Genomic DNA, 48,720 nt, shown 5'->3' with positions numbered 1-48,720 from the left:
TGCTGGAGCCGCAGGGCGATGTCATCAGCGCGCTGAAAGAGGGCGTGCTCCTTACGCTTGTGACCTTCCGGGGCGCCCGGGATTCCCGCCTGCATGTGTCGGTATGGGGCATGCCTTACACCGAGCGGTACTGTTTCCGCCCGGCGGACATCCCGCGTCCTGAAATCCACGGCACCCTGCCTGCCCGGGTCGAGAGCCGGGAGAAGAATGACATTTATGCGCACCTGGACGGGCAGGGGCGTTACCGGGTCAGGCTGGACTTTGACCGGGAGGCGACAGAGCCCGGTTACGGCTACCTGTGGCTGCGGATGGCGAAGCCGTATGCGGGAGAAACGTACGGCTGGCACACGCCGCTGACTGACGGGACAGAGGTGGCGGTTGCCTACAGTAACGGTGATATTGACCTGCCGTACATCGCCCATGCGTTGCACGACTCTGAACATCCGGACCCGGTCACCCGCGACAACCACACCCGCAACGTACTGCGCACCCCGGCGAATAACAAGCTGCGGATGGAAGACAAACGTGGTGAGGAGCATATCAAGCTCGCCACGGAGTACGGCAAAACCCAGTTGAATACAGGTCACCTGGTGGACAGCCAGGGACAACGTCGCGGCCAGGGCACTGAGCTGCGCACCGATGAGTGGGGCGCAATCCGTGCCGGGAAGGGACTGTTTGTCAGCGCGGATGCGCAGCCGAAAGCGCAGGGTGACGCACTGGACATGGATGCGGCGCTTAAGGAAATCGACCGGCTTAACCAGCAACTGCAGCAGCTGGAAATGGCCGCAGAACAGGCGCAGGCGCTGAAGGCGGACGTGGACAGTCAGATACGGATGTTCGAACAGCGGCTGAAACCGCTTAACGAAGCTGTACTTTTCTCGGCCCCGGAAGGGATGGCGCTGACCAGCGGTGAACATCTGCAACTGGCCGCCAGCAAAAACGTCGCCATCAGTGCGGGCGGGGACATCAGCACTGGCGTCATGGGTAACATGACCGCGCTGGCCGGAGAAAAGCTCGGCCTGTTCGCCCGCACCGGGCAACTGAGCCTGAAATCCGGGGAAGGCCCCGTGGAGGTGCAGGCGCAAAACGACAGCATGAGGCTGTTTGCGGAGAAGAAGCTGACGATGAGCTCGGCGAGTGACATCTCGTTAACGGGCAAAAAACGCATCACGCTGATAGGTGGCGGGAGTTACCTGCGGCTGGAGGCAGGGAAGGTCGAGTATGGTACGACGGCGACGTATATACGGAAGGTGAAAAGGACGATGGCGGCGGGGGCGGTGAGTATGCCGGTTAAAGCTGTGACGGGCGGAGGTATCTGCCTGAGCTGCCTGATGAAGGCGGCAATGAATGGCGACACCTTTGTTGTAAGGGGCGAGTCATGAACAGCGTCAGCTTTAGTCTTGCGGCACAACACCTGATTTACTCAACAGAAGTGACATTATTTGCTCTGGTGGATGGTCTGCAATATGAGCGGTATTTCAGTGAGAGCCTGTCCGTTCAACACCCTGCCTCCATCCCCCTGTTCGATACCTGGCCGGATTCGCGTATTGCATTTGCGGGGCCGTGGGTAATGGAGATGAACAGCATAATGGATTTCAGAGAAAAGCTGTGCGAACTCGAAGCTGCGCTTCCGTCAGTTTCCTGGATGATATCTTCCTCCTCGCTTACTGAACTTGCTGCTCATTTCAGAAAAAAAAATGAATATCGGACTACCGGATGGACGGATTGCGTTGCTGCGTTTCCATGACCCGCGCGTTCAGAAGCGCCTGGGAGAAATGCTGGACAACGAGCAACACCGGGAGCTGACAGGTTTAATGCGGGAATGGCTGACAATAGTGGACGGAGAAGTCTGGTCATTTAAGCAAAGGGAGTTCATATGCTGAAGCTGTCTGAAGAGCAGTGTGTTGGTATGGACAAAATGGAAGATGATGATTTTGTTCGCGATACCGCGCTAAGACTGAAGAAGAAATTTCCGGGAATTACTGAACCGGATGACACGTTCCATGTGCGCCTGAGAAAAGCCCTGGATTATGCCAACACTCTTCCCTTTAAAGAAAAAAATGTGAAGCGAGATTTTTTGTTCCTGGAGGCCTTCTGGCCCGGTTTTTATCTGAAACCCGAAGTGGATAAATGGCTGAGAACGCCAAATGGATATTCAGCTGACCAGCGGGTTGAAGATTATAAGCATGTGATGATAAACAGGGAAAGGAGGGGACTCTGATGGGTATGATCCTGACGGGGGGAGGCGTGGGGGGGCCGCAACCGGAAGTGTCGGTGTGGCCGGTGGTGCGACGGGCGCATCGACATTTCCCGGTGCGGGAAGCAGCAATGGAAGCTGGGAAGATGAGGATATGTTTTATCCTGACTCAGGCAGTGGGGCGCGTCAGGGTAACGGAGGGTTTGGCTATCAGGGGAAAAAGTATGATCCCACTCTGAATGACCCGATGGTTGTCAGCGCAGAGACGCACGGTGATTTCTGAGAAGACGATATGGATTACTCAGAAACGGTAAGTTATGAGGGCGTCGAGACCAGCGCAGGAGCACAGGCGAAGACGGATGAAAAGACCTGTGAAAACTGCCCACCGGAAGGTAAGGTGATGCCGATGGTAAGGCGTTGCTCGCGCTGGAGTATGGTCACAATCAGCTACCAGACAAGAATCTGCGGCACGTTTTATAATCGGGAGACGCAGCAGATACAGGAGTTTAAATATTGTGGCGTATCGTTTGATGGCTGGAAAGATAAGCTGTGTCAGTTCTGGGAGGCCAAGGCGCGATATGATCAGTTTTTGATCAGCTCTCGACAAAAAAAACATTGGTGGAAAGGTGACAGGAGTGCAGTGAATCAGGCTAGCCGACATCAGGCAGTTGCAACAATAAATAAACCATTAAAAGTGGTTTGGATTTTTATGCAGCCGATTAGCTTTGCCTATTTTCAAAGGATGTTTATTGGATTTAAAGACATAATTGTAAGGTATCAGCCATGAAGTTAGATTTCAGAATAGAACATGAGTTTGGCCGCAGTGAATCAATAAAACCAATTGAACTTGCAACTCTTTTTCAGGGAGTTACAAAACAATTGGATGAGCTTTTAGGGACTAAAAGGACATGGTATGAACAAGGATATTCAAGAAAGCAGGCCCTGCAATACAAAGTATTTACTGAGGATGGGCTATCCGAAGATGTTCTTAGCCGTTGGGAAAAGGAGTATAAAAAAGACTATCCGAATTGGACCGCTGGAATTTGGGATGGTGGGTCTGATGAAGATAGTGCAGGAGTGGATTGCTATCAGTCATATTCCAGTACTCACCGCAGAAAAAATCCTCTAAGTTTGGTTGTCAGTTTTTCTATAGAGTTGAATCAAACAAGTCTTAACACTGAAAAAATGATTGGGTTTTTAACTTTTTTGTTACATTTAACCGATGGCTGTACTTATTCCTGTGTAGAATCTGGTGGTTATGGTTTTTCCGAAATAATCCCTAAAGAAAATGGATATGACGAAGTATATAAAAAAGTATTTCCTGACAGAATATCTTGCGGATGGATGATATTCATACCTGCCATTATTTTACCTAGCCTGATTCCAGATGCTGCCAGAGTAGTTCCTGTCCAAAAAGGTGACAAACAGATTGGAACAATCGTTGTTTCAACTGAAGAAATATTTGAAGGAAATAATAAAGAACACATAGGCAAAGCTAACGACATTGAAATTAAGCTTCTGGATCTTGGCTTTTTACCACTGATGACAGAGCTTTAACTCTGAGAGTCACGAAGTAGGGATTTACTGGCGCACGGAGATGGACGACGTGCGCGGTCTGGTTACGTACATATTTGCCGACAGCCAGCTGAACTATCAGTTTGAAGTGAGCCTGCCGTACAGCGAGCCGTCGGGTCTGTTTGACGGCGCGGCGGAATCGGTATGGAACGTACGGATCTGGCACAACATGGCCACCGGGACCGTCACCACGCGGGACAACTACACCCGGAACATCCTCCGGACGCCTGCCAACTCAAAATTGCGGATGGAAGACAAGCGCGGTGAGGAGCACATCAAACTCGCCACGGAATACGGCAAAACGCAGCTCAAAACCTATGCCTTTAGATGACATAAAAAATATATATCCAGATTGAGGTGGTTTTATGCATTACAAAATTCATTCTTTACTTTACAGAAAAGATATTTTAACTGCTGTTCAGTTGATTAAAGAGCTGAGATATTTGATTGATGCTTTGCCCAGTTGGGTTGAGAAGAAAAAAATTTGGTTAATTGCACATCCTTCAAGGAAAATTATAGCCCTAAACGAACTTGGTATTTCTGAAGATGCATTGGCCTATGTCGATTATTTGATTGTAAATAAGAAGTCTATAAGCATAGTTCTGGCTGATGAAAATGAAGATGATAGTATCATAACCATTTTATATAAAAATACACCATCTATTTCAAATGAAAGATATTTACTCACAGTGACAATTAAGTCATTATCTAGTTATAATGATGTAGATAATTTTGTTTATATATTTAAGGCCATGGTTAATTATAATGGATGGTGCTTTAAATATATACTCCTTGATACAGAGCAATATAGACTCAATCAAAGGGAAGTGTTTGATGATCGATTGCCAGTTGGTTGGATGTTATATTTGCCTGAAAGGATAAAACACGAGCATGTTCCATCCGCATATAAAGTATTTGATATCGAAAACAATGCCGGAACCATAGTTGTATCTAAATCAGTGTTTAATGGTAAAGAGACATTTGATATTACATGCGCAAATAATGTGGAGATAGAACTAGCAGCGAATGGTTTATTACCTTTAATCAAAGGATTGTAACTTTGACTTCCGCCTGGAGCGCACCTACCCGGCGCGTGATCTTATCACTCAGTAGAGGGAAACGGACCTGCAGTTCATTCAGTGTATCCTGTCTGAGGTGGGGATTTACTGGCGCACGGCGATGGACGATCCCCATAAGCTGAATACCTACATTTTGCCGATAGCCAGATGAACTAGCGGTTTGCTGTGTGTCTGCCTTATTGCGAGCGCGACTTCGGTTACAGCTACCTATGGCTGCGGATTGAAGGCAGGCATAGCGAGGATTGCATCAAGCTCGCCACGGAATATGGCTCAACGCAATTTCCCTGTGTGGCGCCGGTCTATGCAAAATCCTGCCTGAAGGAGAAAGGTTTTAACGACGCAGGTTCCGCCGAAGAGCCCGTTGAAAGCAGAGGTGAACACACGACACGGCCATTTCCTGTACCGGACGAACGTGATCTTAACGATTACCATTTGATGATTTCCGTGATGCTATTTGGAATGAATTTGGAAAGCTTCCAGAGCTGACCAAACATCCAGAATATCCGGTGGAATATAAAGAAAAAGAGTTTGCGATATATTTATGGGTTAGGTAAATCTTGCGAAAGCAAGTGAATTTTAAAGGCAGCTATCCGGATGGTTATTTGAATAAGCGCATGGTTGACATTATTAAAGTTAATGTCCACCCTAGAGGTAGAGATTTAAGCGTTTGCCTCGAAATCAATGAGTGCAGTAAGCCTTTAACGATTCCAGGAATTGCTGAGGAATTAACTAATCGCATAGATATCAGGTCCGGCGAAACATCTGGCAAAGTGAATGTTTGATAGTAAAGTGAAATAGGTGTGCTTTTACGATGTTTGCCTTCTGTGACTATGACACATGGATTTTTACGGAAAAGATTGTTAAAATGGTTTTTTCTCATGCGAAATAAAGAAAAGATTTTATATGGATAGCTGAAGGGAATGAGGCTTTGCAAGGTTATGCTCTTAGATTATTAGGGTTGAATTCCTCCGAATCATATGTTTCTGACCTCATCTACTACCCTGAATGTGGGTTCGAAAATGAATCAGTGTTTGACGTCAATTTAACTTATAATGAATCTTTAGGTGTTTAATGAAAAAATCAGACCGTTGGCGACCGGTCACACCGGAAATTGTTTTGTCTTATTAATTACCAGAATAGCATGCAGGAAAGTATCAATTATGGATCGAAAATCACCTTCTTTATATGAAATTCTTACTGGCAACTTTACAGGGGATCTTTCGCTTGAAGTGATAAACGAAGAAGACCAGGTCATTTTATCAGTACTGGATAACATCCAGCGTATTTTGAATGCCCGCGCCGGTACCGTATCCCATCTACCAGATTATGGTTTGCCCGATATGACCAAAATTCTGCAAGGCATGCCTGGGACAGCCCATGAACTTATCGATACGTTGGCCGGTGTCCTGCTCAAGTATGAACCTCGTTTGCAGTCACTCAATGTCACTTTACTCGAACAGCAAGTGCCCGGTGAACTGCGCTACGCTATCGACGCGGAGCTGAAGGGGATCGGGCTGGTGCGCTACGGCACCGAATTTATGCCTGAAGGCAGAGTGCTCATCCGCCATCTGAAGCAACAGCAGTACCTGGATGCCCACGCGGCGATTTAATTCCTCTCTTTGAATGAAGCCCTGACGATGACAACCCTTTCTGAACGCCACCTTAACACCGGCGGAGACCCGCGCACGCTTGCGGATTACGCCGCACTCCGCGATGAAATGAACAAACTGACCCACCCGGCGCGCCCCGACGTCAACTGGCCACATGCAGAAACACTCTGCCTGTCGCTGTTTGAGCATAATGGCGTGGAGTTGCAGACCGCTGCCTGGTACACGCTCGCGCGCACCCATCTGGCCGGGCTGTACGGCATGAATGAGGGGCTGGCGATACTGGACGCGCTTCTCTCCCGACAGTGGGGCAATCTGTGGCCGCAACCCGTGCATGCGCGGATGGAAATTCTCAGTGCGCTCAGTAAACGGCTACAGCAGGTGATGCGTACCCTGACGCTGCGCTATGCCGATCTCAGCCAGCTGTACCAGGCGGAGGAACATCTGAACGCGCTGGGTGGCGTGTTACAGCGGCTGGAACTGAAACACGCCAGTCAGCTCGATGCCCTGCGTACTCAACTGCATAACGTCGCGGTGCGGCTGGAAAACAGCGATGGCGATACCGAAAACGCGCCGTCCGCCGGCGTGTGCGTACCGGGTGATGCCGTAAGGTCGTCCGGCCTGACGACGCCTGCTGAAGGCGTAAAATGGGTTTATGTCGCGCAGCCTGAACCGCTGCCGAATGTGCAGGTGGTGACAGACTCTCCGCTACCGGTAAAACTCTGGAAGCCATTCGCCGCCGGGATGCTGACGATGATGGCGCTGGCTGGCGCGGCGGTCTGGGGATGGCAAATGATGCATAATGCGGACCCGGCGAAGGGGCAGTTTGCGGCAACGCTTGCGCCTTTACCTGCCGCGCTTTCGGATGAACAATTACAGTCTTTCCGGCAGTCCTCTCCGTCACCGGAAACGGGTATCAAACAGACGCAGCAGCAACTTGCACGGCTTGCGCAGTTAAAACCAGACTGGGTTATCCGCTACGGCGACAGTTTGGTGCAACAGGCGCTTATCCTGTGGCCGGAACAGGCAAAGCCGCTGGCGCAGCAGTGGCAGCAGCAACTTACCGCGTCGGCGCTTCCTGGAGAAAATCTCAACGGCTGGCATCAGGGAATGACGCAGTTACAACAGTTGGCGAACCGGTTGAACGCGCTGGACGAGCAGAAAGGGAAGTACATGACGGTCAGCGAACTGAAGTCGGCTGTCTTTACCATGACGCAGTCATTTAACCGCGCTGTGCCGCTCGAGGAAAAACTGCGCCAGCTTGCACTCCTGCCGGAAGGGCAACCCTGGCCTGCGGCGCAGCAAAGCCAGGCGGAACAGCATTTACAGCAGCTTATGACTCGTTACGCGCTGCTGAAAGAACACAAACCGTAGTAACCGGATCATCATTCAGCCAAAAAAAACAGCGAGTGATTACACTCGCTGTTTTTTCGTGGGGTAATGAACACACTTACATCTGTTATGTGTTCAAAAATTTGATTGGTCGGCACGAGAGGATTTGAACCTCCGACCCCCGACACCCCATGACGGTGCGCTACCAGGCTGCGCTACGTGCCGACTCGTGGGTGCTAATACTACCGCTTTCCACACCGAATGCAAGGGGACATCCCGCTAACTGATTAATTATAAATCAGTTAGCGATAAAACGTTTCTCATCCGTGAGGACCTGTAGCAGCAGGCTTAGCTGCGGCTTCTGATCTTTGATCTTCTCGCCGCGTAAATCATACGTCTGATACTTGCCATTACTGTTCAGCACCAATGTCATGTCCGCCGTGGTGATCGCCAGCGTATTGCCATCCGCTGCGGTTACCCAGTAGTGGCGACGGTTGGCGTTAAACAGATCCTGCCCCTGGGAATATTCATTGGCAGGGGTGCTTACATGCAGCAGTCGCTGCATCAGCGTGGTCATCACATCCGTATGATCGGTCAGGCTGTTAATCCGTTGGGCGGGGGTGCCCGGCCAGTGAATGATTAACGGAACCTGCAGATGTCCACGCGACCAGTCGAAGTTGCGCTGTTCCTCGCTCAACGGAACACCCCGACCCGCAGTGATAATGACGACCGTGTTGTCCAGTTTACCGGACTCGCGCAGGGCGCCGAGTACCCGGTTTATCTGTTTATCGACATCACCAGCGGCACGGGCGTAACGGCGGACAAAATTCTTTTGATTATCTTCATCCACGTTGGTGCCGTTAAACGAAACCCACGAGAACCAGCGGTTATCTTCCTGGGCGTAACGCCCTAACCAGTTGATCCATTGGCTGGCGGTTTGCTCGTCGGACTGCGTTTGCACGCTCGGCATTGAGAAGTCTGACAGCAGCGCCTGGCGATACAGCGGACTGGTAAAACCGTCGGAGGAGAACAGTCCCAACTGGTAGCCCTGCTGATTGAGCGCCGTGATCAGCGCGGCTGGCGTGCGGGTGGATAAAATGCCGTCCATATAACTCGGCGAGACGCCGTAGAACAGGCCAAAGATACCGTTGTCAGTAGCGTTGCCGGAACTCATATGGCGCGTGAAGGCAATGTTTTGTTCGGCAAATCCGGCAAGGGCTGGCATCTGCTTTTCATAACGCGAATAGTTCAGGCCGTCGACGGTGATCAACAGCACGTTTTGTCCGGTCCCCATGTCGCGATAACGCAATTCGCTCAGCGGATACTGAACGGAAACGGCTTCCGGATTACCCTGCTCAACCAGACGGCGCTGATACTCCTGCGCGTCCAGCAGGCCGTGTTTTTCCAGAAAACGGCGCGCTGTCATCGGATAAGACAGCGGCAGGTTGGCGCGCTGCATGGTTATCGGGCGATAAAAATTCGCGTCGGCCCAGATATACACCACGTGCGAGGCAATAAACGACACGAAAAAGAAGGCGGCCAGCGGCCTGGCGAAATGTCGGCGCCGCGTCAGGCTGCGCAGCTTCTGCCAGCTCCAGGTGGCGAACAGCATTTCAATCAGCAGGATCACGGGCACGCTGATAAACATTAGCTGCCAGTCCCGCGCCATCTCATTCTGGTCAGGGTTAATCACCAATTCCCAGACGATGGGATTAAGATGCAAGTGGAAACGGGTAAAGACTTCGCTGTCGATCAACAACAGCGTCATCCCGGCGGTCGCCAGAATGGCTGACAGGAAACGCATCAGCCTCTGGGACATGACGATAAACGTCAACGGGAACAGGATCAGCAGATAGGCGGCAAACACCAGAAAGCTGAAATGCCCGACGATACTCACATACGAGTAAACGCGACCGGCCAGCGTTGTCGGCCAGTCGGCGACAAACAGGTAACGGCTGCCGAGCGCAATAGCCAGCAGAATATTGAACAGTGCAAACCAGTGTCCCCAGCTAACCATCTGGGAGACTTTTTCACGGTAGCGCTGACGATGAGTTACCATAACGTGTCGTTCGTTTCCCCGAAGTCGGCTTTAGTGCGCTTTGTCGTCGTTGATCGAAGACTGCAACGCGCGGGCAAAAGAGTTGGCTATCGCCTGGCGCTGAGCCGGGGCAATGCTGGTGTTGATAAGGTTAGTGACCATGTTTCCCAACACCATCAGGGAAAGGTCAGTCGGCGCCTTATGTTTTTCCAGTACGTTGAGCATCTCGGTGAGCATCTGTTCAACGTGTTCGTCACTGTAGCGGGAGATTTGTGGCATAAATCGAAATCAGTTTGTTCATGAAAGGGCAACATATTACCGTAGCAGCAGTTTTTTTTCCGCTTTTTTATCCGCAAATAATTCGCATTACTGTGCTAAAGGCAAAACGGCGCGGCATCTTCTGTTGCGTCGCTTCGCGGGTGGTGGTTGAATACCGCCCGGTCTTAAAGGAGAGTTTATCATGAGTCTGGATATCAACCAGATTGCCCTGCACCAGCTTATCAAACGCGATGAGCAAAACCTTGAGCTGGTCTTGCGCGATTCATTACTGGAACCGACAAACACCGTTGTTGAGATGGTGGCCGAGTTGCACCGGGTCTATAGCGCGAAAAATAAAGCGTATGGCCTGTTCAGCGAAGAAAGTGAACTGGCGCAAGCGCTGCGGTTGCAGCGTCAGGGGGAGGAGAATTTTCTCGCCTTTAGCCGTGCGGCGACCGGCCGTTTACGCGATGAGTTAGCGAAGTATCCTTTCGCGGACGGCGGTATCGTCCTGTTCTGCCACTATCGCTATCTGGCGGTAGAGTACCTGCTGGTGGCGGTGCTGAACAATTTAAGCAGCATGCGTGTAAATGAAAACCTGGATATCAACCCGACGCACTATCTGGATATTAATCATGCGGATATTGTGGCGCGTATTGATCTCACCGAATGGGAAACCAACCCGGAGTCCACCCGTTATCTGACCTTCCTGAAAGGGCGGGTAGGGCGCAAAGTCGCCGATTTCTTTATGGATTTTCTTGGCGCCAGCGAAGGGCTGAACGCCAAAGCGCAAAACCGCGGACTGCTGCAGGCCGTCGATGACTTCACCGCAGAGGCGCAGCTTGACAAAGCCGAACGCCAGAATGTGCGTCAGCAGGTTTACAGCTACTGCAGTGAACAGCTGCAGGCCGGAGAAGAGATCGAGCTGGAGTCGCTGTCAAAAGAGCTTTCCGGCGTCAGTGAAGTGAGCTTCAGCGAGTTTACCGCCGAAAAAGGTTACGCGCTGGAAGAGAGTTTCCCGGCGGATCGCAGCACCCTGCGCCAGTTGACCAAATATGCCGGCAGCGGCGGCGGGTTGACCATTAATTTTGACGCGATGTTATTAGGCGAGCGAATTTTCTGGGATCCGGCTACCGATACGCTGACCATTAAAGGTACGCCGCCGAACCTGCGCGACCAGTTGCAGCGCCGCACATCGGGTGGGAATTAACAGACATAAAAAAACCCCGCCGCGGCGGGGTTTCTCTTCGACGTGTTGGCGATTACGCGCGAACGAAGTCGATGTGAGTCAGCTTCGGCTTGAACGCGTGGCGCTGTACAGCCTGAGCTTTAACTTTTACTTCTTTACCGTCAACAACGATGGTCAGAACTTCGCTGTAGAATTCAGCTTTAGCTTGCATGTTCATAACCTGATCGTGGTCCAGTTCGATAGCGATCGGGGCTTCTTTGCCACCGTAGATGATCGCCGGGAACTTGTTAGCGGCACGCAGGCGGCGGCTCGCACCCTTACCCTGCTCTTTACGTACTTCAGCGTTGATAGTAAACATTTAAATCTCTCTTTAATAATTCCTGCTACAGGCGACCCAGCAACAGGTAAGTGATCTGCTTTGCGTATGCAAAAGCGGGCGAGATTCTATACTCAAACGCCCGACACATCAATCAAAACTACGATTAACCGCGCAATTCATGCGCCCGGCGAAAGCGTCCTTCGTAATCGAACACTTTTTCACGCACCTGCCAGTACTGGCCTTTCATCCGCGCGACCACAAAATCGGGGTGGCGCAGCAGCGGCTGCTGCGCGAGGATATCCGCGGCGGTGATCCAGCGTAGCGGAACGCCCGGCGTGCGGGTATGCGGACGGATAAACAGCTGCTCAAAGGCGGTGCGCTGGGCAGGCGTCTGTAAGCGGAAGCGCTCGCTGACGTCCGCGCCATCCTCATCGTAATAGGTAATTTTCAGCCACTCGCCTTTCTCATCCTGACCGTGCTGCAAGGCCATACCGCTACAGCGCAACACCAGCGCGTCTTTCAGTTTCAGCGCCGCCTTCAGCATATCGTCGGGATCGACCAGCACGGCGTCGCATTCGCGGCAGCGGCGGGCGGCGATATCGTTTTCGGCGTTGCAATGCGGGCAGTTTTTGAAACGAAAGCGGAAGTCACACTGTTCGCGAAGCCCTTCATCATCCTCGAACCAGCCCTGGCAACGGCGGCCAAAATGCTCGATCAGCGTACCGTCTGCGGTGGTTTTCCCCCAGAAAGTATTGGCGAATCCGCAGGCGGGGCAGAACACCTGCACCGGCACGTTGTCACTTTTGCCTTTTGGACTTCCAACCTCCGGGGAATACAGGTCGTGCGGGTTTCCGGCGTAATCCAGAATCAGGCAGTCGGTTTTTCCTGGCGAAAGGCGCAAACCGCGCCCGACGATCTGCTGATACAGGCTGACCGACTCGGTTGGGCGAAGAATGGCGATCAGATCGACATGCGGCGCATCAAAACCGGTGGTTAAGACGGAAACATTCACCAGGTAGCGAAAACGCTGCGCTTTGAAAGCATCAATGAGCGCATCGCGATCCGCGCCTGGCGTGTCGCCGGTAATCAGTGCGGCGTCCGTAGCGGGCAGCAATCCGACGATCTCTTTGGCGTGCTCTACGGTGGCGGCGAAAATCATCACGCCTTTACGGCGTTGGGCAAATTCGACGATCTGGCTGATGATATGCGGCGTAATGCGCTGCTGCTTTTTTAGCTCGCGGTTCAGGTCGGCTTCGCTAAACAGACCGTTGCTCTGCGCCTGCAGACGGCTGAAGTCATACTGTACGACAGGCATATCCAGACGCTCCGGCGGCGTCAGATAACCGTGTTTGATCATATAGCGCAGCGGTAACTCATAAATGCAGTCGCGAAACAGCGCCTTATCGTTGCCACGCACCATGCCGTGATAATGGAACTGATAAATCCAGCCTTTACCCAGGCGAAACGGGGTGGCGGTCAGCCCCAGCAGGCGCAGGTGAGGGTTCACTTCTGTCAGGTGGGCCAGAATTTGCTGATACTGGCTTTCTTCATCGTCGCCGATCCGATGGCATTCATCGACGATCAACAGCGAAAATTCGCCGTGGAAAGCGTTAAGATTGCGCGCGACGGATTGTACGCTGCCGAACACCACTTTCCCCTGACTCTCTTTGCGCTTCAGCCCGGCGGCGAAAATATCGGCCTCCAGCCCCAGCGCGCGGTATTTAGCGTGGTTCTGCGCGACCAGTTCTTTGACGTGGGCCAGCACCAGCACGCGCCCTTTGGCGACACGGGCCAGTTCGGCGATCACCAGACTTTTGCCCGCGCCGGTAGGGAGGACGATGACCGCTGGCGTACCGTGGCGGCGGAAATGGTTGAGCGTGGCGTCCACGGCTTCCTGTTGGTAGGGACGAAGTGTAAAAATCATGGTCTCACAATGCGTAACGAACTCGGGTATAGTATGCCACGAATCGTTTTCCCTTGAGGGATGTTGTTAGCCCGCTATACTGGGCAAATAACGACGCCACTTTCGGGCACATTGCCCGTTTCCCGTATTTTTACAGGCAAAATCAAACTCATGCGACTTGATAAATTTATCGCTCAGCAACTCGGCGTCAGCCGCGCTATTGCCGGGCGTGAGATCCGCGCTAACCGTATTACCGTGGATGGTGAGATTGTCCGCAACGCTGCGTTCAAACTGCTGCCGGAGCACAATGTTGAATATGACGGCAACACGCTGGTCCAGCAGCACGGACCCCGTTACTTCATGCTCAATAAACCGCAGGGCTATGTTTGCTCGACAGACGATCCGGATCATCCGACAGTGCTCTACTTCCTCGATGAGCCGGTTACGTACAAGTTACATGCCGCAGGACGGCTGGACATAGACACTACCGGTCTGGTGCTGATGACCGACGATGGTCAATGGTCGCACCGCATCACTTCTCCTCGCCATCATTGCGAAAAAACGTACCTTGTCACCCTTGATTCGCCGGTGGCCGACGACACCGCGGATCAATTCGCCAAAGGCGTGCAGTTGCATAACGAGAAAGATCTGACGAAACCGGCAACGCTTGAGATTATTACGCCGACCCAGGTACGTCTGACCATCAGCGAAGGGCGCTATCATCAGGTGAAACGCATGTTCGCCGCGGTCGGTAATCATGTGGTGGCGCTGCACCGTGAGCGGATCGGCGCTATCGCCCTTGATGCTGACCTTGCGCCAGGCGAGTATCGCCCCTTGACTGAAGAAGAAATTGCCAGCGTGGGTTAAGCCCCCGCATTGATATATTCAGGAGCTAATTTGTGACCACCCGGCAGCGTTCGTCCCTTGCCATCGTCTTTATTCTCGGCCTGCTGGCCATGCTGATGCCACTGTCGATTGACATGTATCTTCCGGCGCTTCCGGTGATCTCGGAACAGTTTGGCGTGCCTGCGGGCAGCGCGCAGATGACGCTGAGCACCTATATCCTTGGTTTTGCGCTGGGTCAGTTGCTGTATGGACCCATGGCGGACAGTCTGGGGCGCAAGCCGGTGATCCTGGGCGGGACGCTGGTGTTCGCGGCAGCGGCGGTGGCCTGTGCGCTGGCGCAAACCATCGATCAGCTCATCGTGATGCGTTTCTTTCACGGTCTGGCGGCAGCCGCGGCCAGCGTGGTGATCAACGCGCTGATGCGCGATATGTATCCAAAAGATGAATTCTCCCGCATGATGTCCTTTGTGATGCTGGTGACCACTATCGCCCCGTTAATGGCGCCGATTATCGGCGGTTGGGTGCTGGTGTGGTTGAGCTGGCATTCTATTTTCTGGATCCTCGCGGTGGCGGCGGTGCTGGCATCGGTAATGATCGCGGTGTTGATCAAAGAGACGCTACCGGTTGAAAAGCGCCAGCCGTTTCATATTCGCACCACGATTGGCAACTTTGCGTCGCTGTTTCGGCATAAGCGTGTGCTGAGCTATATGCTGGCGAGCGGCTTTAGCTTTGCCGGCATGTTCTCCTTCCTGAGCGCCGGGCCTTTCGTTTATATCGAGATTAACCACGTCTCCCCGCAGCACTTTGGCTACTACTTCGCTCTGAATATCGTCTTTTTGTTTATCATGACGATCATTAACAGCCGCTTCGTGCGACGTATCGGCGCGCTGAATATGTTCCGAACGGGATTGTGGATCCAACTGGCAATGGCGGTATGGATGGTGGTTAGCGCGCTGGCAGGGGTCGGGTTCTGGTCGCTGGTGCTGGGCGTGGCTGTCTTTGTCGGCTGCGTATCGATGATCTCTTCCAATGCTATGGCGGTTATTCTTGACGAGTTTCCTCACATGGCGGGAACCGCGTCGTCGCTGGCGGGGACCTTCCGTTTTGGCATTGGCGCGGTGGTAGGCGCATTGCTCTCTCTGGCCACGTTTAACTCGGCGTGGCCGATGATTTGGTCGATCGCGTTTTGTGCGACCTGTTCAATTTTGTTTTACCTCTATGCAAGCCGTCCGAAAAAACGGTGATCGCAGACACAACATGGAAGCCTGCTGGCTTCCTTTGTTGATGTACGTCAACGACAAATCCATCATTTCCCCGATATATGTTTATTTTATGTAAAATCAATTTATGTAAAAAGTCACATCATTGTAGTTAAAAAGGTTGAGTTAGATCGCAGAAACGGGTACATATAGCCCGCGAATGTGTCCCGACACAAAAATTTATTTCACAAAAGCCAAACAGGCCGGGCGGGACAAGGATCGCAACATTGTGCATCTGTTTAAGGACGGATTGTCAATGATGTGTTAATATGGATGTAAATAAATTGTGAAGTAATTGTACTTCCGGGGAAAGAAAGTGACATCATTACAGCTCTCAATCGTACATCGCTTGCCACAGAACTATCGTTGGTCTGCGGGTTTTGCAGGTTCGAAAGTTGAACCGATTCCGCAAAATGGCCAGGCCGTCGAGAATAGCCTGGTGGCGCTCAAACTGCTGAGCCCGGACGGCGACAGCGCATGGCCGGTCATGCATAAACTGAGTCAGGCGCTCAGCGATATCGAAGTGCCATGTTCGGTACTGGAATGTGAAGGCGAGCCGTGCCTGTTCGTGAATCGCCAGGATGAGTTTGCCGCAACCTGCCGCCTGAAAAACTTCGGCGTGGCGATTGCCGAACCGTTCTCCAACAACAATCCGTTTTGAGCGTCAGCTTAGCGCGAGAAGCTGACGCGTATACGCCTGCTGCGGCGCGCTAAAGACGTGCTCGCATTGCCCCTGCTCCACAACCTCTCCCTGTCTCAGCACAATTACCTGATGGCATAACGCGCGAACGACGTGCAGATCGTGGCTGATAAAAATATAGGCCAGGCGATGTTTTGCCTGTAGCGATTTCAGCAGCGCGAGAATTTGCGCCTGTACGGTGCGGTCAAGAGATGATGTCGGCTCATCAAGAATGATCAGCGACGGTTTCAGTATCAGCGCGCGGGCTATCGCAATACGCTGACGCTGACCGCCGGAAAATTCTGCCGGATAACGATGACGCGTCTCCGCGTCCAGCCCCACCTCGGCCATTACCGTCATCACCTGTTGCTCACGCTGGTCGGCAGACAGGGCAGGCTGGTGGACGCGCAATCCTTCTTCAATGATTTGCAGCACGTTGAGGCGGGGATTCAGCGAGGAGTTCGGATCCTGAAACACTACCTGAATGCGATGCCGCACCGGCAACAGCTCGCGACGCTTTAGAAACTGCAACTGCTGACCGTCAAACTCAATGCTGCCCTGCGAAGAAATCAGGCGCAGCAGCGCAAGGCCGGTGGTGCTTTTGCCTGAACCTGACTCGCCCACCAGTCCCAGCGTTTCGCCCGGGCGCAGGCTAAAGCTGACGCCTTTTACCACATCATTGCGGGCTACCACGCGTTTGAGGACCCCTTTGCGGATCGGAAACGAAACCCGCAGATCGTCCACTTTCAGCAACGGAGACCGTTCAGCGGGCAACGGGACGGGATCCCCCACCGGTTCACTGTTGAGCAAGGTTTGTGTGTAAGGATGCACTGGCGCGTTAAGCAGGATGTCCGCGCGGTTCTGCTCAACGCAGCGACCGTTTTGCATCACCGCCACGCTGTCGGCGAGTTTTTTCACAATGCTCAGGTTATGGGTGATAAACAACATCCCCATATTCAGTTCGTGCTGCAGTTCACGCAGCAGTTGCAGGATCTGCGCCTGGACCGAAACATCCAGCGCGGTGGTCGGCTCGTCGGCAATCAGCAGCTCCGGTCGCGTCAGCAGCGCCATCGCGATCATCACGCGCTGGCGTTCGCCGCCGGAAAGTTGATGCGGGTAATCACCCAGCCGCTTTGCCGCCTGGCGAATGCCGACGCGGTCGAGACAGCTTAAGATCTCGGCGCGGGCAGCTTCCCGGCGCATACCGCGGTGCAGTGACAGCACTTCATAAAGCTGTTTTTCCAGATTATGCAACGGGTTCAGCGAAACCATCGGCTCCTGAAAAATCATCGCGATCCGGTTGCCGCGCACGCCGCGCAGCGTCTTTTCGTTGGCGTGAAGCAGAGACTCGCCGTGAAAGTGGATGTCGCCGGAAAGATAAACCGTCGGGGGGGAGGGTAACAGGCGAAGAATGGACAGCGCCGTCACGCTCTTGCCGGACCCGGATTCGCCCACCAGCGCCAGCGTTTCACCGGCGTTCACCGTCAGCGAAACGTCGTTCACCACGGTGCGAACGTTCTCCTCGCGGCGAAAGCCAACGGTCAGATTGTCAATCGACAGTAACGGTTGCGTCATGTTATATCGCCTTATTCGGATCGAAGGCATCACGGACGGCCTCACCGATGAAGATCAGCAGCGAGAGTAAAATCGCCACCGACAGGAAGGCGGTGATCCCAAGCCAGGGCGCCTGGAGATTATTTTTGCCCTGCAAAAGCAGCTCGCCCAACGAAGGCGATCCCAGCGGTAAACCGAAGCCGAGAAAGTCCAGCGAGGTCAGGGTGGTGATGGAACTGCACAAAATGAACGGCAAAAACGTTAGCGTGGCCACCATCGCGTTGGGCAGCATGTGGCGGAAAATAATACTGCGGTCGCTGACGCCTAGCGCCTGGGCAGCGCGAATGTAGTCGAAATTACGGGTACGTAAAAACTCTGCGCGTACCACGCCCACCAGGCTCATCCAGCCAAACAGCACCGTAATCGCTAACAGCCACCAGAAGTTAGGCTGTACGACGCTTGAAAGCAGTATGATCAGAAACAGCGTCGGCATCCCCGACCAGACTTCGATAAACCGCTGTCCCCACAGGTCGACTTTTCCGCCGTAATAACCCTGTAGCGCACCGGCCAACACACCCATTACGCTTGAGCACAAGGTCAGCATCAGGCCAAACAGAATAGAGATACGGGTGCCGTAGAGGATCCGCGCCAGCACGTCGCCGCCATTAGCGTCTGTACCCAACCAGTTTTGCGCCGACGGTGGCGAAGGGAAGGGGGTGTCGGTGGCGAAGTTAATGCTGTTTGCGCCAAAGCGAACGGGCGCCCAGAGGATCCACCCGCGATGTTCCAGTTGTTGCTTCAGCCATGGGTCCTGGTAGTCCGCTTTTGTCGCCAGCGGCCCGCCGAAATCACTCTCGCTGTAGTTTTTGACCAGCGGGAAGTACCAGCTTCCGTCATAGCGCACCAATAGCGGCTTATCATTCGCCACCAGTTCAGCGCACAGGCTCAGCGCAAACAGGACAAGAAAGATCCATAACGACCAGTAGCCGCGGCGGTTGTGACGAAAACGCGCCCAGCGGGCTTGATTCACGGGGCTTAAACGCGCCATTAGCGTCCCTCAAAATCAATACGCGGATCGACCAGCGTATAGCTGATATCGCTAAGGATATTCAGCAGCAGGCCAATCAGGGTGAAGATGTACAGCGTGCCGAACATCACCGGATAGTCGCGGGACACCGTGGCCTCGTAGCCTAAGAGTCCCAGACCATTCAGTGAAAACATCACTTCAATCAGCAGCGAGCCGGTAAAAAACATGCTGATGAAGGTGGCGGGAAAGCCGGCAATCACCAGCAGCATGGCATTACGGAAAACATGCTTCCAGAGAATGTTTTTTTCGCTCACCCCTTTTGCCCTGGCGGTGACCACGTACTGTTTGCGGACTTCATCAAGAAATGAATTTTTTGTCAGCATGGTAAGCGCGGCAAAGCCGCCAATCACCGTGGCCAGTACCGGCAGGGTAATGTGCCACAGATAGTCGGTTATCTTCTGATACCAGGGCAGGGTGTCGAAATTCGCCGAGACCAGCCCACGCAGTGGAAACAGATCGTAGTAGCTGCCGCCGGCAAAGAACACGATCAGCAAAATGGCGAAAAGAAACGCCGGAATGGCGTAGCCGATGATAATGAACGCGCTACTCCAGACGTCAAAGCGGCTGCCGTTATGTACCGCTTTGCGGATCCCCAGCGGAATGGAGACCAGATATATGATCAGCGTGCTCCACAACCCAAGCGTCACCGAAACCGGCAAACTGTCTTTAATGAGCGTCAGCACGGAAGCGCTGCGAAACAGGCTGTCGCCAAAATCGAAGCGGAGATAGTTCCAGAGCATGGTGAAATAACGTTCATGCAGGGGTTTATCAAAGCCGTAGCGTTGGGTGATTTCAGCGATAACTTCCGGGTCGAGCCCGCGGCCGCCCCGGTAGTGACTGTCGCTGATATTGCCGATGCCGGTTTGCGCATGGCTGGCCCGAACGCCCTCGCTCCCCGCGCCAGGGAGCGCCCCAGCCTGGCCAAACTCAATGGCGGCAATCGCCTGGTCGACCGGACCGCCTGGGGCGATCTGCACGATAAAAAAGTTAATGGTGATAATGGCCCACAGCGTCGGGATAACCAGCAGCAGCCGGCGAATCAGATAGGCGCCCATTTACTCTCCCTGTCGTCTGGAGGCGGGTAGTTTTGCCGCGCGATTCACGTCATACCACCAGGTATCCAGGCCCAGAGTATATATGGGGCGGATGGCGGGACGGGAGAACTTATCCCACCAGGCCAGTCTGTCTTCCGCCATATACCACATTGGCAGCATGTAGTAATTCCATGTCAGCACCCGGTCCAGCGCGCGACCAAGTGGAATAAGTTTTTCTTTGTTTCCCTGCGCGGCGATGATTTGCGCGATCAGGCGATCAATTACCGGACTCTTTACGCCGGGCGCATTATAACTGGAGTCAATGTATTCAGAGGCCCATGAGATTTGCAGATCGGAACTTGGCCACGGCATCGCCCGCCACAGACGCGGCATCATATCGTAGTCGCGGCTACGCATACGGTTGGTGATTTGGGAATTATCGACCTGGCGAATATTCATCGTGATGCCCAGGCGCTGAAGATTATGCTGGAACGGTAAAACCCACTGACTGTTGCTGCCTGCGGAGATGAGCAGTTCAAAGATGAGCGGTTTCCCGGTCGCGTTGTTAACCCGCTGCTGGCCTTTCAATACCCAGCCCGCCTCTTTCAGGAGCGCGTCCGCTTTCAGCAGATTCTCTCGATCGTAGCCGTCGCCTTTGGAAACAGGGGGCTGATAGATCTGGCTAAAGATCTCCGGTGGCAGATCCTTTTTCATTGGCGCGAGCAGCACCAGTTCGTCCGCGTCGGGATACGCCCTGGCCGCATACTCGGTATTCTGGAAATAGCTGTTTGCCCGGCTCCAGGCGTTATAAAACAGCGCTTTGTTCATCCATTCAAAATCAAAGGCCAGCGTGATGGCTTCGCGGACGCGGCGGTCGCTGAACACCGGACGCTGGATATTAAACGCCAGCCAGCGCGTGTCCTGCGCTGATTCATTCTTCTGCTCGTCTTTGACGATGTACTGTTTATCAAAGTTTTTTCCCACGTAACGCGTCGCCCAGTTTTTCGCGTCGCCTTCCAGACGCAGGTCAAATGCTCCGGCTTTAAACGCTTCGAAAGCCACATTGTCGTCGAGATAATAGTCGTAGCGGATAGTGTCAAAATTCCAGCGCCCGCGATTCACCGGCAGGTTAGCCGCCCAGTACTCTTTCACCCGCGTATAAACAATGTATTGACCCATTTTCCACTGGCTGATGCGGTAAGGTCCGCTGCTTAACGGCGGCGTCGATAATGGATCGCTGAGCTTATGATCTTTCCAGTAAGACGCCGGCATCACCGGCAGCGAGAACAGGCTGAGCATATCTTCTTTACCTGGCTTCGCTAACACCATCCGCACGGTCAGCGGCGCAATGGCTTTTACGGTCGTGCCTTTGTAAACCAGGCGGAACTGAGGAACGCCTTCGGTCATAAACTTGTGGAAGGTAAAGGCGACATCTTTTGCCGTAATGGGGGTGCCGTCGTGAAAGCGGGCGCGCGGGTTAATCGTCACTTCCACCCAGGAATAGTCGTCGGCATAGCGAGCGCTCTCGGCAATTAATGGGTAGTAGCTGCCTGGCTCATCGTCCGACGTGGTGAACAGCGTGTCGTAAAGCTGCTCGGTACGCGCGCCGGGGTTGCCGCGCAGGGCATAACGATTGAAATTGTCAAAGGTGCCGATGGCGGAAAGGGTGATCTGTCCCCCTTTCGGCGCGGCCGGATTAACGTAATCAAAATGATCGAAATTAAAGGCGTATCGTGGCTCGCCCAGAACGGAAAAAGCATAGCTCTCTTTAATTGTCTGGGCCTGGATGCTAAAGGCCATTGACAGAACAATCAGCAGCAATACGCGAACAATCATTTGCAACGGGATTCCTTATCGTGACTGCCTGTCAGCGCAGGCAAGGGAATAATAGGGCAGGCTGTGCGTATTGTGAATCCGAGTTTGCGTATTACCTCTTCAGCGTAGGGGGCTCTGACACCCAGCGCACAAAATCGTCGAGCGGCAGCGGTCGGCTGATCCAGTAGCCCTGGAGGAAGCGAACGCCTCTGTCTCGCAGCCATTTCGCCTGCTCGGGCGTTTCCACGCCTTCGGCCACTGTCATCATATTAAGGCGCTTCGCAAGGGTGAGCACGGCGTCAAGCACCGGTGAAGTGACCGTTTCCATACCGATCGCGTGAATAAAGCCGCGATCGATCTTCAGATAATCCAGGGTGTAACGCTCCAGATAAATAAGCGCGCTGTGTCCGGTACCAAAGTCGTCGATTGCGATTTCAAAGCCTGCGTTGTGCAGCCATTCAAACAATTGCGCGGCTTCGTGCTGCTGGAGCATGTCGCGTTCGGTAATTTCAAGCACCAACTGAAAATGATTTGGCGGCATCGCGGCAGCCAGCTGGCGCACATCGTCTTTAAAACTGCTGCTGTGCAGATGGTCTGGCGCGATATTGATGCCAAATTTCGCCCCCACGGGCAAAACGGCTTGTAAGGCAGGCGCGTCGCGTGCGATCAGCCTGAACAGATGCTGCGTCAGCGGCACGATCATCTGCTGCGCTTCAGCGTAATTGATAAACGCATCGGGGGGGATCTCCCCGGCGGTTGGATGCTTCCAGCGGAGCAGTACTTCGAGGCCGGTCACGCGCAGGGTTTGCGTATCGACCACCGGTTGATACACCACGTAGAACTGATCGCGTTTAATGCCAATCAGGATCTCCCTGCCGGGGCGCAGGCGCAGAGACAGAATGTAATAACAGAGCAAACCGGCGATGCTGCCGCCCATGCCGCCAAGCAGCAGGGCATACCACAATTCCGGCCAGGTCCAGTTGGTTGCGTACAGACGAATCGTCATCGGCACACCGTCGATTTTGGCTTCACGTATCGGGTTATCGCCCAGCTCGTTAAGGGTCAGCAAATGGTCGGAAAAGGTGGAAAGCGCGTTGTTGCCGACGATAATCGCCACACCGTCAAATTCCTCCTGTCTTGCGGTATAGAGCAGGTAAGGGGTGAGATTGATATTCAGTGAGGTGAATACGCCGCTGTTAACCAACAAAGGATTACGATACCAGATCGCCATGGCCGGTTTATTGGGCATCATGGGCGTGCCCGGCAGAAGCGCCATATCAATGTCTTTGCTGATATCAATTGCGGGCACCAGTTCGTTCAGCAGCGTATCCATCGCGCCGGTCGCCGAGGAGCAAAAGGCTTTTTTTTCCTTCACCAGAAGAAATGCACGTACGTTCAGACTAAACGCGGCGCGGGAGGTCAGCTCTGAGCCCACCTGCTCGCAGGTGTTCAGGGTGAACGGCTGAAGGACATCAGACGTGGTTTTCAGGTCAGCAAAATAGCTGTCCAGATAATGCTGAATGTCGGAAATTAAGGTGTCGTATTTTACTTCTCGTTTATGCCACGCCATCAGAAATTGCAGGCTGCTGATAAACAGGGCAACGATGACCCCGGTAACCAGACAGGTCAAGATGATTTTTCGACCAGACGTTAAGACGCGAGTGAACATGATACCGGGTTTGACCTTACGGTTGCCGCTGATGGCGAAAATGACGTAATTACAAGACTATAGCCTGGATTGCTTCGGCGAGACATATTTTTCCCCAATACGGGCGGGGGACAGGGCAAAAAAAAGCACCGCCGAAGCGGTGCCTGCAATGTATTCCGGAGTCTCGTCAGGATAGCCAAGGGATAGCAACCTCACGATTAACTGCGGGTAAGAACCCGACGCGCTTCGTTGTAGCGCTTTTTCCAGTACGGCTCGTTCATGCTGGAGATGATGACGCCGCTGCTGGTGGATGCATGGACAAACTGGTTATTACCAATGTAGATCCCCACATGACGACCTGTTGATCCTGCGCGAAACAGAACCAGATCGCCGGTACGCAGATTGCTGCGTGACACCGATTTACCGGTTTCCTGCTGTTCGTAGGTGGAGCGTGGAAGCTCTAAACCAAACTGTTCCCGGAATGTACGCTGTACAAAACTGGAACAATCAATGCCTTTCTTGGAGGTGCCGCCGAGACGATAACGCACGCCTTTCCAGTCGGCATACTGATCCATAATCCGCGATTTTACATCGAGGTTACGCACCATACTCTCAAATTCATCCTGAGAAGCTTGCAGTGAAGAAGTCTCCTGACTCACACCAAGCGTCTCAGAATGCACATTCTTTGCGGTGTTGGATGGCGTACTACATGCCGAAAGCAGTACCGCTACTGCTACCGCGGGGATCCCGCGCAAGATATATCTCAAGAACGGTTGAGATTTGACCATTTTGTGTGTTTTCCCTTGAAGTCCTTAACGATAAATATCGTTATAAAAAATGCCAAACGTGACGAGACTAATTACCAGCGCACAATGAGACAATTCTTTAAGCACAAAAGTGTGGCAGAACGCACAAATTTATTCGCGGCAAGAATAATTCCCTGGCGAGGCAAAACGAGTCCGAGGTTACCGTAATGCAACAGGCTTTGCGAGCGATTTTATCTGAATTTTTATAAGAAATTGTGATAGGGAAAGTGAATAAACGGGATTGGTTAAATTAAGTACAAAAAGAGGGAAATATACGCAACTTACTCATTCATAACAGGAATAGTGTGACAGGAAAATGACAATAATAAAGATAAATTTACCTTGCACATCAGCAGAGGGATAAGCAAACCCCCTGATGATGTTAATCACTTTAATTTATTTGTTTAAAACTTGTTTGTTTTGACCGGGAAGATAATGGTCGAAAAGTCCAATCAGCCGATCGCTTAATGGTGTCATCAGGCACCAGGGCAGCCCAATCAACACCACGGTCAATGATCCAACGACGATATCAGTCAGCCAGTGGGCGCCAATCATCACGCGCGGAAAAGCAAAAACCAGCGCAATAACCAGGCCGATCGCGCCAGCGGTTTTGCCGAAATAGCGCAGCATAAAGGCGGCGAAAATAAGCAGCATCATGCCGTGATCGCCAGGAAAACTGTCGCGCGATGCATCTTTCGTCGGAATATGCAGCAGCTCGCTGACGCGATAAATGTGTTCAAAGCTGAGCGTTGGGCTGGCGCGTTTGACGGGCAGCAGCGCCTGGCCCAATTGATTGAGAACCACGGCGGTAAGCAGCATCACCAGACCTGTCATGACGATGCGACGGCGACCCGCAGGGGTCTCTTTCAGCCAAAAACTGAGCATCAGACAGCCCATCGCCAGCAGCGAACAGCCGTCAAACGCGCGGTTATTGGTGAGCGCGACCAGCCACAGAAATGCGCGGCTTTCTACCAGCTTCTGATTAAAGAAGTGGAAAATGCTGGAATCGGCGGTGGACCAGATTCCGTGCTGAGCAGGAAGATACCAGCTCATGAATAAGGCCAGGCCTGCCGCGTTCAGCAGAAGTATCAGGGACAACCGGGTTTTCATAGTGACATCTTTTCGCTGTTTATTGGCGGCAGACAACCTTACCCGTGGTCAGCTAAACGAAGCTTCAACAATGCGGACTGCAGCGCATTCCAGTCGGCATCACGACTGGAAATCAGCTCAATGCGGCTATCCGGCGGGGCAACGTTTTGCGTTTCAATATGCAGATCGTCACCCTGGCGATTAATACGCACCAGCCCTTCCGGGATGCGCATCACCCCTTTCACCCGTCCAACCGGCGCCAGCCGCGCCCATTCCAGCAGGCCAATGGTGTCGAAAACGGTATCGGCATCGAAAATCCAGCCGCAGGCCTGGTGCCCCTGTCCACTGTTGAGGCTGCGTCGCCACCGCTGCTGGGCGGGCAGACTCAGCGCCGCGAGCCCTCTTTTTTCCGGATGGCTGTGCGAGTGCGCTTCGCTGGCGGGGAGCGCTTTCAGGTTAAGGCGGGGTAAATCCAGCAACTGAGCGTCAATTTGTCCGTGTTCGGCGTGAACGAGCTGGCGATTGTCGCCATTTTGCCGCCACCAGGCGTCCAGCGCGCGCGTGCTCTCTGCGCTTGCACGATCGCTTTTATTCGCCACCACGATATCCGCTGCGGCCAACTGGTCGCGGAAATTCTCATTGGCAACGGTTTTTTCATCCAGTAGGAGGCGTGGGTCGAGAAGACATAAGGTGGCGCGTAAGTCGATCCACGGCTCGTATACCGGCGCGGTAAGCAGGTCGAGGATCTGTTTTGGATGACCCAGCCCCGTTGGTTCAATCAGCAGACGATCCGGCTTTCCCTGACGCAACAGGGTATTCAGGCCAACCTGCATCGGTAAGCCGTTAACGCAACACATGCAGCCGCCGGGAATTTCTTTCAGCAATGCGCCGCTGTCGGCGAGTAGCGCGCCGTCGATACCGACCTCGCCGAACTCATTAACCAGCACCGCCCATTTTTCTGCGGGATCTTTGTGTGCTAACAGATGAAGGATGGAGGTGGTTTTTCCGCTTCCCAGAAAACCAGTGATGAGGTTAGTTTTGGTCACGCCTGCTCCAGAACGATATGCCGTAACGATTTGCATTAATCCTGGCGAAAAAAAGCGGAAAAGAGAAGGGCGGGGCGAACGAACGCGGCATTCGTTCGCCTTAATGGCAGAAATTGTTAAATTTTTAACGTACTGATGACCGCCTGATGCGCGCCGTGCCGGGCAAGATGCTGCCAGGCTGTTTCAATAGCCTGCACAAAAGCAGGGTTTTTCGGCAGATCGCTACCAAAAACTTCCTGTAAAGTGAGCAGGTTTGCCACCTTCTCGTTTTCACCCACGTTGGCGACGAGCAGACGAATTTTGTCGCTCAGCGGATCGCGAACGTCAATTGGCGCGCCCGCGTCGTCAACGCCGCACACATAGCGCATCCAACCCGCGATGCCCAGCGCCAGCAGCGGCCATGCGCTGCCGCGTTCAAGGTGAATTCGAACCCCCGCCAGCATGCGTTGCGGCAGTTTTTGACTGCCGTCCATCGCGATTTGCCAGGTTTTGTGCTTCAGCGCCGGATTGGCGAAACGGGCGATCAGGCTTCCGGCATAGCGCTGCAGATCGACATCGGTAATGCTCAGCGTGGGCGCCTGTTCGCGCATCATCAGTTGATACGCGGCTTCACGGAAGGCCTCGTCCTGCATACATTCGCTGATATGCTGAAATCCGGACAGGTAACCCAGATACGCGAGGAATGAGTGGCTGCCGTTCAACATTCGCAGCTTCATCTCTTCCCAGGGCCGGACATCGGTGACCAACTGAACGCCCGCGGTTTCCCATGCCGGGCGCCCGGCGACGAAGCGATCTTCAATGACCCACTGGATAAACGGCTCGCAGCTGATGCCGCACGGGTCGGCAACGCCCAGCGCCCGGGAGATTTCATCCAGCGTTTCGTCTGTGGCGGCGGGGACAATCCGGTCAACCATCGTCCCGGGAAAGCTGACATGCTCGCGGATCCACATTGCCAGCGCCGGATCGCGCTTTTCGGCCATTCCCAGCACCGCGTTTTTTACCACATGACCGTTGTCAGGAATGTTATCGCAGGACAGTACGGTAAAAGGGAGTAGCCCCCGCTCACGACGGCGGGACAACGCTTCGACCAGAATGCCCGGCGCGGAATGCGGCTCACCCGGTGAGTCAATGTCGTGCCGAATACGCGGATGGGTCAGATCGAGCGTGCCGGTAGCGGGGTCAATGCAGTAGCCTTTCTCAGTGATAGTCAGCGAGACAATCGCCACCTGCGGCTCGCAAAATTTTTCAATAATCGCGGTCAGCGAGTCGAGCTTTGCGTTCAGACATTCATGGACAGCGCCGATAACGATCGCCTGGTTGCCGTTCGCGCCTTTCTCCAGCACGGTATATAAATGATCCTGAGCGCGGAGCTGACTCATCAGCCTGTCGCCGCTGAACAAGCTGATCTCACAAATGCCCCAGTCGCCGCCTTGCGCATTCAGTACCCGGTCGGTAAGTAGCGCCTGATGGGCGCGATGAAACGCGCCGAAACCGAAATGGACGATACGCGAGGCGAGTCGGCTGCGGTCATACTGCGGCGTCCGGACGCTATCGGGCAGGATGGCTGAGGCAATAGTAGTCATTTTTTATACACCTGATTAACGATAAATTAACACGCTCAGTGTAAAGTTATATGACAACAAATTGAATTGGTAAGCCGAATTATTCCAGGGAATGTGAGCTGGATCAATCAATGATGCGGCCCTGATTGATCGGGGATGAGAAGCCTGTATGGTAGTCGTCATTCAATGACCCTATTTTGGTATAACAACTTGTGAGGTGAACAATGGAACAAACCTGGCGTTGGTACGGACCAAACGATCCGGTATCGCTTGATGATGTGCGTCAGGCGGGCGCAACGGGCGTTGTGACGGCATTGCACCACATTCCAAACGGTGAAGTGTGGCCGGTCGAAGAGATCAAAAAGCGTCAGGCGGTTCTGGCGGAGAAAGGGCTTACCTGGTCCGTGGTCGAAAGCATTCCGGTGCATGAAGATATCAAAACCCGTTCCGGTCAGTATCAGACCTGGATTGCTAACTACCAGCAGAGCATCCGCAATCTGGCTACCTGCGGTATCGATACCGTCTGCTACAACTTTATGCCGATCCTCGACTGGACGCGTACCGATCTGGAATACACGCTGCCGGACGGTTCAAAAGCGCTGCGTTTTGATCAGATCGCCTTTGCCGCTTTTGAGCTGCACATTCTGAAGCGTGCAGGTGCTGAAGCGGATTATACCGATGAAGAACAGCGTCAGGCGCAGGCGTATTTCAACGCCATGAGCGCGGCGGATATCGAAAAGCTGACCCGTAATATTATCGCCGGCCTGCCGGGCGCGGAGGAGGGTTATACTCTCGATCAGTTCCGCGCGCGCCTGGCGGAGTATGACGGCATCAGCAAAGACGATTTGCGTGAGAATATGGCCGTATTTCTGCGCGCGATTGTGCCGGTGGCTGAAGAAGTGGGCGTCCGTCTTGCCGTTCATCCGGACGATCCGCCGCGCCCGATCCTCGGTTTGCCGCGCATCGTCTCGACCATTGAGGACATGCAATGGCTGAAGGAGACGGTGGACAGCATTCACAACGGCTTCACCATGTGTACAGGATCTTACGGCGTGCGCGCGGACAACGACCTGGTGAAAATGATCGAAACCTTTGGCGATCGTATTCACTTTACGCATCTGCGCTCCACCTGCCGTGAAGACAATCCGAAAACCTTCCACGAAGGCGCGCACCTGCAGGGCGATGTCGACATGGTTGCCGTGGTGACGGCTATTTTGCGTGAAGAGCAGCGTCGTAAACAGGCGGGAGATCTCCGCCCCATTCCAATGCGTCCCGATCATGGGCATCAGATGCTGGACGATCTGCATAAGAAAACCAATCCAGGGTACTCGGCGATTGGCCGTCTGAAAGGGCTGGCGGAAGTGCGCGGCGTTGAGCTGGCGTTGAAACAGACTCAGTTCCGCGATCTGCTGTAATGACGCGTTATTGACGTAAAGAGGCCTGATGGCGCTGCGCTCATCAGGCCTACAGCGAAGAGAGCACTGGCCGGATAAAAGGTTTACACCGCCATCCGGCTACCTCTTCTGTTAATCCGCGCGTCCCATATAGCGACGTTCTTCGATATGAATGCGGATTTTCTCTCCGGCGCTCAGGTATTCCGGTACCAGAATCACCAGACCGGTACTCAGGGTCGCAGGTTTGTTACGTGCGCTGGCAGAGGCGCCTTTAATCCCTGGCGCGGTTTCCACGATCTCCAGATCCACTGTCTGCGGCAATTCAAGCGCCAACAGTTGTCCGTCCCAGAGCAGGACCTGCATGTCCGGCATGCCGCCTTCAGGAATAAACTGCAATTCCTCTTCGATTTGATCCTGGGTAAAGGTATAAGGCGTATAGTCTTCTTTATCCATGAAGACATATTCATTGCCGTCGATATAAGAGAAATCGACGCCACGGCGGTTCAGGGTCACGGTATCAACGATATCATCGCCCTTAAAGCGCTCTTCAACTTTCAGACCGGTACGGACGTCGGAGAAACGCATTTTATACAGCGTCGCCGCGCCGCGGGCGGTAGGAGACTGAATATCGATATCTTTCACAATCAGCAACTTGCCGTTGTAGTTCAGTACCATACCTTTTTTGATTTCGTTCGCTCTTGGCATCGAAAAGATCCTGTTGTGGAGATTAGCTAAATTATCGCGTCAAACTACTCGCGCCGGGGCTTTCAGGCAAGCGGAATTCGCACTTTTACTGGTATACAAAAGGTGGTACTGTCCGGACGTCAAAAAAAGAGAGCCCGTTATGGAATGCCGTCCGGATTGCGGGGCGTGTTGCACCGCCCCCTCGATTTCCAGCCCCATCCCCGGCATGCCCAATGGCAAGCCCGCCAATACGCCGTGCGTCCAGTTGGACGCGCGCCTGCGCTGCAAAATTTTTGGTTCGCCGCAGCGTCCTAAAGTTTGTGCCGGACTGCAACCGGACGCCGAAATGTGCGGACGCAGCCGCGAACAGGCGATGACGTACCTCATCGAACTGGAAGCGATGACCGCGCCTTAAACATCTTTGATTCGTGCCAGACAGGCCATGGTGGCAATAATCATCACCAGCGCAAACCAGAACACCGCGTGGTAATTCCAGATCTCCGCGGCAATGCCCGCCAGAGAACCGGCGATGATCCAGCCCACGCGAATGGTGTTGGTATATAAGGTGGTGGCGGAACCCGCCTGGCCCGGCATCAGATCCTGAAAATAGAGCATGCCGATACCGCCAAGAATGCCGATATAGATAGCGTTCAGCAATTGCAGACCCAACAACACCGCCGGGGAGTGGGCGACCAACATTCCCGCATAAAAGCAGAGGCCCGCCGCGACGGCGATGCACATTAGCAGCCGTTTACCCAGACGTTTCGCGAAGTAGCCCGCAATCAGCATGGTTGGGATTTCCAGCCCGGCAGCGGTTCCCATCATCACGCCAGCCAGCTTCTCCGGAAGATGTAACTCGTTGATAATAAACAGCGGCATATTAATGATATACAGGCTGTTAGTTCCCCACATCAACGTACAGATCGCGAAAAGCAGCAGGGTATCGCGACGGTTGCGGCGCGGCGCTTCCAGCGCGCCGGTCGCCAGCGTGGTCTCTTTACGCATAGAGGGCAAAAAGAACCACACCATCGCGCCGCAGACCACAAACGCCACTGCGGCGCTCAGGTACATTACCGTAAAGCTGAAGCCCATCGCCAGCGCATAGGCCAGCGGCGGACCAATCACCCAGGCCAGCGATACCTGGGCGCGTAGGATCGAGCTGAACATTACGGCTTCCCGCCCGGTACGGTCGGCGTGCTCGCGGGCCAGCGCAAACATCTGCGGGTTGGCTGTCGAGCCAAAGCTGCTCAGGAACACCCCGATAAACAGCAGAACAAAGTAGTTGCGGTTCCAGGCGAATAACACGCAGGCCAGCATCCCCAGCGCGCAGCAAAAAACAATCAGCGTTTTACGATCGCCCTTTTTATCTGAACGTCCCGCCAGAAACTGGCTTACCAGTATGCCGATCACGGCGCTGCCGGTAAAAAAGAAGCCGACCATACCCGGTCGCGCATGCACTTCATCGGTGAGAAAAAGGCTCAGCGTCGGGGTCTGAAGCGCGCCGGCAATGCCGGTAAGAAAGGCGACAATAAGGAAGGCCGTAGACGTCAGGTCAAACGTTTTTGGCGCGGCGGCAGCGGGACTGTTATGCATGTTTCAGTATCAATGAGGTGACGAGACGCGGAGTTTACGCCGCTTGTCAGAAAATAAACAGGTGCCTGAATCAAATTCGACACGAAAAATCAAAATGGCATTTCATTATGCAAAGCGGGTGCTGACGCTGCTGAACTTTAAACGAAACGCGGCCCGATTTGCTTCAGCAAGGCAAAAGCGATGGCGGAAAAATGTGCATTACATCTAAATTTTGCGATCAAAAATACAACTTTTCTTGCGTGCTGAAGCAGAAAGCGCAAGACTTCTTGAAACGTTTCAGCGCTGTCGTGTTTCACTCAACGAAGCCCGTTAGCGCCTTTTTTCTCATGCAAGCTGAATCGTTTCAATTCAGCAGGAGAGGAGAACCATGTTCCAGTTATCCGTTCAGGACATTCATCCGGGCGAACAGGCCGGAGATAAACAAGAGGCCATCCGTCAGGTTGCCGCCGCGTTAGTACAGGCGGGCAACGTGGCGGAAGGCTATGTTGACGGCATGCTCGCGCGAGAGCAACAGACGTCTACCTTTCTCGGCAACGGGATCGCTATTCCTCATGGCACGACCGACACGCGTGACCAGGTGCTGAAAACCGGCGTACAGGTTTTTCAGTTTCCGCAGGGCGTCACCTGGGGGGAAGGTCAGGTTGCCTATGTGGCAATTGGTATCGCCGCCAGCTCCGACGAACACCTCGGACTGCTGCGTCAGCTGACGCATGTCCTTAGTGATGATTCCGTTGCTGAACAGCTGAAATCCGCCACCACCGCAGAGGAACTGCGCGCGCTGCTGATGGGAGAAAAACAGAGCGAACAACTGAAGCTGGACAACGACACGCTGTCGCTTGATGTGGCGGCCCAATCTCTGGTTACGCTCCAGGCGCTGAACGCAGCGCGGCTGAAAGAAGCGGGCGCCGTGGACGCGGCGTTTGTCGCCAAAACCATCAACGAACTGCCGATGAACCTGGGACAAGGCGTCTGGCTGAGCGACAGCGCGGAAGGCAACCTGCGTAGCGCCGTTGCTGTCAGCCGTGCGGCGAAGGCCTTCGATGTTGGCGGCGAAAAAGCGTCGCTGCTGGTCACCGTTGCGATGGCTGACGATCAGCCGGTGTCCGTGCTGAAGCGTCTGGGCGATCTGCTGCTCGACAATAAAGCTGACCGACTGCTGAACGCGGATGCGGCGACAGTGCTGGCCTTGCTGACCAGCGATGAGGCATTGACTGAGGATCTGCTGAGCGCAGAGTTTGTCGTGCGCAACGAACACGGGCTGCATGCCCGTCCGGGGACCATGCTGGTCAATACGATTAAACAATTTAGCAGTGAAATTACCGTGGCAAATCTTGATGGAACCGGCAAACCGGCTAATGGACGCAGTTTAATGAAAGTGGTAGCGCTGGGCGTGAAAAAAGGACACCGTCTGCGCTTTACCGCGCAGGGGACAGATGCTGAACAGGCGCTGAAGGCGATAGGCGATGCTATCGCTGCCGGTCTTGGGGAGGGCGCGTAATGAGCAGACGCGTTGCCACAATCACTCTTAACCCGGCTTATGATCTGGTGGGCTTCTGCCCTGAAATTGAGCGCGGCGAAGTCAATCTGGTGAAAACGACCGGCCTGCACGCGGCGGGCAAGGGCATCAATGTCGCCAAGGTGCTGAAAGACCTGGGCATTGACGTCACCGTAGGCGGTTTCCTCGGCAAAGACAACCAGGACGGTTTTCAGCAGTTGTTCAGCGAACTGGGCATTGCTAACCGTTTTCAGGTGGTGCAAGGGCGTACCCGTATCAACGTCAAGCTGACGGAAAAAGATGGCGAAGTCACCGACTTTAACTTCTCTGGTTTCGACGTGACCCCTGCCGACTGGGAGCGTTTTGTTAACGATTCCCTGAGCTGGCTCGGTCAGTTCGATATGGTTTGCGTCAGCGGAAGCCTGCCGGCCGGCGTTAGCCCGGAAGCCTTTACCGACTGGATGACCCGCCTGCGCAGCCAGTGTCCGTGCATTATCTTTGATAGTAGTCGTGAAGCGCTGGTCGCGGGCCTGAAAGCGGCGCCGTGGCTGGTTAAACCGAACCGTCGCGAACTGGAGATCTGGGCAGGTCGCAAGCTGCCAGAGATGAAAGATGTGATCGAAGCCGCCCACGCCCTGCGTGAGCAGGGCATCGCACACGTGGTGATCTCCCTCGGGGAAGAAGGCGCCCTGTGGGTGAACGCGTCGGGCGAATGGATCGCCAGACCGCCTTCGGTGGACGTTGTGAGCACCGTGGGCGCAGGCGATTCGATGGTTGGCGGCCTGATCTATGGCCTGCTGATGCGCGAATCCAGCGAGCATACGCTGCGCCTGGCGACCGCTGTCGCCGCGCTGGCGGTTAGCCAAAGCAATGTCGGCATTACCGATCGTCCTCAGTTGGCCGCAATGATGGCGCGCGTCGACTTACAACCGTTTAACTGACAGCAGGAGAGGCATAATGAAAACGCTGCTGATTATTGACGCTAACCTCGGGCAGGCTCGCGCGTATATGGCGAAAACCTTGCTTGGCGCGGCGGCACAAAAAGCACATCTGGAGATTATCGATAACCCAAACGATGCTGAGCTGGCTATCGTCCTGGGCGATCGTATCCCGGAAGACAGCGCGCTGAACGGCAAAAAAGTCTGGCTGGGCGACATTGCCCGGGCGGTGGCGCATCCTGAACTGTTCCTGAGCGAAGCGAAAGGTCACGCAAAACCCTATAGCGCGCCAACCGCAACGACGGTGGCGCCTGCAACCAGCGGGCCGAAGCGCGTGGTGGCGGTCACCGCCTGTCCGACGGGCGTCGCTCATACTTTTATGGCGGCAGAAGCGATTGAAACCGAAGCGAAAAAACGCGGCTGGTGGGTGAAGGTCGAAACCCGCGGTTCGGTTGGCGCAGGCAATGCCATCACGCCGGAAGAAGTGGCTGAAGCGGATCTGGTGATTGTTGCGGCAGATATCGAAGTGGATCTGGCGAAGTTTGCCGGTAAGCCGATGTACCGTACTTCTACCGGGCTGGCCCTGAAGAAAACGGCGCAGGAGCTGGACAAAGCGGTAGCGGAAGCGACGCCGTATCAACCAACGGCCAAAACGCAGTCTGCGGCGGCGGAAGGGAAGAAAGAGAGTGCTGGCGCTTACCGTCATCTGCTGACGGGCGTTTCCTATATGTTGCCGATGGTGGTGGCTGGCGGGCTGTGTATCGCGCTCTCCTTTGCCTTTGGTATAGAAGCGTTCAAAGTAGAAGGCACGCTGGCGGCGGCGCTGATGCAGATTGGCGGCGGCTCGGCGTTCGCGCTGATGGTGCCGGTTCTGGCGGGCTATATTGCCTTCTCGATTGCTGACCGTCCGGGTCTGACGCCGGGCCTTATCGGCGGTATGCTGGCTGTCAGCACCGGTTCTGGCTTTATCGGCGGGATTATCGCCGGTTTCCTTGCCGGGTATGTGGCGAAGGGGATCAGCACCCGGCTGAAACTGCCGCAGAGTATGGAAGCGCTGAAGCCGATCCTGATTATTCCGTTGATCTCCAGCCTGGTGGTGGGCCTGGCGATGATTTACCTCATCGGCAAACCCGTAGCCGGTATCCTGGAAGGTCTGACCCACTGGCTGCAAACCATGGGCACCGCGAACGCAGTACTGTTGGGCGCGATCCTCGGCGGGATGATGTGTACCGATATGGGGGGGCCGGTCAACAAAGCGGCATACGCGTTCGGCGTGGGTCTGCTCAGTACGCAAACCTACGCGCCAATGGCAGCGATAATGGCGGCAGGCATGGTGCCACCGCTGGCGCTGGGTCTGGCTACGCTGGTTGCGCGTCGTAAGTTTGATAAAGCGCAGCAGGAAGGCGGCAAAGCGGCGCTGGTGCTCGGCCTGTGCTTTATCACCGAAGGGGCGATTCCGTTCGCCGCGCGTGATCCCATGCGCGTTCTGCCGTGCTGTATCGTTGGCGGTGCGCTGACCGGCGCGATCTCCATGGCCGTCGGCGCGAAGCTGATGGCGCCGCACGGCGGCCTGTTTGTGCTGCTGATCCCTGGCGCTATCAGCCCGGTGTTGGGATACCTGCTGGCGATTGTCGCCGGTACGCTGGTGGCGGGGCTGGCCTATGCGTTCCTGAAACGTCCGGAAGCCGAGATCGCCGCGAAAGCGGCATAAACCGAATTACCTCAAGGGCAGAGAGATCTCTGCCCTTTTTTTATCTCTGTTTTGTGTTCTTCCTCTCAAGTTTTTCCTCCCTAATAAACTGTCACGATAAAAAATTGTGATTCTGTTCATATCTGTCACTTTTGGCGCTTGTCAGCCCGTTTACTTTCGACAAAAGAGGTTTACCATAAACACGTGTTTGAATATGAACATGTGCTCAAATAGTTTTTACTAAGGCGAAGTCAGGCCTTATTCTCGCTATCGTAATGGTATTTTCTTACCAGAGGGCGTGCTATGCGCGAAAAGGAATACATAATCACCATTGGTTCCGCCAATATGGATGTCGCCGGATATTCGCATGCGTCATTAAATTATGCGGATTCGAATCCAGGGAAAATAAAATTCACGCCCGGCGGCGTAGGGCGCAATATCGCGCATAACCTTGCTTTATTGGGTAAGCACTCCTGGTTAATGACCGCGGTTGGCGAAGATTTTTACGGTCGCTCGCTGCTGGCGCAAACAAACCAGTCGGGTGTGCATGTCGACAAATGCTTGATCGTTCCCGGCGAAAATACGTCGAGTTATTTATCGCTGCTTGATAATACCGGTGAAATGCTGGTGGCGATAAATGACATGAGTATTACCGACCATATTTCCGCAGCGTTTCTTGCGCAGCATCGTGATTTTATCCACGGAGCGAAGGTGATTGTCGCCGACTGCAATATCAGTGAAGACGCGCTGGCGTGGCTGTTGGATAACGCCGGTGGGGTGCCGGTGTTTGTCGACCCGGTCTCGGCGTGGAAATGCGTCAAAATTCGCGACCGCCTGTCCCGTATTCATACCCTTAAACCCAATCGTCTGGAAGCCGAAACCCTGAGCGGTATTGCGCTTGCCGGACGCGATGATGTGGAAAACGTGGCCGCCTGGTTCCACGCGCGCGGGCTGCATCGTCTGGTGCTGAGCATGGGTGGCGACGGGGTGTATTACAGCGAAAAACAGGGCGACAGCGGTTGGTCGCCACCGATTAAAACGCAGGTGATCAATGTCACCGGGGCAGGTGACGCCATGATGGCCGGACTTGCCGCCTGCTGGATGGAAGACATGCCATTAATGGATTCCATTCGATTTGCCCAGGGTTGTTCCGCTATGGCGCTGGCCAGTGAATATACAAATAACCCTGAATTATCCGTTGCGAACGTCAGAACTCTTGTGGAGAACACCGAATGTCTGAATTAACGATTTCCTCTGAATTATTACAAATTTCACCAGAAGTACAGGAAGCCTTAAATAACAAAAAACCTGTTGTTGCACTGGAGTCGACAATTATTTCTCACGGTATGCCTTTTCCACAAAATGCGCAAACCGCAATTGAGGTTGAAGAAACGATTCGTAAACACGGCGCCGTGCCGGCAACGATCGCCATTATTGGCGGCGTAATGAAAGTAGGACTGAGCAAAGACGAAATCGAATTATTAGGTCGCGAAGGACATAACGTCACAAAAGTCAGCCGTCGCGATTTACCTTTTGTGGTCGCCGCCGGAAAACATGGCGCTACGACCGTCGCCTCTACCATGATTATTGCCGCACTGGCCGGTATTCATGTTTTTGCCACTGGTGGAATTGGCGGCGTTCATCGCGGAGCTGAGCATACGTTTGATATTTCCGCCGATTTGCAGGAACTGGCGCATACCAATGTGACAGTCGTGTGCGCGGGCGCAAAATCTATTCTCGACCTCGGCTTGACCACTGAATATTTAGAAACCTTCGGTGTACCGTTAATTGGTTATCAGACTACCGCGCTACCGGCGTTTTTCTGCCGCTCCAGTCCGTTTGAGGTCAGCATTCGCCTCGACAGCGCGAAAGAGATAGCCCGCGCGATGGCGGTGAAGTGGCAAGCCGGTCTGAACGGCGGTCTGGTGGTCGCTAACCCGATTCCGCACGCGTATGCGATGGCGGAGGAAAAAATCAATGCCGCCATTGACCAGGCGGTCCGGGAAGCCGAAGAGCAGGGCGTAGTGGGCAAAGAAAGCACGCCGTTCCTGCTGGCGCGCGTGGCGGAGCTGACCGGAGGCGACAGCCTGAAGTCGAATATTCAGCTGGTGTTCAATAACGCCGTTCTGGCCTGTGAGATTGCTAAAGAGTATCAGCGTCTCGCCTGATCACACACGGGCAGGATGCGGTCGCCCGAAATAACCAAAACCTGGCTTCGCGCCGGGTTTCCTGGCATGAAGGGAAATCATTATGGACGTCATGAGAAGTCTCGTGGGTATGGCGGTACTGCTGGCGATCGCATACTTACTGTCAGTGAATAAAAAACGCATCAGTTTACGCACCGTGGGCGCAGCGCTGGTTTTGCAAATCGCCATTGGCGGTATCATGCTCTATTTTCCCCCCGGGAAATGGCTGGTGGAGCAGGCCGCGCTGGGTGTGCACAAGGTCATGTCTTACAGCGACGCGGGCAGCGCATTTATCTTTGGCTCTCTGGTTGGGCCAAAAATGGATGTGCTGTTTGACGGCGCAGGGTTTATTTTCGCCTTCCGCGTGCTGCCCGCCATTATCTTTGTCACCGCGCTGATCAGTCTGCTGTACTACATCGGCGTCATGGGCCTGCTGATCCGTATTTTGGGCGGTATTTTCCAGAAAGCGCTGAATATCAGCAAGATTGAGTCGTTTGTGGCGGTTACCACCATTTTCCTCGGGCAAAATGAGATCCCGGCGATTGTAAAGCCGTTTATCGATCGCCTTAACCGCAACGAACTGTTCACCGCAATCTGTAGCGGGATGGCCTCCATTGCCGGTTCGATGATGATTGGCTACGCCGGAATGGGCGTACCGATTGATTATCTGTTGGCGGCATCGTTAATGGCGATCCCCGGAGGGATCCTGTTCGCCCGTATTCTCAGTCCGGCAACGGAAGAATCTCGGGTTAGCTTTGAGAATCTTTCATTCACCGAGACGCCGCCCAAAAGTATTATTGAGGCCGCCGCCAGCGGCGCAATGACCGGACTGAAAATTGCCGCCGGGGTGGCGACGGTTGTGATGGCGTTTGTGGCGATAATCGCGCTGATTAACGGCATTATCGGCGGCATCAGCGGCTGGGCGGGCTTTGGTCCGGCAACGCTGGAGGGCATTTTCGGCTACATTCTTGCACCGCTGGCGTGGATTATGGGCGTTGACTGGAGCGATGCGACGCTGGCCGGTAGCCTGATCGGGCAGAAGCTGGCGATCAATGAGTTTGTCGCGTATCTGAACTTCTCGCCATATTTGCAGGCCGGGAGCACGCTGGATGTGAAAACCATCGCCATTATCTCTTTCGCGCTCTGCGGGTTTGCTAACTTTGGCTCGATTGGCGTGGTTGTCGGGGCGTTTTCGGCCATTTCTCCCCAGCGCGCGCCGGAGATTGCGCAGTTAGGTATGCGGGCGCTGGCGGCGGCCACACTCTCTAACCTGATGAGCGCGACAATCGCCGGGTTCTTTATCGGGCTGGCGTAGCGAACAGAGCCGGACAGCAACGCTTCGCGTCCTGTCCGGCCAGAAAGAAGCACCGCGCCATCAGGCGCTGTGCTCTAACAAATACGCGGCGTTATCGGCAGACAGGGTAGGGTTGTTGATGCTGACGCTGGCGCGCGAAAGCGCCGCACAGGCCATAGCAAACTGCGCGCTTTCGCGGAAATCGTTGCCCTCCAGGAAGCTGTAAATCAGCCCGGCCATAAAACCGTCGTCAGCGCCGAAGCTGTCGACGACCGTGTGCGCAGGCGGTGTGAGCAGGAACTGCTCGCCGTCTTTCTGGCTGCAAAATACCGACTCATCTTCCAGACAGACGAAAATCTGCTGAACGCCCTGCTGATGCAACGCATTAACGGCGGCAATCCGATCCGCTTCGTTGTGAACAGGGTGGCCCCACAATATTTCCAGCTCTTTTTGCGTGGGTTTCAGCGTATGAATGCGCGTGAACCAGGTTTTCACTTTTGTGGCCTTAAACTCTGACACCGTATCGATAAACACCGGAATATCGTCGGCCACCGTAAAGACCCACTCAATGGCTTCCGGGGTCAGGTTGCAATCGGCAAGCACCACGCCGGAATGGCGGATTAAGTCGCGGGAACTGTTCAGCAACTGCGGCGTCAGCTGTTGCAGGATATGGGTATCGTTAATCGCCAGCACCGTCTCTTCCTGCTGGTTGGCGATGGAGAGATAGGTGGAGGTGTTATGCCCGTGCAATCGGATACAGCTGGAAATATTTACCCCAGCCTGGCGCGTTTGCTCCAGCAACGTTTCACCGTAAAAATCACTGCCGACGGCGGAAATCAGATGCACATCGCGCCCTAACAGCGCGAGGTTATGGGCGATATTGCGCCCCACGCCGCCCGCGGAGCACTGGATGCTGCCGGGATTCGACGCCGCCTGGGGATAATGGATATCCGCCACGCCGCGAATATCCATGTTGATCGCCCCGACCACCACACAGTACGCCTGCTCGGTGAGGATATACCCTTTGCCTTTAATCACCCCTTTTCGCATCAAATCCATGATATGCGCGGCAACGCGGGAGCGGCTGATCTGCAGGATATCCGCGATTTCATTTTGCTGAATCAGAGGATTGCGGCGCAGGATTTTAAGGATCTGTTTTTCCCTGTCGTTCATGACAACGCTTCCGCCTGTTCAGTTTGCTGCGCCTTTAGCCAGGCGATCTCCTCGGCCCAGATATCCGGGTTGATGGTTTCAAGGATCAGCGGAATGCCGTCAAAGCGCGGATCCTGCATGATCCAGCGGAACGCATCGTGGCCAATGTTGCCTTCCCCTAAGCTATGATGGCGGTCAACGCGGCTGCCGAAGGCGCTTTTAGCATCGTTAAGGTGCATGCCGCGCAAATAGCGAAAGCCGACGATTCGCTCAAATTCGGCGAAGGTTTTCTCGCACGCGTCTGCGGAACGTAAATCGTAGCCTGCCGCGAAAGCGTGACAGGTGTCGATGCATACCCCGACGCGTGACTTGTCTTCCACGCCATCGATAATCGCCGCGAGGTGTTCAAATTTAAACCCGAGGTTGCTGCCCTGACCGGCGGTATTTTCAATGACCGCGGTCACGCCATCGGTACGCGAGAGGGCGATGTTGATTGACTCGGCAATCTTTGCCAGACACGCCTCTTCCGCAATTTGCTGGAGATGGCTGCCCGGGTGGAAGTTCAGTAGCGACAACCCCAACTGCTCGCAGCGCTGCATTTCATCGAGAAACGCGTCGCGGGATTTTTCCAGCGCGTCGCTGACCGGGTGACCGAGATTAATCAGATAGCTGTCGTGCGGCAGAATTTGCGCGGAGGTGTACTGGTACTTCTCGCAGGCGGCTTTGAAGTCATCAATGATTTGCGCGGTAAGCGGGGCGGCGCGCCACTGGCGCTGATTCTTGGTAAATAAAGCAAAGGCCGTCGCGTCGATTTCCGCGGCGCGAATCGCGGCATTTGCCAGGCCGCCAGCCGCGCTGACGTGCGCTCCGATGTATTTCATAAGGGACTCCTGTTAACCCGCCTACGCAACCATGATAAAACGTGAAGGACGTTGCGTATCTGATAAAGACAATCTCCAATCATAACGGGTTAACAGGGGGGGAATGTAGCAGTTTATGCAATAACGTGATGAACCAGGATGTTAATCACGCCGCCGCCTACAATCAGCCAGGCAAACAGCACCAGCGCCATCAGCAGCGGCTTCGCTCCCGCTTTTTTCAGCGCGCTCACGTGGGTGGTAAGCCCCAGCGCCGCCATCGCCATCGCCAGCAGTACCGTGTCCAGCGTGATCAACATATCGACCACCGCCTTCGGTAACAGGTGGAACGAGTTGAAAATCGCCACCACGATGAACAGAATCGCAAACCATGGAATGGTAATTTTGCTTTTTTCCGCACCGCTTGCCGGGGAAAGCTGTTTTACCCGCGCCGCCAGGAAAATCAGGAACGGCGCCAGCATCATCACGCGCAGCATTTTAGCAATCACCGCCGCGTTTTCCGCATCCGGATTAATTGCATGTCCGGCGGCAACCACCTGCGCCACTTCATGCATGGTTGACCCTATGTAAATGCCGTAGGTTTCCGGGCTGAACCAGTGCGCCAGCAGCGGATACATCGCCGGGTAGAGGAAGATCGCCAGCGTACCGAAGATCACCACCGTCGCCACCGCAACCGTCACTTTGCTCGCTTCTGCTTTAACGACAGGTTCGGTCGCCAGTACGGCCGCCGCGCCGCAGATACTGCTGCCCGCGCCAATCAACCAACTGGTATGACGGTCCAGACCAAAGACCTTCTGCCCGAGGAAGCAGGCCAGCATAAAGGTGCTGGAAAGGGTCAGAATATCGATCAGGATCCCACTTACCCCGACGTCGGCAATTTGCGCGAAGGTCAGGCGAAAGCCGTAGAGAATGATCCCCAGACGTAACAGATGCTGCTTGGCAAACAGCACGCCGCCGTCACAACTTTTCCAGATGTGCGGGTATACGGTGTTACCTATCACCATGCCCAACAGAATAGCTAAGGTGAGGGCGCTGAACCCGGCCCCCGCTACGGCGGGAATGGAACCACCCCACAGGGCCACCCCGGTAATCACTGCACTCAGGGCGAGCCCCGGAATAAAATGCCACACAGTACGACGATGATTCGTTAAGGTGAGTTCTGTCATAACCTTCTCCTTTATCTGGGCAAAAGATTACGGCGATCTGGTTTAAAAATAAAATTGATTATATATTTATAATTAATCTTTATAAGTGGTAAGCGACCATGCACATTACCCTGCGACAACTGGAAGTATTCACCGAAGTTTTGAAAAGCGGCTCGACAACCCAGGCATCGGTGATGCTGGCGCTGTCGCAATCGGCGGTCAGCGCGGCGCTCACCGACCTGGAAGGACAGCTTGGCGTTCAGCTATTTGACCGGGTGGGAAAGCGGCTGGTGGTGAACGAACACGGGCGATTGTTGTACCCACGGGCGCTGGCGCTGCTGGAGCAGGCCTCGGAAATTGAACAACTGTTTCGCGAAGATAACGGCGCTCTTCGGGTCTATGCCAGCAGCACCATTGGTAACTATATTCTTCCTGCGGTCATTGCCCGTTATCGTCATGACTTCCCGGATTTACCGCTGGAGCTGAGCGTGGGTAACAGTCAGGATGTGATCACCGCGGTGCTCGATTTTCGCGTCGATATCGGCTTGATCGAAGGGCCATGTCACAGTACGGAAATCATTTCGGAGCCGTGGCTTGAGGATGAGCTGGTGGTGTTTGCCGCGCCCTCTTCGCCGCTGGCGCAAAAACCGGTGACGCTGGAGCAGCTTGCCGCCGCCCCCTGGATCTTGCGTGAACGGGGTTCCGGCACGCGGGAAATCGTGGACTACCTGCTGTTGTCGCATTTACCCAAATTTGAAATGGCGATGGAGCTGGGAAATTCGGAAGCCATTAAGCACGCCGTACGCCACGGACTGGGCATCAGTTGCCTGTCGCGGCGGGTGATTGAAGAACAGTTGCACGCCGGTACGCTGAGCGAAGTAGCGGTACCGCTGCCGCGGCTGGTGCGTACCCTGTGGCGCATTCACCATCGCCAGAAACACCTGTCAAACGCGCTGCTGCGCTTTTTACGCTACTGCGAATAACTTCCGCAAGCGGGAGGCGGTCTCTCCTCTATCCGACATCCTCTTCGCGTCCTTAACGAACCGGGACGCGAAATCGTCCTGTCCGGCCTACACTTTAGTGCTTTACTTATAATCCGCGGCCAGTCATGAAGGTCTCTTATAACTGCGCATTTGTGCCGGAAGGATGGCGTTTCGTCTGCTACAATCGCGCCTCATTTTTTGGATGGACAGCATTTTCACATGGTTTCCAAAACTAAAACCACAGAAGCGCCCGCGCTACGTCGCGAACTGAAGGCGCGCCACCTGACGATGATCGCCATCGGCGGCTCTATCGGTACGGGGCTTTTCGTTGCATCTGGCGCAACCATTTCAGCAGCGGGTCCAGGCGGCGCGCTGTTTTCCTATATCCTGATTGGCCTGATGGTCTACTTCCTGATGACCAGTCTTGGCGAACTGGCGGCGTATATGCCGGTTTCAGGTTCGTTTGCCACCTATGGCCAGAACTATGTTGAAGAAGGCTTTGGCTTTGCGCTGGGCTGGAACTACTGGTACAACTGGGCGGTGACGATCGCTGTTGACCTGGTCGCCGCGCAACTGGTGATGAGCTGGTGGTTCCCGGACACGCCCGGCTGGATCTGGAGCGCGCTGTTCCTTGGGGTGATTTTCCTGTTGAACTACATCTCGGTACGCGGGTTTGGTGAAGCGGAATACTGGTTCTCGCTGATTAAAGTGGCGACGGTAATCATCTTTATCATCGTGGGCATCATGATGATTGTCGGTATTTTCAAAGGCACGCAGCCGGTGGGCTGGAGCAACTGGACAACCGGCGATGCGCCGTTTGCGGGCGGCTTTGCGGCGATGATCGGCGTGGCGATGATTGTCGGCTTCTCCTTCCAGGGGACTGAGCTTATCGGTATCGCCGCCGGTGAGTCTGAAGATCCGGAAAAAAACATTCCGCGCGCGGTACGTCAGGTGTTCTGGCGAATCCTGTTGTTTTACGTCTTCGCGATCCTGATTATCAGCCTGATCATTCCGTATACCAATCCGAGCCTGCTGCGTAACGATGTGAAAGACATCAGCGTCAGTCCGTTCACGCTGGTGTTCCAGCATGCGGGTCTGCTTTCGGCGGCGGCGGTAATGAATGCGGTGATCCTGACGGCGGTACTGTCAGCGGGTAACTCCGGGATGTATGCGTCAACCCGTATGCTTTACACCCTGGCCTGCGACGGTAAAGCGCCGCGTATTTTCGCGAAGCTGTCCCGCGGCGGGGTACCGCGTAACGCGCTGTATGCCACCACCGTGATTGCCGGTCTGTGCTTCCTGACCTCCATGTTCGGAAACCAGACGGTCTATTTGTGGTTGCTCAACACCTCGGGGATGACCGGTTTTATCGCCTGGCTGGGGATTGCGATCAGCCATTATCGCTTCCGTCGCGGCTATGTTATGCAGGGCAACGATATTAACGACCTGCCGTATCGTTCAGGCTTCTTCCCGCTGGGACCCATCTTCGCTTTTGTGCTGTGCCTGATCATTACGCTCGGCCAGAACTACGAAGCATTCCTGAAAGACACCATTGACTGGGGCGGCGTCGCGGCAACCTACATTGGTATCCCGCTGTTCCTGATTATCTGGTTTGGCTACAAGCTGGTAAAAGGCTCTCGTTTTGTTCGCTACAGCGAAATGCAGTTCCCCGAACGCCTGAAGAAACCGCGCTAAGCGCTTACCTGTAGGCCGGAAAAGACCGTTGCGTCGCCTTCCGGCAAACAAAAAACCCCGACATATATCATGCCGGGGTTTTTTATGCTCTCAGCCTCAGAAGTTATACGTCAGCCCCACCGTATAGCGACGGCCATCCAGTACCGTGTCATACGTGTCGTAATCGATCTGTTTATCCAGAACGTTATACACCCCGGCGGTCACCAGCAGGTTTTTATTCGCGTTATAGCGCAGGCCAACATCCACCTGGGTATACGACGGCGTGCCCTGCGACATCGAGGTTCGGCTCAGGTATTCAGAGGTTTTACCGCGGAAGTTCACCCGGCTCCAGAAACCCACGTCCTGTGTGGCCTGCCAGTCCAGCGTAGTGTTGAACATATGCTTAGGCATTTTGTTTAACGGTTTGCCAGAAAACTGTCCGCTCTTTTGTTCTGATTCGGTATAGGTATAGTTCGCCGTCCAGTTGATATCGGGGGTGATTTTCCAGCCGAAGGTGGATTCCACGCCGCGCATAGTGGCTTCATCAACGTTGACGCGATCGCTGACAAAATCATACTGGGTGCTGCCGATGGTGCAGGCCGGGTCGGCGCTGCTGTTACAGCGGCGCACTTCGGTGATTTTATCTTTGAAATCGGTATTGAACAGGGTGACGCCTGCGTTAAGGTTTTCACCGTTATCCCACAGCAACGCCAGCTCTTCGCTCAGGCTTTTTTCCGGTTTCAGGTCCGGGTTGCCTACGATGATTCCGTTCAGACGACCCCCGCCGGTGACCTGCCCCCAGCTTGCAGAGGACTGACGCAGATCCGGCGCGCGATAGCCCGCAGATACACCGCCTTTCAACGTCCATTGATCGTTCAGATGCCAGACGCCGTAACCGCGCGGTGTCCAGTTATCGCCGTAGTTTTCGTCTTTATCCATCCGAATGCCGCCGGTCAGCGTGAAGCTGTCGGTCATCGCCCATTCGTCTTCCGCAAACAGCGCCCAGCTCCAGCGGGTGAGTTTGTTCAGACCGTCTGCCGCTTCCAGTTGGTTGCCGTTGTCCGTCAGTTTTTCATAGCGATACTGACCGCCCAGCGTCAGCGTATGCGCCCCGAGGAAAATCTGGTTCTGGTTATTGAAGATGGTGTTATAGGACTTCATCTCACGGCCAGGATTGTTGGTTTCTTCCTGCTGGATGTAGCTGGTGCTGTTGACGTCTTCATAGTAGCCGCTGTGAGTCAGTGAATATGTCGTATGCTCATAGCGGTTTTCGCTTTTGCTGTTCGGTTTGCAGGTGCCATTGCGGCAGGTTTCCGCCGCCATGGATTTACCCGGCGTACTGTTGCGATCCTGAAGCTCGCGGGCAATATCAAAATCGAAATCGTTTTTATCGTCCGGCGTGAAGTTCAGGGTCAGGCCGCCGTTGCGCAGGCGCTGTTCATTATAGCCGTTGACGATCTGGTCTTCCGCGCGGCGAGAGAGCAGGCCGGTCACTTTCGCCCCCAGCAGGCCGTCGATCAGCGGACCGGAGGCATAGGCGTTGGTCTGAAACAGATCGCCGGAATCACTGTCTTCCTGGAAAGTGGCGTCGCCATGCAGCGAGCCGCTCCAGCCTTTAGTGTTGGAGACTTTTTTTGTGATCACGTTAATCACGCCGCCCATGGCATCGGAACCGTACAGCGAGGACATCGGGCCGCGAATCACTTCGATACGTTCGATAGACTCCAGCGGCGGCAGCCAGCCTTGTTCGATACCGGAATTGTCGCTGTTCGGGCGGGTTCCGCGGGTGCTAATGCGTTTGCCGTTGACGAGGAACAGCGTGTACTGCGACGCCATCCCGCGGATGCTGATGTCGCTGCTGCTTCCGCCGCCCGTGACCACGACACCGGGGACGTCTTTCAGCGCATCGGTCACGTCGCGATACGCTTTATCTTCAAGTTGCTGTTTGGTGATAACCGAAATCGACGCAGGCGCGTTCTGAATTTTCTGCTCAAATCCGGTTGCTGTCACCACAACGGTATCCTGATCGGCAGCCTGAACGAGCGATGGGAGGCATGCCGCGCCGACGGCGACAGCGAGAGCCTTAACGTGAGGTATGGTCATTTTGTCATTCCATTAAACGAGTAAAATCCGCTTGTCATGTAAAAGGCCATGACAACTGTATGTATTTGTCTTTTAAGGACTCTTTGCGGTAAAGAAGCGGAAGAATTGTACAAAATAATCAATATTTGTAAACACAAATGATAATTGAAATCATTTGTGTTTAGTTGATTTATAAAGAAAAAGCTTGCAAGTCAACAGGATACGTAAACGTAAATGTGACGAAAAAATGAAGAAAAAAAGGAGATATGACGGGAAAATTGGAGAGGCGCGGCAAGCCCGATAAACAGGAGAGGGCGCGTGCCCCCACCGACGTTGTGCCCGGCGACATAGCCGGGCATGCGCATTATTTCATCAGATGTTCGGCGTGGAACCGCAGATGATCCTCTATAAAGGAGGCGATAAAGTAATAGCTGTGATCGTAGCCCGGCTGAATACGCAGTGTCATGGGCCACGCGGTCTGCCGGGCGGCTTCCGCCAGAACGGCAGGCTGGAGCTGATCGGCGAGGAACTGATCGCTGTCGCCCTGATCGATAAGCGTCGGTATGGCCTCTTCCGGCTTGCTGGCATACATCAGCGCGCAGCTGTCCCATTGTGCCCAGTCGGCTTTATCCTCACCCAGATAAGCGGAAAAAGCTTTTTCGCCCCAGGGCACGCGGCAGGGGTTAACGATCGGCGCAAAGGCGGAAACGCTGGTATATTTGCCGGGGTTCTTTAACGCCAGTACCAACGCGCCGTGTCCGCCCATTGAATGGCCGCTGATCGCACAGCGATCGCTGACGTTGAATTGCGCCTGGATCAGCGCAGGCAGCTCGTCGCGAATATAGTCGTACATGCGGAAATGCGCGGCCCAGGGCTGCTGCGTGGCATTGAGGTAGAAACCGGCGCCCTGGCCGAGATCGTAACCGTCATCGTTGGCGACCGCGTCACCGCGCGGGCTGGTGTCCGGCATGACCAGTACCATCCCCAGTTCTGCGGCAATCCGCTGCGCGCCCGCTTTGGTGGTAAAGTTTTCGTCATTACAGGTTAAGCCCGAGAGCCAGTACAGGACCGGAGGCGGTGTGTTGTCGCGGGGCGGCGGAAGAAAAATGCTGAACGTCATTGTACAGTTCAGCGTGGTGGAGTCGTGTCGCCAGCGTTGCTGCCAACCTTCAAAACAGCGGTGCTCCTCAAGCATTTCCATGCGTGGCTCCTTGTTATGTGATCGGAATGTGTTCGCAAACGCCCCATAATACAGATAATTCATGGTGCTGTGAGTAACTTTCACTTCCGCATTCGGCAAAGATGCCTCATCATTTGCACAACGTATAATTAACAGATTTCCGCAGTCTGTTCTGGCGGCGGAACGAAAGGCAACGACGATTTCAATAATTATCGTTGTGAATACTGGATTATGTGCACGGCCTCACGCACAATAATCGGGCTGTCACACAGCCGACAAACTTTGCCCCACGCAGGGCAGAGGCGCCACACCTGCAGGAGAAAAATTGATGTCATCACTGAGTAAAGAAGCGGCTCTGGTACATGAAGCGCTGGTCGCGCGAGGGCTGGAAACACCGTTGCGCCCGCCCGTGCATGAGATGGATAACGAA

At 54.3% G+C, this 48,720-nt stretch carries 45 protein-coding genes, 1 tRNA gene and 2 pseudogenes (1 of these 48 cut by a window edge); 27 read left to right on the top strand and 21 right to left on the bottom strand.

From position 1 onward, the window contains the following. The 12 genes and pseudogenes from OOJ60_RS18920 to OOJ60_RS18860 form a co-directional block, all read left to right on the top strand. Window positions 1–1,382, top strand: a 1,382-nt coding sequence (locus OOJ60_RS18920; protein ID WP_205613048.1) for a DUF2345 domain-containing protein, incomplete at its 5' end; no start/stop codon positions are given. Beyond that, a complete protein-coding gene (locus tag OOJ60_RS18915; RefSeq protein ID WP_205613047.1) occupies window positions 1,379–1,747 on the top strand; it encodes a DUF4123 domain-containing protein in 369 nt (122 codons plus the stop codon). The genes OOJ60_RS18920 and OOJ60_RS18915, both read left to right, overlap by 4 nt. Window positions 1,748–1,876: 129 nt before the next feature. Next, on the top strand, window positions 1,877–2,221 hold the full coding sequence (locus tag OOJ60_RS18910) for a hypothetical protein (protein WP_205613046.1): 345 nt from the start codon (window positions 1,877–1,879) through the stop codon (window positions 2,219–2,221). A 55-nt stretch (window positions 2,222–2,276) separates the two neighbouring features. Further along, on the top strand, window positions 2,277–2,480 hold the full coding sequence (locus tag OOJ60_RS18905) for a hypothetical protein (protein WP_233470909.1): 204 nt from the start codon (window positions 2,277–2,279) through the stop codon (window positions 2,478–2,480). 9 nt (window positions 2,481–2,489) lie between these two features. Next, window positions 2,490–2,984 (top strand): Tox-REase-5 domain-containing protein, encoded by a 495-nt coding sequence (locus OOJ60_RS18900; protein WP_233470908.1) that lies wholly within the window; start codon window positions 2,490–2,492, stop codon window positions 2,982–2,984. Further along, complete coding sequence (locus OOJ60_RS18895; protein WP_205613045.1) at window positions 2,981–3,754, top strand: Imm52 family immunity protein; 774 nt, start codon at window positions 2,981–2,983, stop codon at window positions 3,752–3,754. The genes OOJ60_RS18900 and OOJ60_RS18895 overlap by 4 nt, the downstream gene beginning before the upstream one ends. 13 nt (window positions 3,755–3,767) lie before the next feature. Continuing rightward, window positions 3,768–3,978: pseudogene (locus OOJ60_RS18890) on the top strand (hypothetical protein); the annotation flags it as partial. A gap of 159 nt (window positions 3,979–4,137) precedes the next feature. Next, complete coding sequence (locus tag OOJ60_RS18880) at window positions 4,138–4,830, top strand: Imm52 family immunity protein (RefSeq protein ID WP_205613044.1); 693 nt, start codon at window positions 4,138–4,140, stop codon at window positions 4,828–4,830. 13 nt (window positions 4,831–4,843) lie between these two features. Next, window positions 4,844–5,004, top strand: a pseudogene (locus OOJ60_RS18875) (contractile injection system protein, VgrG/Pvc8 family); the annotation flags it as partial. 12 nt (window positions 5,005–5,016) lie between these two features. After that, entirely contained in the window at window positions 5,017–5,337 is a 321-nt protein-coding gene (locus OOJ60_RS18870; protein WP_205613049.1) for a hypothetical protein, read from the top strand. Window positions 5,338–6,011: 674 nt separating this feature from the next. Then, complete coding sequence (tssE, locus tag OOJ60_RS18865) at window positions 6,012–6,461, top strand: type VI secretion system baseplate subunit TssE (protein WP_205613043.1); 450 nt, start codon at window positions 6,012–6,014, stop codon at window positions 6,459–6,461. A gap of 27 nt (window positions 6,462–6,488) precedes the next feature. Next, a complete protein-coding gene (locus OOJ60_RS18860) occupies window positions 6,489–7,832 on the top strand; it encodes a VasL domain-containing protein (protein ID WP_205613042.1) in 1,344 nt (447 codons plus the stop codon). Window positions 7,833–7,938: 106 nt separating this feature from the next. On the opposite strand, the gene OOJ60_RS18855 is transcribed toward OOJ60_RS18860, so the two are convergent. From OOJ60_RS18855 to OOJ60_RS18845, 3 genes are all read right to left on the bottom strand, one after another. Continuing rightward, window positions 7,939–8,015 (bottom strand) — tRNA-Pro (locus tag OOJ60_RS18855). A 73-nt stretch (window positions 8,016–8,088) separates the two neighbouring features. Then, window positions 8,089–9,849 (bottom strand): LPS biosynthesis-modulating metalloenzyme YejM, encoded by a 1,761-nt coding sequence (gene yejM / locus OOJ60_RS18850; RefSeq protein ID WP_060569339.1) that lies wholly within the window; start codon window positions 9,847–9,849, stop codon window positions 8,089–8,091. Between the two features lie 30 nt (window positions 9,850–9,879). Beyond that, a complete protein-coding gene (locus OOJ60_RS18845) occupies window positions 9,880–10,107 on the bottom strand; it encodes a YejL family protein (RefSeq protein ID WP_042284592.1) in 228 nt (75 codons plus the stop codon). Between the two features lie 181 nt (window positions 10,108–10,288). On the opposite strand from OOJ60_RS18845, the gene yejK reads away from it, so the two are divergent. Further along, window positions 10,289–11,296: a nucleoid-associated protein YejK gene (gene yejK / locus OOJ60_RS18840; protein WP_060569338.1), complete on the top strand. Its 1,008-nt coding sequence runs from the start codon at window positions 10,289–10,291 to the stop codon at window positions 11,294–11,296. A gap of 52 nt (window positions 11,297–11,348) precedes the next feature. On the opposite strand, the gene rplY is transcribed toward yejK, so the two are convergent. Beyond that, on the bottom strand, window positions 11,349–11,633 hold the full coding sequence (rplY, locus tag OOJ60_RS18835; RefSeq protein ID WP_042284586.1) for a 50S ribosomal protein L25: 285 nt from the start codon (window positions 11,631–11,633) through the stop codon (window positions 11,349–11,351). Between the two features lie 124 nt (window positions 11,634–11,757). Then, window positions 11,758–13,518, bottom strand: coding sequence for a DEAD/DEAH box helicase (locus OOJ60_RS18830; protein WP_205613041.1), 1,761 nt, complete (start codon window positions 13,516–13,518; stop codon window positions 11,758–11,760). A 150-nt stretch (window positions 13,519–13,668) separates the two neighbouring features. Between OOJ60_RS18830 and rsuA the strand changes: the two genes are divergently transcribed. The 3 genes from rsuA (at window position 13,669) to OOJ60_RS18815 (ending at window position 16,263) form a co-directional block, all read left to right on the top strand. Beyond that, window positions 13,669–14,364, top strand: a complete 696-nt coding sequence (gene rsuA / locus OOJ60_RS18825) for a 16S rRNA pseudouridine(516) synthase RsuA (RefSeq protein ID WP_205613040.1) — start codon at window positions 13,669–13,671, stop codon at window positions 14,362–14,364. A 32-nt stretch (window positions 14,365–14,396) separates the two neighbouring features. Next, on the top strand, window positions 14,397–15,587 hold the full coding sequence (locus tag OOJ60_RS18820; protein ID WP_042284577.1) for a Bcr/CflA family multidrug efflux MFS transporter: 1,191 nt from the start codon (window positions 14,397–14,399) through the stop codon (window positions 15,585–15,587). A gap of 331 nt (window positions 15,588–15,918) precedes the next feature. Next, a complete protein-coding gene (locus tag OOJ60_RS18815; RefSeq protein ID WP_042284574.1) occupies window positions 15,919–16,263 on the top strand; it encodes a YejG family protein in 345 nt (114 codons plus the stop codon). A gap of 3 nt (window positions 16,264–16,266) precedes the next feature. Here the strand turns inward: OOJ60_RS18815 and yejF are convergent, their stop codons facing one another. The 9 genes from yejF to OOJ60_RS18770 all read right to left on the bottom strand — a co-directional run bounded on the left by yejF (window position 16,267) and on the right by OOJ60_RS18770 (window position 27,943). Further along, the gene (gene yejF / locus OOJ60_RS18810; protein ID WP_205613039.1) at window positions 16,267–17,856 is read right to left on the bottom strand and encodes a microcin C ABC transporter ATP-binding protein YejF; all 1,590 of its coding nucleotides are present in this window, start codon (window positions 17,854–17,856) and stop codon (window positions 16,267–16,269) included. Window position 17,857: 1 nt separating this feature from the next. Beyond that, a complete protein-coding gene (locus OOJ60_RS18805; RefSeq protein ID WP_181822887.1) occupies window positions 17,858–18,883 on the bottom strand; it encodes an ABC transporter permease in 1,026 nt (341 codons plus the stop codon). After that, window positions 18,883–19,977, bottom strand: a complete 1,095-nt coding sequence (locus OOJ60_RS18800; RefSeq protein ID WP_181822888.1) for a microcin C ABC transporter permease YejB — start codon at window positions 19,975–19,977, stop codon at window positions 18,883–18,885. Before OOJ60_RS18800 ends, OOJ60_RS18805 begins: the two co-directional genes overlap by 1 nt. After that, complete coding sequence (locus tag OOJ60_RS18795; RefSeq protein WP_199956682.1) at window positions 19,978–21,792, bottom strand: extracellular solute-binding protein; 1,815 nt, start codon at window positions 21,790–21,792, stop codon at window positions 19,978–19,980. Window positions 21,793–21,883: 91 nt separating this feature from the next. Further along, entirely contained in the window at window positions 21,884–23,440 is a 1,557-nt protein-coding gene (locus OOJ60_RS18790; RefSeq protein ID WP_042284559.1) for a cyclic di-GMP phosphodiesterase, read from the bottom strand. Window positions 23,441–23,637: 197 nt separating this feature from the next. After that, window positions 23,638–24,207 carry a bifunctional murein DD-endopeptidase/murein LD-carboxypeptidase gene (gene mepS, locus OOJ60_RS18785; RefSeq protein ID WP_042284555.1) on the bottom strand — a complete coding sequence of 190 codons (570 nt, stop codon included), beginning with the start codon at window positions 24,205–24,207 and terminating at the stop codon, window positions 23,638–23,640. Window positions 24,208–24,621: 414 nt separating this feature from the next. Beyond that, window positions 24,622–25,335, bottom strand: a complete 714-nt coding sequence (locus OOJ60_RS18780) for a phosphatase PAP2 family protein (protein WP_205613038.1) — start codon at window positions 25,333–25,335, stop codon at window positions 24,622–24,624. A gap of 38 nt (window positions 25,336–25,373) precedes the next feature. Beyond that, the gene (locus OOJ60_RS18775; protein ID WP_205613037.1) at window positions 25,374–26,360 is read right to left on the bottom strand and encodes a CobW family GTP-binding protein; all 987 of its coding nucleotides are present in this window, start codon (window positions 26,358–26,360) and stop codon (window positions 25,374–25,376) included. A 116-nt stretch (window positions 26,361–26,476) separates the two neighbouring features. Next, window positions 26,477–27,943, bottom strand: coding sequence for a mannitol dehydrogenase family protein (locus OOJ60_RS18770; RefSeq protein ID WP_199956685.1), 1,467 nt, complete (start codon window positions 27,941–27,943; stop codon window positions 26,477–26,479). Between the two features lie 203 nt (window positions 27,944–28,146). Here OOJ60_RS18770 and uxuA point away from each other — a divergent pair, with 203 nt between their 5' ends. Then, window positions 28,147–29,337, top strand: a complete 1,191-nt coding sequence (gene uxuA, locus OOJ60_RS18765) for a mannonate dehydratase (protein WP_042284545.1) — start codon at window positions 28,147–28,149, stop codon at window positions 29,335–29,337. Window positions 29,338–29,448: 111 nt separating this feature from the next. On the opposite strand, the gene yeiP is transcribed toward uxuA, so the two are convergent. Continuing rightward, window positions 29,449–30,021 carry an elongation factor P-like protein YeiP gene (gene yeiP / locus OOJ60_RS18760; RefSeq protein ID WP_042284542.1) on the bottom strand — a complete coding sequence of 191 codons (573 nt, stop codon included), beginning with the start codon at window positions 30,019–30,021 and terminating at the stop codon, window positions 29,449–29,451. A 139-nt stretch (window positions 30,022–30,160) separates the two neighbouring features. Here yeiP and OOJ60_RS18755 point away from each other — a divergent pair, with 139 nt between their 5' ends. Continuing rightward, on the top strand, window positions 30,161–30,415 hold the full coding sequence (locus OOJ60_RS18755) for a YkgJ family cysteine cluster protein (RefSeq protein WP_042284539.1): 255 nt from the start codon (window positions 30,161–30,163) through the stop codon (window positions 30,413–30,415). Here the strand turns inward: OOJ60_RS18755 and setB are convergent. Further along, window positions 30,412–31,593, bottom strand: a complete 1,182-nt coding sequence (setB, locus tag OOJ60_RS18750) for a sugar efflux transporter SetB (protein ID WP_042284537.1) — start codon at window positions 31,591–31,593, stop codon at window positions 30,412–30,414. The two genes, OOJ60_RS18755 and setB, sit on opposite strands and share 4 nt — an antisense overlap. Window positions 31,594–31,960: 367 nt before the next feature. Here setB and fruB point away from each other — a divergent pair, with 367 nt between their 5' ends. The 6 genes from fruB (at window position 31,961) to OOJ60_RS18720 (ending at window position 39,217) form a co-directional block, all read left to right on the top strand. Next, the gene (gene fruB / locus OOJ60_RS18745; RefSeq protein ID WP_060569325.1) at window positions 31,961–33,091 is read left to right on the top strand and encodes a fused PTS fructose transporter subunit IIA/HPr protein; all 1,131 of its coding nucleotides are present in this window, start codon (window positions 31,961–31,963) and stop codon (window positions 33,089–33,091) included. Further along, entirely contained in the window at window positions 33,091–34,029 is a 939-nt protein-coding gene (fruK, locus tag OOJ60_RS18740; RefSeq protein WP_042284532.1) for a 1-phosphofructokinase, read from the top strand. The genes fruB and fruK overlap by 1 nt, the downstream gene beginning before the upstream one ends. A 16-nt stretch (window positions 34,030–34,045) precedes the next feature. Next, window positions 34,046–35,737 carry a PTS fructose transporter subunit IIBC gene (gene fruA, locus OOJ60_RS18735; protein ID WP_060569324.1) on the top strand — a complete coding sequence of 564 codons (1,692 nt, stop codon included), beginning with the start codon at window positions 34,046–34,048 and terminating at the stop codon, window positions 35,735–35,737. A gap of 282 nt (window positions 35,738–36,019) precedes the next feature. Then, on the top strand, window positions 36,020–36,961 hold the full coding sequence (locus tag OOJ60_RS18730; protein WP_060569323.1) for a pseudouridine kinase: 942 nt from the start codon (window positions 36,020–36,022) through the stop codon (window positions 36,959–36,961). Then, window positions 36,949–37,884 carry a pseudouridine-5'-phosphate glycosidase gene (locus tag OOJ60_RS18725; RefSeq protein WP_181822895.1) on the top strand — a complete coding sequence of 312 codons (936 nt, stop codon included), beginning with the start codon at window positions 36,949–36,951 and terminating at the stop codon, window positions 37,882–37,884. Before OOJ60_RS18730 ends, OOJ60_RS18725 begins: the two co-directional genes overlap by 13 nt. Window positions 37,885–37,966: 82 nt before the next feature. Then, complete coding sequence (locus tag OOJ60_RS18720) at window positions 37,967–39,217, top strand: NupC/NupG family nucleoside CNT transporter (protein ID WP_060569321.1); 1,251 nt, start codon at window positions 37,967–37,969, stop codon at window positions 39,215–39,217. A gap of 60 nt (window positions 39,218–39,277) precedes the next feature. Here OOJ60_RS18720 and OOJ60_RS18715 read toward each other — a convergent pair whose 3' ends face one another. The 3 genes from OOJ60_RS18715 to OOJ60_RS18705 form a co-directional block, all read right to left on the bottom strand. Beyond that, window positions 39,278–40,369, bottom strand: coding sequence for a sugar kinase (locus OOJ60_RS18715; RefSeq protein ID WP_060569320.1), 1,092 nt, complete (start codon window positions 40,367–40,369; stop codon window positions 39,278–39,280). Next, window positions 40,366–41,229 (bottom strand): deoxyribonuclease IV, encoded by an 864-nt coding sequence (nfo, locus tag OOJ60_RS18710; RefSeq protein WP_205613036.1) that lies wholly within the window; start codon window positions 41,227–41,229, stop codon window positions 40,366–40,368. Before nfo ends, OOJ60_RS18715 begins: the two co-directional genes overlap by 4 nt. Before the next feature lie 113 nt (window positions 41,230–41,342). Further along, window positions 41,343–42,392 carry a YeiH family protein gene (locus OOJ60_RS18705; RefSeq protein WP_042284519.1) on the bottom strand — a complete coding sequence of 350 codons (1,050 nt, stop codon included), beginning with the start codon at window positions 42,390–42,392 and terminating at the stop codon, window positions 41,343–41,345. Window positions 42,393–42,490: 98 nt separating this feature from the next. On the opposite strand from OOJ60_RS18705, the gene yieE reads away from it, so the two are divergent. After that, entirely contained in the window at window positions 42,491–43,354 is an 864-nt protein-coding gene (gene yieE / locus OOJ60_RS18700) for a DNA-binding transcriptional regulator YeiE (protein ID WP_042284517.1), read from the top strand. A 219-nt stretch (window positions 43,355–43,573) separates the two neighbouring features. Next, complete coding sequence (gene lysP / locus OOJ60_RS18695) at window positions 43,574–45,049, top strand: lysine-specific permease (protein WP_205613035.1); 1,476 nt, start codon at window positions 43,574–43,576, stop codon at window positions 45,047–45,049. Window positions 45,050–45,145: 96 nt separating this feature from the next. On the opposite strand, the gene OOJ60_RS18690 is transcribed toward lysP, so the two are convergent. Both OOJ60_RS18690 and fghA read right to left on the bottom strand, forming a co-directional pair. Continuing rightward, window positions 45,146–47,131, bottom strand: coding sequence for a ligand-gated channel protein (locus OOJ60_RS18690; RefSeq protein WP_042284512.1), 1,986 nt, complete (start codon window positions 47,129–47,131; stop codon window positions 45,146–45,148). A 343-nt stretch (window positions 47,132–47,474) separates the two neighbouring features. Next, complete coding sequence (gene fghA / locus OOJ60_RS18685) at window positions 47,475–48,311, bottom strand: S-formylglutathione hydrolase (protein ID WP_042284510.1); 837 nt, start codon at window positions 48,309–48,311, stop codon at window positions 47,475–47,477. 307 nt (window positions 48,312–48,618) lie between these two features. Between fghA and folE the strand changes: the two genes are divergently transcribed. Beyond that, window positions 48,619–48,720, top strand: partial view of a GTP cyclohydrolase I FolE gene (gene folE / locus OOJ60_RS18680; RefSeq protein WP_042284508.1) — the 5' portion only. It continues 567 nt past the right edge of the window; 102 of the gene's 669 nt are visible here — the first part of the coding sequence; it begins with the start codon at window positions 48,619–48,621; the stop codon falls past the right edge of the window.

The sequence above is a fragment of the Citrobacter sp. R4 genome (genome assembly GCF_026719175.1).
Lineage (GTDB): Bacteria > Pseudomonadota > Gammaproteobacteria > Enterobacterales > Enterobacteriaceae > Citrobacter_A > Citrobacter_A sedlakii.
This window is presented reverse-complemented; position numbering and strand designations above follow the sequence as displayed.

Bases quoted from the DNA above. Each gene is read 5' to 3' on its own strand.
- OOJ60_RS18915 (WP_205613047.1), top strand. From the start codon at position 1,379: ATGAACAGCGTCAGCTTTAGTCTTGCGGCACAACACCTGATTTACTCA.
- OOJ60_RS18910 (WP_205613046.1), top strand. From the start codon at position 1,877: ATGCTGAAGCTGTCTGAAGAGCAGTGTGTTGGTATGGACAAAATGGAA.
- OOJ60_RS18900 (WP_233470908.1), top strand. From the start codon at position 2,490: ATGGATTACTCAGAAACGGTAAGTTATGAGGGCGTCGAGACCAGCGCA.
- OOJ60_RS18895 (WP_205613045.1), top strand. From the start codon at position 2,981: ATGAAGTTAGATTTCAGAATAGAACATGAGTTTGGCCGCAGTGAATCA.
- OOJ60_RS18880 (WP_205613044.1), top strand. From the start codon at position 4,138: ATGCATTACAAAATTCATTCTTTACTTTACAGAAAAGATATTTTAACT.
- tssE (WP_205613043.1), top strand. From the start codon at position 6,012: ATGGATCGAAAATCACCTTCTTTATATGAAATTCTTACTGGCAACTTT.
- OOJ60_RS18860 (WP_205613042.1), top strand. From the start codon at position 6,489: ATGACAACCCTTTCTGAACGCCACCTTAACACCGGCGGAGACCCGCGC.
- yejM (WP_060569339.1), bottom strand. From the start codon at position 9,849: ATGGTAACTCATCGTCAGCGCTACCGTGAAAAAGTCTCCCAGATGGTT.
- OOJ60_RS18845 (WP_042284592.1), bottom strand. From the start codon at position 10,107: ATGCCACAAATCTCCCGCTACAGTGACGAACACGTTGAACAGATGCTC.
- yejK (WP_060569338.1), top strand. From the start codon at position 10,289: ATGAGTCTGGATATCAACCAGATTGCCCTGCACCAGCTTATCAAACGC.
- rplY (WP_042284586.1), bottom strand. From the start codon at position 11,633: ATGTTTACTATCAACGCTGAAGTACGTAAAGAGCAGGGTAAGGGTGCG.
- OOJ60_RS18830 (WP_205613041.1), bottom strand. From the start codon at position 13,518: ATGATTTTTACACTTCGTCCCTACCAACAGGAAGCCGTGGACGCCACG.
- rsuA (WP_205613040.1), top strand. From the start codon at position 13,669: ATGCGACTTGATAAATTTATCGCTCAGCAACTCGGCGTCAGCCGCGCT.
- yejF (WP_205613039.1), bottom strand. From the start codon at position 17,856: ATGACGCAACCGTTACTGTCGATTGACAATCTGACCGTTGGCTTTCGC.
- OOJ60_RS18805 (WP_181822887.1), bottom strand. From the start codon at position 18,883: ATGGCGCGTTTAAGCCCCGTGAATCAAGCCCGCTGGGCGCGTTTTCGT.
- OOJ60_RS18800 (WP_181822888.1), bottom strand. From the start codon at position 19,977: ATGGGCGCCTATCTGATTCGCCGGCTGCTGCTGGTTATCCCGACGCTG.
- OOJ60_RS18795 (WP_199956682.1), bottom strand. From the start codon at position 21,792: ATGATTGTTCGCGTATTGCTGCTGATTGTTCTGTCAATGGCCTTTAGC.
- OOJ60_RS18790 (WP_042284559.1), bottom strand. From the start codon at position 23,440: ATGTTCACTCGCGTCTTAACGTCTGGTCGAAAAATCATCTTGACCTGT.
- mepS (WP_042284555.1), bottom strand. From the start codon at position 24,207: ATGGTCAAATCTCAACCGTTCTTGAGATATATCTTGCGCGGGATCCCC.
- OOJ60_RS18780 (WP_205613038.1), bottom strand. From the start codon at position 25,335: ATGAAAACCCGGTTGTCCCTGATACTTCTGCTGAACGCGGCAGGCCTG.
- OOJ60_RS18770 (WP_199956685.1), bottom strand. From the start codon at position 27,943: ATGACTACTATTGCCTCAGCCATCCTGCCCGATAGCGTCCGGACGCCG.
- uxuA (WP_042284545.1), top strand. From the start codon at position 28,147: ATGGAACAAACCTGGCGTTGGTACGGACCAAACGATCCGGTATCGCTT.
- yeiP (WP_042284542.1), bottom strand. From the start codon at position 30,021: ATGCCAAGAGCGAACGAAATCAAAAAAGGTATGGTACTGAACTACAAC.
- OOJ60_RS18755 (WP_042284539.1), top strand. From the start codon at position 30,161: ATGGAATGCCGTCCGGATTGCGGGGCGTGTTGCACCGCCCCCTCGATT.
- setB (WP_042284537.1), bottom strand. From the start codon at position 31,593: ATGCATAACAGTCCCGCTGCCGCCGCGCCAAAAACGTTTGACCTGACG.
- fruB (WP_060569325.1), top strand. From the start codon at position 31,961: ATGTTCCAGTTATCCGTTCAGGACATTCATCCGGGCGAACAGGCCGGA.
- fruK (WP_042284532.1), top strand. From the start codon at position 33,091: ATGAGCAGACGCGTTGCCACAATCACTCTTAACCCGGCTTATGATCTG.
- fruA (WP_060569324.1), top strand. From the start codon at position 34,046: ATGAAAACGCTGCTGATTATTGACGCTAACCTCGGGCAGGCTCGCGCG.
- OOJ60_RS18730 (WP_060569323.1), top strand. From the start codon at position 36,020: ATGCGCGAAAAGGAATACATAATCACCATTGGTTCCGCCAATATGGAT.
- OOJ60_RS18725 (WP_181822895.1), top strand. From the start codon at position 36,949: ATGTCTGAATTAACGATTTCCTCTGAATTATTACAAATTTCACCAGAA.
- OOJ60_RS18720 (WP_060569321.1), top strand. From the start codon at position 37,967: ATGGACGTCATGAGAAGTCTCGTGGGTATGGCGGTACTGCTGGCGATC.
- OOJ60_RS18715 (WP_060569320.1), bottom strand. From the start codon at position 40,369: ATGAACGACAGGGAAAAACAGATCCTTAAAATCCTGCGCCGCAATCCT.
- nfo (WP_205613036.1), bottom strand. From the start codon at position 41,229: ATGAAATACATCGGAGCGCACGTCAGCGCGGCTGGCGGCCTGGCAAAT.
- OOJ60_RS18705 (WP_042284519.1), bottom strand. From the start codon at position 42,392: ATGACAGAACTCACCTTAACGAATCATCGTCGTACTGTGTGGCATTTT.
- yieE (WP_042284517.1), top strand. From the start codon at position 42,491: ATGCACATTACCCTGCGACAACTGGAAGTATTCACCGAAGTTTTGAAA.
- lysP (WP_205613035.1), top strand. From the start codon at position 43,574: ATGGTTTCCAAAACTAAAACCACAGAAGCGCCCGCGCTACGTCGCGAA.
- OOJ60_RS18690 (WP_042284512.1), bottom strand. From the start codon at position 47,131: ATGACCATACCTCACGTTAAGGCTCTCGCTGTCGCCGTCGGCGCGGCA.
- fghA (WP_042284510.1), bottom strand. From the start codon at position 48,311: ATGGAAATGCTTGAGGAGCACCGCTGTTTTGAAGGTTGGCAGCAACGC.